Below are 44,857 nucleotides of genomic sequence, written 5' to 3'. Positions count from 1 at the left end.
GCAGCGCTTGGCCCCCCAGCCCGGCTTGAGCAGTCGCACGTTCATGCACCCCGAGATCGGGCCGATCACCGTGGACAGCGACTTCCTCACCGTACGTGACAGCGACCTCCGGTTGATCGTCTACTCCGGGGCGCAGGACAGCGAGGCGGCAGGGCAGCTCGACCTGCTGAGGACGATCGGCCTGCAGCCGTTCAGCAGCTGACTGCTGCCCTTTCCGGCGTGCGGGCGGGCCGAGGCGGCGGAGGGGTCTCGAGGGCCGCGGTGGGGTCGTCGGCGCGGGCGGCGGCGAGCGAGCTTCCGGCGACATAGCCGCGGGCCTCATGCGGCTCAGGGCAGCGGCTCTCTGGACGAGGTCGAACTCGTCCGAGACCCGCACCCGCAAGGCGATCGACGACGCCTTCACCGAGGAACCAGAGCTGGAAGGCACATCAGTGCCCCCGTCCAAACCAATGTGCCCTGGCCGCCTGACGCCCCCACCCGGCACATGACAAAGGCGGGGCCCGAAAACCCCGCCCGCTACCAGCGAAACCCCAGCTCAGGGCCACACAAGGCAATACGGCTGATGCCCCGCCTCATGCAACCGGTGGCTGAAGTCCTGCCACTCGTGCAGTAGCTGGTACACGTTGAACGCGTCCCGTGGTCCGCCGCGATCCGGGACCGTCGACCAGATGAACGCCGCCGCGCCCACCGCCTCCTCGCCGATGCCGCGGAGGGGGTCGACCACCGTCATCGGGAGTTTGACCACCGCGTAGTCGGGGTGCAGGACGACCAGTTCCAGGGGCGGGACCTTGTGCAGGGGGACGCCCTCGATGCCGGTCAGCACCATCGCGGCCATCGTCTCCGGCTTGATCTTGGTGAACATGCCGTTCATACCGAGTTCGTCGCCGCCGAGTTCCTCGGGGCGCATCGAGATCGGGACACGGGCCGCGGTCGCGCCGTCGGGCGCGCCGAAGTATTTGTACGTCACCCCCACCCGACCACCATTTCTGCTCCCCGCCCTCAGCCGCTCGATCCGACGGTCCGCCCGCTCCGTACGCTCCATACGTCGGTCGTCACGCTCCGACTCAACCGGACCGCCATGTGCCTGACGTGCCTCGTTCGCTTCCTCCGCCTCGCGTCGGTGCCTTCCCTGCCGGGCACGTCGAGGACCCAGGTCATCGGTCCCCTCGCCCAGTCCGCCACCGCGATGCATATCTCCACCCGACTGCTTTTCCAGGACGCCTGGCCCCGACCGCTTTTCTAGGGCGCGTGGGCCCCGCCGCGCAACCCGATCATCGTGTCAGTGACCTCCCCCACGGCCGTCCGCCGAAACGTGCGCGGAAACACCAGTCCGCAGGATCTTCGCAGCCTCTGAACACCATGTCCCGTACGAGCTGTGTGTAACACCTCTCAGTTTCGCAGATGGCGGCGGTCCGGCCACGTGTTTGCCCGGCGCAGCCGCAGGGAGCTGACAGCGTCGGCCTACCCTGAGTAGGTCACTACGCGGACGGGCGTCCGGGTACGTCGAAGAAGGCCGGAATTGGTCCCAGAAGGTCGGAGAAGTCGCAGGTCATGAGTGAATCGCCCGCAGCAGGAGCGTCCCACCCGCCCTACCCCTATGAAGCACCCGTCTCGCAGGCCCTGTTCGACCGTGCGTCCGTCGTCACGCCGGGGGGCGTGAACTCCCCGGTGCGCGCCTTCCGCGCTGTCGGTGGCACGCCCCGGTTCATGGTGTCGGGACGCGGTCCGTATCTGACGGACGCCGACGGGCGCGAGTACGTCGATCTCGTCTGCTCGTGGGGCCCCATGATCCTCGGGCACGCGCACCCCGAGGTGATCGCCGCCGTGCAGGAGGCCGTCGCACGCGGTACGTCCTTCGGTACGCCCGGCGAGGGCGAGGTGGCCCTGGCCGAGGAGATCGTGGCCCGCGTCGAGCCCGTCGAACAGGTACGGCTCGTCAGCAGCGGCACCGAGGCGACCATGAGCGCCATCCGGCTCGCCCGCGGCTTCACCCAGCGCAGCAAGGTGATCAAGTTCGCCGGCTGCTACCACGGCCACGTCGACGCGCTGCTCGCCTCCGCCGGCTCCGGCGTCGCCACCTTCGCGCTGCCCGACACCCCCGGTGTCACCGGCGCCCAGGCCGGCGACACGATCGTCCTGCCGTACAACGACCTCGAGGCCGTGCAGGAGGCCTTCCACCGGCACCCCGGCGAGATCGCCTGCGTCATCACGGAGGCCTCGCCCGGCAACATGGGCGTCGTCCCGCCGGACCCCGGCTTCAACCAGGGACTCAAGGACGCCTGCTCCAAGAACGGCGCCCTCTTCATCTCCGACGAGGTCATGACCGGCTTCCGGACGAGTCGCGCCGGGTGGTACGGCGTCGACGGGGTCAAGCCCGACCTCATGACCTTCGGGAAGGTCATGGGCGGTGGGTTCCCGGCCGCCGCCTTCGGCGGTCGCGCCGACGTCATGGCCCACCTCGCGCCCGCCGGGCCCGTCTACCAGGCCGGGACGCTGTCCGGGAACCCGGTGGCCACGGCCGCGGGTCTCGCCCAGCTGCGGCTGCTCGACGACGCGGCGTACGAGACGGTCGACGCCGTCTCCGCGCAGATCCGGTCCCTCGTCACGGAGGCGCTCTCCAAGGAAGGCGTCGCGCACCAGCTGCAGAACGCCTCCAACATGTTCTCCGTCTTCTTCACCGACCGGAAGGTGCGGACCTACGAGGACGCCAAGCGCCAGGAGTCCTTCCGCTTCACCGCCTTCTTCCACTCGCTGCTGTCGAACGGCGTCTATCTGCCGCCGTCGTCCTTCGAGTCCTGGTTCGTGTCCACGGCCCACGACGAGCGGGCCATCGGGAAGATCGCCGACGCCCTTCCGGCGGCGGCCCGAGCTGCCGCGGAGGCCACCGCGTGAGCACCGACAACGAGATCACCGTCGTCCACCTCATGCGGCACGGCGAGGTCGCCAACCCCGACGGGATCCTCTACGGGCGGCTGCCCGGATACCACCTGTCCGAACTCGGCCGGCAGATGGCCGACCGGGTCGCCGAGCACCTCGCGCCGCGCGACGTGACGTACGTCGTCGCCTCGCCGCTGGAGCGGGCGCAGGAGACCGCGACCCCGATCGCCAAGGCGCACGGGCTCGGCCTGGACACCGACGAGCGGCTCATCGAGGCCGGCAACGTCTTCCAGGGCAAGACCTTCGGCGTGGGCGACGGCGCGCTGCGCAAGCCGGAGAACTGGAAGCACCTCGTCAACCCGTTCAAGCCGTCCTGGGGCGAGCCGTACGTCGACCAGGTCGTACGGATGATGCAGGCGCTGGACGCGGCCAAGGACCGGGCGCGCGGGCACGAGGCGGTGCTGGTGAGTCATCAGCTGCCGATCTGGATCGTGCGGTCGTACGTCGAGAAGCGGCGCCTGTGGCACGACCCGCGCAAGCGGCAGTGCACGCTCGCCTCGCTGACGACGTTCACGTACCAGGGCGACAGGATCGTGTCCGTCGGCTACACCGAGCCCGCCCGCGATCTCGTTCCGGCCCATCTCCTCGCCGGCGCCAAGCCGGTGAAGGGGAAGAGCAAGGCCTTCGGGGCGTAGGTCACATTCGTTACGACAGTTACGAATTACGTGATTCGGCGTGGAACCTCCCCGTTCGTCACGTCCTCTGAGTGGGTGACCACCAGCAGGACGTGACGAATCGGGGAACTCATGCGCACCTTCTCCCGGAGGCGAATACTCGGCGTCGGCGCGGGCGCCACGGCCGCCGCGGCACTCGCCGGCTGCGGAACACCCAAGCCCTCAGACGGATCCACTCATGTGTCCGGTTCCGGGAGCGGGCACTCCGGCACGAGCGATGCGCACGCGGCCCGCCCCATCGGCGACGGCTCCACCTCCTTCACCGGCAATCAGCCCCACCAGCCCGCCGGGCCCGAGCCGCTGGAGCCCGGTCGGACCCCGCCGCAGTTCGTGGTCTTCTCCTGGGACGGCGCCGGCGAGGTCGGCAACGGGCTCTTCACCCGCTTCCTGGACCTCGCCAGGGAGCACGGCGCGAGCATGACCTTCTTCCTCTCGGGGCTGTATCTGCTGCCGGAGTCGAAGAAGCGGCTCTACGACCCGCCGAACAACCCGCGCGGCGCCTCCGACATCGGCTACCTCACCGACGAGCACATCAAGGCCACGCTCACCAATGTGCGCCGCGCCTGGCTCGAGGGCCACGAGATCGGCACCCACTTCAACGGGCACTTCTGCGCGGGCTCCGGCACGGTCGGCAACTGGACGCCCCAGCAGTGGCGCAGCGAGATCGAGCAGGCCAAGTCGTTCGTGAAGGAGTGGCGGACCAACACCGGGTGGAGCGATCTGCCGTCGCTGCCGTTCGACTACGACAAGGAACTGGTCGGCGGGCGTACGCCCTGTCTGCTCGGTCAGGGCGGTCTGCTGCCCACCGCCCGCGAGCTGGGCTGGCGCTACGACGCCTCGTCGCCGGGCGGGCGTCAGGTGTGGCCGGTGAAGACGCAGGGGGTGTGGGACCTGCCGTTGCAGCAGATACCGTTCCCCGGCCGCTCCTTCGAGGTGCTGTCGATGGACTACAACATGCTCGCCAACCAGTCGGTCAACTCGACGAACGCGCCCGCCTACAACTACCCGGGCTGGCGCACCCAGTCCGCCCAGGCGTACATATCCGGATTCGAGCGGGCATATGAGACAAACCGTGCACCCCTCTTCATCGGCAACCACTTCGAGCAGTGGAACGGGGGCATCTACATGGACGCCGTGGAGGAGGCCTTCACCCGCATCGCCCGCGAGAAGGAGAAGGGCGCGGACGTACGGCTCGTCTCCTTCCGGCAGTTCACGGACTGGCTGGACGTGCAGCGGCCCGAGGTACTCGCGAGGCTCCGTACGCTGGACGTCGGACAGCGGCCCGCGGCCGGTTGGAAGGAGTTCCTGACCGCCGCCCCCGCGACCGTCGGAAGCGCTGCCTGAAATGCGGGTTTCCACCCGCAAGGGGGGTGCGCAAGATCCCCGGATCGGACATGCGAAACTTTTCACATGAGTACCCGTAGCCGCGCCGTCCTGCTCAGCGCCGTGGTCGCCGCAGCGGCCCTGACCCTGTCCGCGTGCGGCTCCGGCGGCACCTCCGGCGGCGGTGGCAACACCAACTTCGTGACCGGGAACAACGGCATCGACACGGTCGCGAAGGGGCACCGGGCCGCGGCGCCCGACCTGTCGGGGAAGACGATCGACGGCAAGACCCTGGACGTCGCCGACTACAAGGGCAAGGTCGTCGTCGTCAACATCTGGGGCTCGTGGTGCAGCCCGTGCCGCGCGGAGGGGCCGAACTTCGCCAAGGTCTCCAAGGAGTACGCGACCCGGGGTGTGCAGTTCGTCGGCATCAACACCCGCGACACCAGCACCACCCCGGCGGTCAACTTCGAGAAGGAACAGGGCATCACCTACCCGAGCTTGTACGACCCGACGGGCAAGCTGATGCTCCGCTTCAAGAAGGGCACGCTCAACCCGCAGCTGATCCCGACCACCCTCGTCATCGACCGGGACGGGAAGCTCGCGGCGCGGGCGCTGCAGGCACTCAGCGAGGACGACCTGGTCAAGATGATCAAGCCGGTCCTCGCGGAGAAGTGACGTGAGCGCGATCACGCTGGCCGCCCTCGGGCAGAACGACACCGTCGCCAACGGAGCCCTGCTGCTCGCCCTCCCGATCGCTGTCCTGGGCGGGCTCGTGTCCTTCTTCTCCCCTTGTGTGCTGCCGCTCGTGCCCGGTTACCTCTCGTACGTGACGGGCGTCACCGGCACCGATCTGGCCGACGCCCGTCGCGGCCGGATGACGATGGGCGCTTCGCTGTTCGTGCTGGGCTTCACGGCGGTGTTCGTCTCCGGCGGAGCCCTGTTCGGGTTCTTCGGGCAGACACTCCAGGAGTACAAGGACGTCCTGTCCAAGGTGCTCGGCGTGCTCATGATCCTGCTGGGCGTCTTCTTCATGGGGCTGATGCCATGGCTGACCCAGCGTGAGTTCCGCTTCCACAAGCGGCCGGCCACGGGCCTGATCGGCGCGCCCGTCCTCGGCGCGCTCTTCGGCGTCGGCTGGACGCCCTGCATCGGTCCCACCCTCGCCTCCGTCGTCGGCCTCTCCGCCCAGCAGGCGAGCGCGGGCCGGGGCGCGCTCCTGGCCGTCGCCTACTGCGTGGGCCTGGGCGTGCCGTTCGTGCTCGCCGCGGTCGCCTTCCGCAAGGCCCTCGGCGCCTTCGGCTGGGTCAAGCGCCACTATGTCTGGGTGATGCGCATCGGCGGCACGATGATGATCGTGACCGGTGTGCTGCTGCTGACCGGGGCCTGGGACCGCCTGGTGCAGGAGATGCAGACCTGGTCCAACGGCTTCACTGTGGGGATCTGACGCGATGAGCAACACCACCACCGACACCTCGCCGGACGGGGCCGAGGACCAGGACCTCGGCGCCGCCGGGGCCCAGCTGTCCACCGCCCCCCGGGAGGAACCCCAGCTGCCCGGACTGGGCGTCATCGGCTGGGCCCGCTGGTTCTGGCGTCAGCTCACCTCCATGCGGGTCGCGCTGCTGCTGCTTCTGCTGCTGTCGCTCGGCGCGATCCCCGGCTCGCTGATCCCGCAGACCGGCATCGACATCACCAAGGTCGAGGACTTCCGCAAGTCCCACACGGTGCTCGCGCCGATCTACGACAAGCTCGGCCTCTTCCACGTCTACAGCTCGGTGTGGTTCTCCGCGATCTACATCCTGCTGTTCGTCTCCCTCATCGGCTGCATCGTGCCCCGCACCTGGCAGTTCGTGGGCCAGCTGCGCGGCCGTCCGCCGGGCGCGCCGAAGCGGCTGACCCGGCTGCCCGCCTACACCACCTGGCGCACCGAGGCCGACCCCGAGCAGGTGCGCGCGGCCGCTCTCGCCCTGCTGAAGAAGCGCCGCTTCCGGGCGCACGCCGCCGGCGACTCGGTCGCCGCCGAGAAGGGCTACGTCCGTGAGCTGGGCAACCTGGCCTTCCACGTCGCGCTGATCGTGCTGCTGACCGCCTTCGCCTGGGGCCAGATGTTCAAGTCGGACGGCACCAAGCTGGTCGTCGAGGGCGACGGGTTCTCCAACTCGATCCTGCAGTACGACGACTTCAAGTCCGGCAGCCTCTTCACCAACGACGACCTGGCGCCGTTCAGCTTCGACCTCAAGGACTTCAAGGGCACCTACGAGCTGACCGGCCCCAACCGCGGCACCCCGCGCCTCTACCAGGCCACGATGAAGTACAGCCAGGGCGCCTACGGCAAGGAGAAGTCGACCACCGTCAAGGTCAACAGCCCGCTGAAGATCGGCGACGCCAAGGTCTACCTGGTCAGCCACGGCTACGCACCCGTCATCACCGTCCGCGACGGCAAGGGCGACGTCGTCTACCAGGACGCCGTACCGCTGCTGCCGCTCGACGGGAACGTCACCTCCACCGGCGTGGTCAAGGTGATGGACGGCTACAAGAACGCCGAGGGCGTCACCGAGCAGCTCGGCATCAAGGCGTTCCTGCTGCCGACCTACGGCGGGGCCGGCCAGGAGACCGCGTCGACGTTCCCCGCGCTGCTGAACCCGGTGCTCAACCTGGAGCCGTACCACGGCGACCTGGGCGTCGACTCGGGCATCCCGCAGAGCGTGTACCAGCTCAACAAGAACCACATGAAGGACTACAAGGACTCCGACGGCAAGCAGCTGCGGACCAACCTCAAGCCCGGCGAGACGCTGACGCTGCCGAACGGCGCCGGGTCGGTCACCTTCGAGAAGCAGATCAAGGAATGGGCCGGCTTCGAGATCGTCCAGGAACCCGGCAGCGGCTGGGCGCTGGGCGGTGCCGTCGCCGCGATCCTCGGTCTCGCCGCCTCCCTGTTCATCCAGCGCCGCCGCGTCTGGGTGCGGGCCGTGCGCGGCGCCGACGGCGTCACCGTCGTCGAGATGGCCGGACTCGGCCGCAGCGAGTCCGCCAAGGTGCCCGAGGAACTGGGCGACCTCGCCGGAACCCTTTACGACCAGGCGCCCGGGGCCCCCGACCCCGACCCCGACCCTTCACCCACCCCCGACCCCCAAGTCGTACCTGCCGAAGGGGCTGAGAAGCAGTGACTTCCGCCGCCACGACCGAACTCGCCGTCGCGACCAACGAACACCTCGCGAGCATCAGCAACACGCTGATCTACTCCGCGATGGCCGTCTACACGCTGGCCTTCTTCGCCTACATCGCCGAGTGGCTGCTGGGCAGCCGCAGCAAGGTCGGCCGCACGGCCGCCGCGCTGACCGCGGACGCCACGAAGAAGGCCGCCGCGCCCGCCGTCACCGTCAAGAAGGCGGGCAGCACGGCCGTGCTGGAGCGGCCGAAGGTCGTCGTCCGGTCCGCGGCCGGCGCCCGGGACGTGCCGGACGGTCCCGGCGCCCACGGCGGTGACGAGCAGGGCGACATGTACGGCCGGATCGCCGTCTCCCTCACCGTGCTCGCGTTCCTCGTGGAGCTGGCCGGCGTGATCGCCCGTGCGGCCTCGGTGGAGCGGGCGCCGTGGGGCAACATGTACGAGTTCAACATCACGTTCTCCACGGTCGCCGTCGGCGTCTATCTCGCGCTGCTGGCGCTGAAGAAGAACATCCGCTGGCTGGGCCTGTTCCTGATCACCACGGTCCTGCTCGACCTGGGCCTCGCGGTCACCGTCCTGTACACGGCGAGTGACCAGCTGGTCCCGGCGCTCCACTCGTACTGGCTGTACATCCACGTCTCCACGGCGATCTTCTGCGGCGCGGTCTTCTACGTCGGCGCGGTCGCGACGATCCTCTACCTGTTCAAGGACTCGTACGAGAACAAGCTGCTCGGCGGCGGCACGCCCGGGAAGTTCGCGACCTCGGTCCTGGAGCGGCTGCCCGCGTCCGCCTCGCTCGACAAGTTCGCCTACCGCGTCAACGCCGCCGTCTTCCCGCTGTGGACGTTCACGATCATCGCGGGCGCGATCTGGGCGGGTGACGCCTGGGGCCGCTACTGGAACTGGGACCCGAAGGAGACCTGGTCCTTCATCACCTGGGTCGCGTACGCCTGCTATCTGCACGCCCGCGCCACCGCCGGCTGGAAGGGCCGCAAGGCCGCCTATCTCGCGCTGATCGCGTTCGGCTGCTGGCTGTTCAACTACTACGGCGTCAACATCTTCGTGAGCGGCAAGCACTCCTACGCGGGCGTGTAAGGCCCCGTGCACCGAAGGCCGGTTCCTGTGACGCGGGTCACGGGAACCGGCCTTCGTCGTACGACAGGTATCCGCAACGTCAAGGACTCGGTGGGCCGGGAAGGCGTCGCGGTCACCCGCGGGAGCCGGGGTGTCCGCGAGGAGCTGATCTTCGACGGGAGGACCCATGTGTTCCTCGGCGGGCGCCTGCTCGACGAGCAGGGCAGGACGGTCGGGACGAGCGCTGTGCTCGTCCGCGCCGTCGTGGACAAGGCGGGCCGGCGTCCGTAAGGGCGTGCGGAACGCTCCGTGACGGGTCAGGCTGGAAGCATGACCGGTTCCATCGAACAGGGCACCAGCCGGACCGACGGGAACACGCACCTCCTGCACTTCCTGGTGCGCATCCCGAGACCCATGGAGAAGGTCTGGCCGGCGGTGGCCACCCCGGAGGGGCTCGCGGGGTGGTTCACGCAGGCGGACGTGCTCGAGCCCCGGCTGGGCGGCGCGGTCACGCTGCGTGGTCTGGGGGAGGGGCGGGTCACGGCGTGGGACGTGGACCGGGTCGCCGAGTACACGCTGGAGGGCGACCGGATCCGCTTCCATCTGGAACGGGACGGGGACACGGCGAGCACCCTCCGGTTCACGCACGAGTTCCGGGGCGGGCAGGAGACGGAGTCCCGCTGGCGGACCCGCTTCGAAAAACTGATCGAATCCGTGGCGGTCCCCTAGGCGGACCTGACGGTGATCGAGTCGAGCTTCTCCCGCAGATACACGTGCGAGTCGACGGGCGGATACGCCACGCGGCCCACCGGCGCCGGCACGGACTCGACGCGCGTGCCCGGTGTGCACTCGCCGAAGTAGACCAGCGACATCAACTCCTCGGCGGGCGCGTCCGCGGGCGGCGGCAGCACCCGGTGCCGCCCGGACCGCCACCGGTCACCGGTCCAACGGGCCATCAGATCACCGATGTTGATCGTGAACGCGTCCGGATCGAAGGGCGCGTCCTCCCAGCCGCCCACGTCGGTGAACACCTGCAGCCCGCCCTTGCCCGCCTGCCGGTCGAGGACGGTCACCGTCCCGAAGTCGGTGTGCGGCCCGATCCGGAACTGCCCGGGCTCGGGCGCGCCGGTCACGTCGGTCCCCGGATACCAGTTGATATTGAAGCCGTACGTCGGATGGTCCATGTGCCGCGTGAAGAAGTCCGGTTCGAGCCCGAGGGCGTATCCGAGGAGAGACAGGAGCGTCTTCTCCAGCTCGGCCATGTGCCGCAGGTACTCCGCGCAGAGCCCGTGGAGTTCGGGCACTTCGGTGGGCCACACGTTGGGCGCGTACCACTCGGCGTCGACCGCCGGGTCGTCGAAGGGTTCGTGCGTCGCGAAGGTCAGCGACTCCTTCAGGTCGGGTGGCGTCTCGGTGCCCTCCGAGTACCCGTTGGCCTCGGCGCCGGGGCCGAGCCAGCCCCGGCCGCCGACCTTGGCCTCGTAGGCGGCCTTCACCTCGGCGGGGAGCAGGAAGAACGTGCGGGCGGCCGTGCGGATCGCGGCGCGCAGGGCCGGGTCGACGCCGTGCCCGGTGACGAGCAGGAAGCCGGCCGTCCGGAGGGCCTCGTCGACGGTACGGGCGAGGCCGGCGCGGGCCTCGGCGTCTCCGAAGAGCCAGGGCCGCAGATCGATCGTGGGGATGCGGGGCTGTTCCTGAGGCTCACTCACCGATGTCCTCGTTCCAGAGTGCCTGGTTGTCCTTGATGAAGGCGCGCATCATGCCGACGCACTCGGGGTCGTCCAGGAGCAGGATCTCCACGCCGTGCTCGGCCAGCCAGTCGTGGCCGCCGTGGAAGGTGGCAGCCTCGCCGATCACGACGCGCGAGATGCCGAACTGGCGGACCAGACCACTGCAGTACCAGCACGGCGAGAGGGTGGTGACCATGGTCGTCCCCCGGTACGACCGCTGCCGTCCGGCCGCGCGGAAGGCGGACGTCTCGGCGTGCATCGAGGGGTCGTCGTCCTGGACGCGGCGGTTGTGGCCGCGGCCGAGGAGCGTGCCGTCGGAACCGTAGAGGGCCGCGCCGATCGGGATGCCGCCCTCGGCGAGCCCGGCGCGGGCCTCGGCGACGGCGGTGGCGAGCCATGAGCGTGCCTGTGCCTGATCCATGTCTTCCACTCTCCCCCTCGAACCCGCGTTGCTCGCGTTTTCGGAGGAGCGGGGCGGGTGCGAGCGGTGGCGTGAAGTGGGCGGCGAACGGCCGGGGCGGGTCAGGTAAAGGGAGGTGAAACCTGGTCTGTACGCTGGCCCGATCGTCGCCGCGTGAGCGGCAGTTGGGCCACGGGTGGGTGGAGGAACGGTCATGGTTGCTGCTCCGGTGCTGGACGAGCTGCGGGAGGTGTGCCAGCCGCAGGCCAAGCTGGCGAGCCGCAATGGGGAGCACTGGGCCGGGCGGCTGTACATGCGCAAGCTCTCCCTGCGCTTCACCCGCCAGCTGGTGCGCACGCCCGTCACGCCGGACCAGCTGACCTGGACGATGGTGGTGTGCGGGGTGGCGGCCGGCGCCGCGCTGGCGATACCGGGCCTGACCGGGGCCGTCCTCGCCGTGATCCTGATGCAGCTGTTCCTCCTCTTCGACTGCGTGGACGGCGAGGTCGCCCGCTGGAAGGGGCAGAACAGCGCGGCCGGCATCTACGTCGACCGCCTGGGTGCCTACCTCGCGGACGCGGCGCTGATGGCGGGCGCCGGGTACCGGGCGGCGGAGAACGGCTTCGGCGGCTGGCTGTCGATCGGCCTGGCCACGGCCCTCGGCGTCGTCCTGCTGAAGGCCTCGACCGACCTGGTGGACGTGGCCCGCGCGCGGCGCGGCCTCGGCGTCGCCGACGACGAGTCGACGCGCCCGCGCTCCCAGGGCGTCGCGAACGTACGGCGGCTGGCGGCGGCCTTCAAGATCCACCGAGTGACGAACGGCATCGAGGCGTCCCTGGTGCTGCTGGTCGCGGCGATCGCGGACGTGGCCTCCGGCGGGATCGAGCCGACGCGCTGGGCACTCGGCGCCCTCGCCGTGATCACCTGGGTGATGGTCCCGGCCCACCTCCTGTCGATCCTGTCGTCGTCGCGCCTGCGCTGAGCCTCTCGAGTACCGCGTAGTCAGCGAACGTACGGCGGTAGCGCAGGTGCCGGGTTTCCTGGGTGTGGCGGCGCTGCCACTCCTCGACCTGGTCCGGGGCGGGGTGCGGGCCTGACGTGGCGCCGCAGCCGGACTCGTCGCCCGAGACGCAGCGGGCCTCGTACTCCGGGTGGGCCGTGGGGTCCTGGGCAATGACGTACGGGGCGTAGCGGAAGAGCCGACGGCCCGTCCAGGAACGGGCGTTGGCGGCCCGAACGCCCGCGGCCACGCGTTCCTCCTGCGTCGCCGGGCGGATCAGTCCCGGGTCCGCTTCCCATTCCCGGCCGCCTCCCACCGGGCGCAGCATCACGTACGGGCCCGCCTTGCCGCGAAACTCGCCCACCTTGCCCGTACGCGGGTCGTAGACGAACGTTCCCGTTTCCATGCGTCACCTCGTTACTCTGGGTGTATCGAGCGTCGCCCACGGGAATCGCCCGTATCAATGCTTCACGCGTGCCACTGGGCCGCTGTCACAGAGGGGGCCTGTCCTGTGACCCGAAACGCCGTTCTCTTCGGGGAGGTGCTCCGGCACTTCCGTGAGACCGCGGTCCTTACGCAGGAGGCGGTGGCCAGGGAGATTCCCTGCGACCGGTCCCATGTGGCCCGGGTGGAGGCGGGGACGAGGGTTCCGCACGACACGTTCGCCAAGAAGTGCGACGAACTGCTGGGTACGGGTGGGGTGTTGCTGCGGTTGTGGGGGCGGATCGACTGGTATCCGCAGGTGGAGCATCCGGATTGGTTCAAGCGGCGCGCGGAGATGGATGCGGTGGCGACATCTCTGCGGGAATACCAAGAGCGCGTCGTCCCTGGCTTGTTACAGACAGAGGGCTATGCACGGGCGCTGTTCTCGCGGGTCGTGAGCGGCGACGAGCTGGAGGAGCGCGTTCGAGCCCGACTCAGCCGACAGCAACGCTTCGTGTCTGGCGGCGGGCCGCTGTACGTCGTTGTCCTGGACGAGAGCTGTCTACGCAACGTGGTGGGGAGTCCGGGCGTCATGCGGGAACAGTGCGCGCACCTGCTCAGCGTCGGAACCCGCCCCAACATTCGTATTCAGGTGGCACCAGCCGCGCGTTACGGCCTTGTCCGTCCTAGCAGCTCCATGTCCTTGATCACGCTGCCGGACGGGCATCAGTGGGTCTACTCCGAATCCCTCGACCGCGGCCATTTCCGCGACGATCCGGCCGTCTTCGCCGGTCACAGTCAGACCTATGATGTGCTCAGGGCGGACGCCCTGTCGGCTCCCGAGTCCGCCGCTGTGATCAGCGACGCGATGGAGAGGTACGAGCAGCATGGACCGGCACGAACTCAGCGCCGCGGCCTGGATCAAGAGCAGCTACAGCGACGCCAACGGCGGCAACTGCATAGAAATCACCCGCGATTTCCCCGCAACCGTCCCCATCCGTGACAGCAAAACCCCCACCGGCCCCACCCTGTTGATCTCCCGGAGGGCCTGGTCGGAGTTCGTGGCGTCCCTTTCCTAGAGCCGGAGCAGCAGCTTCCCGGTGCTGGTCCGAGCGCCCATCAGCCGGTGCGCCTCAACCGCCTCCTCCAGGGTGAACTCGGCCGTCACCGGCAGGGACACCGTGCCGTCGACCGCCGTCGCGAAGGCGCGTTCGGCCAGGTCACGGAGCCGGTCCGGGGCCGTCTTCGCCAGGGTCAGGATGGAGAAGCCGGCGACCGAGATGCCGAGGGGATAGAGCTCGGGCTGCCCCACGCTCCACGGCGCCTCCGAGCTCGCGTTGCCGAAGGAGACCAGGCGGCCGAAGACGGCCAGTGAGGCCAGGCTCGCGCGCAGGGTCGCGCCGCCCACGGGGTCGAGGGCGAGGTCGACGCCCCGGCCGCCGGTCGCCTCCAGCACCGGTTCCTGGAAGGCGCCGACGAACACCTCGTCGTAGCCGTGCTCACGCGCGTACGCCGCCTTGGGCGCCGAGGACACCACGCCGAACACCGCCCCCGCGCCTGCGGCCCGCGCCAACTGCCCGACCACCGTGCCCACTCCGCCCGCCGCGCCCTGGACGAGGAGCGTCTCGCCGGGCTGGAGACGGCCCACCGAGTGGACCAGGGCGTACGCCGTCGGCAGTACCGTCGGCAAGGTGGCCGCCGTGCGCAGGTCGACGCCGGACGGCACCGGGAAGACCGTCGTCGCGTCGGCCACGACCACATCGGCGTACGCGCCGCCCTCGGTCAGGGCCGCAACCTCCTGGCCGACGGTCAGTCCCTCGACCCCGGCGCCCACCGCGCGGACACGGCCGGAGGCCTCCAGACCCGGGACGAAGGGCAGGACCGGCACCCGGTAGCCCTCCGAACGGGCCTTCAGATCAGCGAAGTTCACGCCGGTGTACGCCACGTCGACGCTCACCTGACCGGGCCCCGGTTCGGGGACCTCGGCCGCCACGACCTTCAGTACCTCGGGACCGCCGTACTCCTGGAACTCGACCGCGCGCATGGCACACCAGCATCCTTCACTGAGTGTTCGGTGAGAGGCGAACACTCGCGAGTGTATGGTTTTCATCGAACACTCGGCAACCGTGACACGGCGAGGAGGACGGCGTGGCCACCGCCAGTCATCGGACCGCCCCCGAGCACATCCACCCCGAGGACGTCTCCGTCCAGACCGCCCTCGCGGCACTGGCCGATCCCGTACGGCTCAGTCTCGTCAGGGAGTTGGCGGGTTCAGTGGAGTGGTCGCGCAGCTGCGGCAGTTTCGACGTGCCGGTCGGCAAGGCGGCACTCAGCCATCACTTCGCCGTACTGCGCGGCGCGGGCCTCGTCGAGCAGCGGGACGAGGGGCCGAGGCGGGTCAACCGGCTGCGCAGGGCCGAGTTCGAGGCACGTTTCCCGGGGCTGCTGGAGCTCGTTCTGCGGGACGACCCGGCCGTCTGAACGTCCTCGCCCCCTCCGGCGTCCCAGTCACGGACCCGGAGCGGAGGAGGGGACATGAACAAGCGCGCACGGTCCGTCATGTGGCTCGGCGTGGCCCTCGCGGTCGTCGCCGTAGCCGTGGCGGCCGCTCTGACCGTGGACGGACTGCGGAACCTGGGCGCCGACGACGGTGGCGGTCTCCGCAAGGGCGACGCCGGGACGAAGTGTGTCGGCACCCGTCCCGTCAGCAGCCTTCCCGACGGACGCGGCGTGACCGCCGCCCTGCGCCTCGTCATGCGCATCGATCAGGTGGCGCCCCGGCGCCACCCCGACGTCTTCACCGGGCTCGCCGTCGACGAGGACGACCAGGCCGCCGACGTGTGGCGCATTCCCTCCGACGCCTTCGACGCCGAGATCTGCGGCCTCGCCGTACGGGGCACGACCGTCCGGCTGCACGACACCGACGTGAACCGCAAGACGCTCGACGCCCTCTCCGATCGCGTCGTGGCCGACACGAAGCGCTGGGACGGCACCTTCGCCATGCGCGAAGTCGGCGTGGACGAGCGCGGGTTCGTCCGTGTCGGGGTCGACGATCCCGACACGGCCACGCCGCTCATCGAGAAGGCGTACGGGGAGGAGAACGCCCGGTACATCAGGGTGGTGCACGAGGAGCCGGCTCACGACGACGTCGGCGGCACTCCCGTCTGAGCACCGCGTGAACGGACTCCGGTGCCGCGCAGCCTCAGCTGTCCTTCGGCTCCCCGCCCGTCTCCTTGCGGCGCAGTTCCTCCTCGCGGCGGCGCAGGTCGGCCTCCCAGTTCTTCAGGAGCTGCTCGTCGCGCTTGTTCACCTCGGCGAGGGAGCGCAGGAACGCGGGGTCGTCGTCCGGGGCGACCTGGTCGAAGCGGTGGTTGGCGTGCCACTCCGAGGGGGTGCGGCCGCTCACCGGCGGTTGCCGGACCTTGCCCGCGGCGAGCCAGACGATCGGGCCGACGATCCAGAAGAGCAGGATGATGAACACCCAGGCGATCTTGGGTAGGTGCCGTGCCTCGTCCTCGGGCGTGTTCAGGCAGTCGATGAGCGCGAAGATCGTCAGCGCCAGCGGCACGAGGTACATCAGCAGCCTGAACATGGCGGAAAAGCCCCCTGGAATTGATGGTTGGGCCCTCACCCGGCCCCGTGACGGGGCCAGGGTAGCGGCTCGGGGATACTGGACCCCATGGCTTACGACGATCTTCGCTCCCTGCTCAGGGCGCTGGAGCGCGAGGGCGACCTCAAGCGCATCAAGGCCGAGGTCGACCCGTATCTGGAGGTCGGGGAGATCGTCGACCGGGTGCAGAAGGCCCAGGGGCCCGCGCTGCTCTTCGAGAACGTGAAGGGCTCGGCGATGCCCCTCGCGATGAACGTCTTCGGGACCGACCGGCGCCTGCTCAAGGCCCTCGGCCTGAAGTCGTACGGCGAGATCAGCGACAAGATCGGCGGCCTGCTGCGGCCCGAGCTGCCGCACGGCTTCGTCGGTGTGCGCGAGGCCTTCGGGAAGCTCGGCGCGATGGCGCACGTCCCGCCGAAGAAGGTGAAGTCCGACAGCGCCCCGGTGCAGGAGGTCGTCCTGCACGGCGACGAGGTCGACCTGGACCGGCTCCCGGCGCTGTTCACCTGGCCCCAGGACGGCGGTTCCTTCTTCAACCTCGGGCTCACCCACACCAAGGACCCGGAGACGGGCATCCGCAACCTCGGCCTGTACCGGCTCCAGCGCCACGACAAGCGCACCATCGGCATGCACTGGCAGATCCACAAGGACAGCCGCAGCCACTACCAGGTGGCCGCGAAGAGGGGCGAGCGGCTGCCGGTCGCCATCGCCTTCGGCTGCCCGCCCGCCGTGACGTACGCCTCCACCGCGCCGCTGCCCGGCGACATCGACGAGTACCTCTTCGCCGGGTTCATCGCGGGCAAGCGGATCGAGATGGTCGACTGCAAGACCGTGCCGCTCCAGGTCCCGGCGAACGCCGAGGTCGTCCTGGAGGGCTGGCTGGAGCCCGGCGAGATGCTGCCGGAGGGTCCCTTCGGCGACCACACCGGCTTCTACACCCCGCAGGAGCCCTTCCCGGCGCTGCGGATCGACTGCGTGACGATGCGGCGCCGACCGCTGCTGCAATCGATCGTCGTAGGCCGGCCCCCGACGGAGGACGGACCTCTCGGCCGTGCGACGGAGCGGTTCTTCCTCCCGCTCCTCAAGATCATCGTTCCGGACATCGTGGACTACCACCTGCCCGAGGCCGGTGGTTTCCACAACTGTGCGATCATCTCGATCGACAAGAGGTACCCGAAGCATGCCCAGAAGGTGATGCATGCGGTCTGGGGGGCGCACATGATGTCCCTGACCAAACTGATCGTGGTCGTCGACGCCGACTGCGATGTGCACGATCTGCACGAGGTTGCCTGGCGGGCCCTCGGCAACACGGACTACGCCCGTGACCTCACGGTCGTGGAAGGTCCCGTCGATCACCTCGACCACGCCTCCTACCAGCAGTTCTGGGGCGGCAAGGCGGGGATCGACGCGACCAGGAAGTGGCCCGAGGAGGGCTATACCCGGGACGGCGGCTGGCCCGAGATGGTGCTGTCCGACCCGCAGACGGCGGCGAAGGTCGACCGCCGGTGGAAGGAGTACGGCCTGTGAGCAGCGCCTCCGCTGCGATTTCGCAGCCAGGACGCACAAAGGCGTTCCTGCGCCTGGTGATGATCGAACACTCCGTCTTCGCGCTGCCCTTCGCGTACATCGCTTCGCTGACCGCGATGTTCGAGTGGGACAGGAACATCCACTGGGGCCGGCTGCTCCTGGTCACCATTTGCATGGTGGGGCTGCGCACGTTCGCGATGGCCGTCAACCGGATCATCGACCGCGAGATCGACGCCCGCAACCCGCGCACCGCGCACCGCGAGTTGGTCACCGGCGCGATGTCCGTACGGCACGCCTGGACCGGCGCGCTGATCGCCCTGGTGATCTTCCTGGGCGCGGCGGCCCTGCTCAACCCGCTGTGTCTGGCCCTGGCGCCCATCGCGGTGATCCCGATGGTGGTGTACCCGTACGGCAAGAGGTTCACGAACTTCCCGCAGGCCATCCTGGGTCTCGCGCAGTCGATGGGCCCGGTCGGCGGCTGGCTGGCGATCAGCGGCGAGTGGTCCTGGACCGCGATGATCCTGGGCCTGGCCGTCGGCATCTGGATCGGCGGCTTCGACCTGATCTACGCCTGCCAGGACGTCGAGACCGACCGGGCGATCGGCGTCCTGTCCGTCCCGGCCCGCTTCGGCATCCCGGCGGCGATCTGGGGCGCCCGCGCCTGCCACCTCGTGACCACGGCCCTGTTCGTCTGGTACGCCCTGGCCACCGACGCCGGCGCCTTCTTCTGGCTGGGTCTGATCGTCGTCGCGGTCGCGTTCGGCTACGAGCACACGATCGTGCGGCCGCATGACCTGTCACGGCTGAACAGGGCGTTCTTCAGCGTCAACGGGTTCATCGGAATCGCCCTGTTCGTCTGCGCGCTGCTCGATCTTCTGGTTCGGGGTCTGACCGTCTGAATGCGGTGCGGCCCCGATCTCGCGGCCTCCCGAACCACCTGATCTCCGATCCTCGTACGGGCCACCTCGTCACGCTCCGGAATCCCGGCCCCGGTTCCCCTCCCGTGGATCCCGAGGCAGCCGACCGGTCCTGAGTACATCCCGTCTCACCGGTACGCTCAAGGTGTGAACGCAGGAGAAAGGCAGCGCACGCCTTGGATCGTAGGGGTGTCCGGTGCCTCCGGTACGCCCTATGCAGCCGCCGTGCTGCGCGCGCTCCTCGCCGCCGGCGAGCACGTGGACCTGGTGGTCAGCCGGGCCTCGCGGCTCACGCTGCTCGACGAGACCGGCATCGCCTTCCGGGACGCCCACTGGCAGGACGACCTGGGTGAATGGCTGTCGCGCGGGGCCGACGGGAAGCCCCTCGCGTTCGCCGGGGACCTCGACGCGGTGCGGTACTGGAACGCAGGCGACCTCGCCGCCGGCCCGTCCTCGGGGTCGTACCCGGCGAAGGGCATGTTGATCGTGCCCGCCTCCACCGCCGCCGTGGCCGGTGTCGCGCTCGGCCTGTCGAAGGACCTGCTGCAACGGGCGGCGAGCGTGACCCTGAAGGAGCGGCGCACGCTGGTGGTGTCCGTACGGGAGACCCCGCTGAACGGCCAGACGCTGCGGCACCTGGTGACCCTGGACGACGCGGGCGCGACCGTCGTACCCGCCTCGCCGGCCTTCTACGCGGGAGCGACCCACATCCAGGACCTGGTGGACTTCGTCGCGGGACGGGTCCTCGACGCGGCGGGTGTGGCGCACGGCCTCTACCGCCGCTGGGCGGGCGACCTCGGCGGCGCCTCGCGGACCGAGTGAGCATCACACGGCCTCCGCGGCACTCATGACTTCGTGAACTCTGCAGGATTCTCATCGGAAGGCTTCGATCGCATGGACGCGGTGGACAGGCAGCTCATCCAGGCTCTGAGGGAGAACGGCCGGGCCTCCTACGCGGAGCTGGGACGCCTCGTCGGTCTGTCGGGACCCAGCGTCACCGACCGCATCAACCGGCTCGAGGCGGCCGGCGTCATCACCGGCTACCGCGCCACCGTGGACGCCGCGTCGCTCGGCCTCGGTGTCACCGCCCTGATCGGCATCTCGCTCTCCGACGCCGCCGACCACGAGGACGTGGCGCGCAGGCTCAAGGACCTGTCCGAGATCGAGGACTGCTGGTTCATCGCGGGCGACGACTCCTTCATGCTCAAGGTCCGCGCGACCGACGTCGACGGCCTGGAGCGGATCATCCGGCGGCTCAGCGGCACCAAGGGCGTCTCCCGGACCCGTACCACGATCGTGCTGTCCACGAAGTGGGAGAACCGGGTCGGGGAACTTCCCGAAGAGGTCTAGGCGCGAAGCGCCGTATGGGGGCACCTCCCGCCCGAAGGGTGGGGGCGTACGGTTGGGGGTCGTCGGAGAAAGGTGTGGGCATGGACGTCGGGCTCAAGCGCGAGCTGGAGGACAAGGTACGGGAGGGCGTGCGCCTGACCCGTGAGGACGGCATCGCGCTGTACGAGTCGGACGACCTGGCCTGGCTCGGCGGACTCGCGCACGAGGTGCGGACGCGGAAGAACGGCGACGTCGTCCACTTCAACGTCAACCGCCACCTCAACATGACGAACGTGTGCACCGCGTCCTGCGCGTACTGCTCGTTCCAGCGCAAGCCGGGCGAGAAGGACGCGTACACGATGCGCATCGAGGAGGCGGTGAAGCTCGCCAAGGCGATGGAGTCGGAGAACCTCACCGAGCTGCACATCGTCAACGGCCTGCACCCGAACCTGCCCTGGCGCTACTACCCGCGTTCGCTGCGCGAGCTGAAGGCCGCCCTTCCGAACGTCTCGCTGAAGGCGTTCACCGCGACCGAGATCCACCACTTCGAGACGATCTCCGGCCTGAGCGCCTCCGAGATCCTCGACGAACTGATCGACGCCGGCCTGGAGTCGCTCACCGGCGGCGGTGCGGAGATCTTCGACTGGGAGGTCCGGCAGCACATCGTCGACCACCGGACCCACTGGGAGGACTGGTCGCGCATCCACCGCCTGGCGCACGAGAAGGGCCTCAAGACTCCGTGCACCATGCTCTACGGCCACATCGAGGAGCCGCGCCACCGCGTGGACCACGTGCTCAGGCTCCGTGAGCTGCAGGACGAGACGAACGGCTTCCAGGTCTTCATCCCGCTGCGCTACCAGCACGACTTCGTCGACATGAAGGACGGCAAGATCCGCAACCGCCTCCAGGCCCGGACGCAGATGGCGACCGGTGCCGAGGCCCTCAAGACCTTCGCGGTCTCGCGGCTGCTGTTCGACAACGTCCCGCACGTCAAGGTCTTCTGGGTGATGCACGGTGTGCAGACCGCGCAGCTGGCGCTGCAGCACGGTGCGGACGACATGGACGGCTCGGTCGTCGAGTACAAGATCACGCACGACGCGGACAACTTCGGCACGCCGAACAAGCTCACCCGCGAGGACCTGCTGGACCTCATCCGCGAGGCGGGCTTCCGTCCGGTGGAGCGCAACACGCGCTACGAGATCATCCGCGAGTACGACGGTCCCGACCCGCTGCTCCGCGAGTCGCCGCAGCCGATGCGGGTGTGACGCGGTGGCCCTGACCTTCGAGCTGGACCCGGCGGTCACGCCCGCCCTGCGGGACGGCGTGCTCACGCTGTGGGCCGACGTGTCGAACGCGGGCGGCTCCGTCGGGTTCGTACCGCCCGTGACCGCCGACGACATACGCCCCGAGCTGCTGCGGCACCTCACGGCCATGGCCGAGGGCCGCACCCGGCTGCTGGTGGGCCGGGACGAGACCGGGGCGGTCGCCGCGACGGCGTTCATCACGCACAACACCCACCGGCTGATGCGGCACTGGGTGTGGCTCTACACGGTGATGGTGCACCCCGGCCACCAGGGCCGCGGCTACGGCCGCGACCTGCTCGCGGCGGCGGAGCGGGCCGTCTCGGGATGGGACGGCATACAGGCGATACGGCTCACCTGCCGGGGCGGGACCGGCCTCGAGCGCTTCTACGCCTCCTGCGGTTACAAGGAGGTCGGTCGGGTGCCGGGCGCGATCCGCGTCGCGCCGGGTGACGACCGCGACGACATCACGATGCTGCTGCCGCTGCTGTGACCGCGCGGACCCGCCTGCAAGATCGGGTCCGCGCCGTGCTTCACTGGACGGTGCCCCATTTAGGATTCTTACGATTCGGAAGACTGGATTGAGATGCTTCGCTACACGCTGATGCGCCTCGGCATCTTCGCCGGCTGCTTCGTGGTCGTCTGGGGAGCCGTCTACTCCGGGATCTTCCCGCGTGGCTTCGGCGACGCCAACTTCCTGTGGGTGCTGCTGCTCTCCATGGTGCTCTCGGCGCCGATCAGCTGGGTGGTGCTGCGCAAGGAGCGGGACCGGGCGTCGGTGCGGATCGTGCAGAAGGTCGACCGGGTGAAGGCCAACCTGGAGGCCAACCGCAACCAGGAGGACGTGGCCGACGACGCGGCGCGGGCGCAGGGCCAGACCTCCTGACCGGCCCGGGTGCCGCGGGGCCCAACTAGTCTTGCCCCATGGGTGCCGTGAAGACCAAGCGGATGCCGCGGGCGGTCCGGGAGCAGCAGATGCTGGACGCCGCCGTGCGGACCTTCGGGCGGCGCGGGTACATGGCCGCGTCGATGGACGAGATCGCCGAACTGGCGGGCGTGTCCAAGCCATTGGTGTATCTGTACCTGAATTCCAAGGAATCCCTCTTCACGGCGTGCATCCGTCGTGAGGCCCGGGCGCTGACGGAGGCCGTGCGCACGGGAGTACGGCCGGACCTGCCGGCCGACCGCCAACTCTGGGACGGACTCCAGGCGTTCTTCGCGCACACCGCCGAGCATCCCGACGGCTGGTCGGTCCTCCACCTTCAGGCACGCACCCACGGTGATCCCTTCGCCGCCGAGGTCAGGGCGATGCGCGAGGAGATCGTCGCGTTCGTCACCGAGCTGATCGTGGTCGCGGCCCGCGAGGCTCACAGCGACCCGGACCTGCCGGAGCGGGAGGTCGCGGGCCTGGCCGAGGCCCTGGTGGGCGCGGCGGAGTCCCTCGCGGCCTGGACGAACGCCACCCCGGGCGCCACGGCCCGCCAGTCAGCGTCCACCCTGATGAACTTCGCATGGGCGGGCCTGTCCAACCTGATGGACGGACGGCCCTGGTCTCCGCCCGTCGACGAGGTGTCGTAGACACCCCCCGGCCGTCAGGCGAGCGGGGTCACCTCGCCCGTCATGTGCACCCTCCCCCGCCCCTCGCCTCGCTCGAGCGGGGGGATCCCCATCCCGCCCCGCAGTTCGAAGCGCCCGCCGTCCGCCGTGTACTGCACCGTGCCAGGCAGCAGCACCGGAGCTCTGAACTCCACCCGGACCGACGCCGCTTGGGGCACTCCGTGTGCGGCCAGGCAGCGGGCCGCCGTCCACATGCCGTGGGCGATGGCACGGGGGAAGCCGAAGAGGCGGGCGGTGAGCGGGTGGAGGTGGATGGGGTTGCGGTCGCCGGACGCGGCGCCGTATCGCCGGCCCACGTCCCCGGCGATACGCCACTCCTCGACGAGGGGCAGCGGCTCCGGGGCCGTGCGGGGTCTATCGGCCGCCGGGGCGTCCGTCCGGTGCCGCGCGAGATACGTGCTCGTCGACTCCCATACGACGTCCCCGCCGGACCGCATCTCGGTGACCACCGTGGCCTCGGTCCCGCGTCGGTGCGGCGCCAATCCGGCCACGTGCACGGTGAGTTCGTACTCCCCGGTGGCCGGCAGGGCGGCGCGACGGGTGATCTCGATCGACGTGTGGACCAGGCCGAGCAGCGGCAGCGGGAAGTCCCGGCCGCTCATCAGACGCATCGCCAGCGGGAAGCCCAGGACGTGCGGATACGTGACGGGGAGCGCGTCGTCCTCGCAGGCGAAACCGCACACGCGCTCATAAGCGGCCAGCCGGGCCAGGTCGACGCGGACGCCCGGCAGCAGCAGGCGGGTGCGGGGGAAGCCGGCGTCCGGGGCCGGCCGTCTGAAGGGGGAGCGCAGGGCGCCGCGGGCCAGGAGCGGCGCGAGTGCGGGGGAGGTGGCGAGCGTGACCGGGGTCATCACGCCCCCAGCAGGCTCTGGCCGCAGACCCGCACGACCTGCCCGTTGACCGTGCCGGAGGCCGGGTGGGCGAGCCAGGCGGTGGTCTCGGCGACGTCGGCGGGCAGACCGCCCTGGGCGAGGGAGTTCATACGGCGTCCCGCCTCCCGGATGAAGAGAGGGATCGCCGCCGTCATCCGCGTCTCGATGAACCCGGGCGCCACCGCGTTGACCGTCACCCCGCGCTCGGCGAGCGCCCGGGGAGCGAGCGCCCGTACCAGGCCGGCCACGCCAGCCTTGCTCGCGCCGTAGTTCGTCTGCCCCGCGTTCCCGGCGAGCCCCGCGATGGACGCGGTGGTGACGATCCGGCCTCCGGAGTGCAGAGCACCGCTCGCCAGCAGCGCGTCCGTCGTGCGCAGCACACTGCCGAGATTGACCTCCAGCACCGAACTCCAGCGATCGCCGGGCATGTTGACCAGTCGCCGGTCCCGGGTGATGCCCGCGTTGTGCACCAGGACGTCAAGCCCGTCGGGTAGTGCCGCCGCGATGCGCTCACCGGCGTCGGACGCGGTGATGTCGAGCGCGAGCGCGGTGCCGCCGAGCCGTTCGGCGACCCCGCGGGCGTCGGGCTCGTCGGCCGGTACGTCCAGGACGACGACATGGGCGCCGTCCCTGGCCAGCGTCTCGGCGACCGCCTCGCCGATGCCGCGCGCGGCGCCGGTGACCAGGGCGGTGCGCCCGGCGAGGGGGCGGTCCCAGTCGGCGGGGGCGGTGACCTCGCCCGCGTCGATACAGATCATCTGTCCGCTGACGTAGGCGGACCTGGGGGAGAGCAGGAAGCGGAGGGTGGACTCGGCGGCGGTCGCGTCGGTGAGCCGGAGGAGGTTGACGGTCCTGCCCCGGCCGATCTCCTTGCCGAGCGAGCGCGTGAAGCCCTCCAGGGCCTGCTGCGCGGCGGACTGATGGTGGTCGGCGGGGTCGAGCGGGGAGCCGAGGACCAGGACGCGGCCACTCGTGGCGACGGACCGTACGACGGGGTGGAGGGCAGCGTGCACCTCGGCGAGGGTGTCGACGTCACGCACTCCGGTGGCGTCGAGGACGACGGCCGCGGGCTGGTTCTCGCCGCGTGTGAGCCCCGTACGGTCAAGGACGGGAGTGAGGTCGAGGTCGGACTTGCCGGCCGTGAGGTGCAGCAAGTCGCCCGCGAGTGCGGGGGCTTCGGCCGACCAGCGCTTCAGCTGCGCGGGCTGCGGCAGGCCGAGCCTGCGGGCCAGGAAGCGGCCCGGCGCGGTGCCGGTGAGGCTGAGATAGCGGTCGGCCATGTCGGGAACTCCCACGGGGGTTCGGGCGTAGTGCCCGGTCTGCTTACTCTGGAGTAAGGTTACCGGAGGTAATCCTACGTGACGGTGGAGGAGCAGGTCGAGATGAGTCCCCTGGAGCCCCCGCGGACCCGCCGCGTCGCGGTGATCGGCGGCACGCGTATCCCGTTCGCCCGCTCCGACGGCCCCTACGCCACCGCCTCCGACCAGGAGATGCTCACCGCGGCCCTGGACGGCCTGGTGGAGCGGTACGGACTCGAAACCCCGGGCGCGGTCGGCGAGTTCGTGGCCGGGGCGGTCCTCAAGCACAGCCGGGACTTCAATCTGGCCCGCGAGACCGTCCTCGGCTCGAAGCTCGACGCGCGCACCCCCGCGTACGACATCCAGCAGGCCTGCGGCACCGGACTCCAGGCGGTCGTCGCCGCCGCCAACAAGATCGCCCTCGGCCAGACCGAGGCGGCGATCGCGGGCGGCGCGGACACCGCGAGCGATGCACCGCTGGGCGTCAACGACGACCTGCGCCGCATCCTCCTGGAGGCCAGGCGGGCGAAGTCGTTCGCGGGCCGTGTGAGGGCGTTCGCGAAGGTCCGGCCCGGCCATCTCGTCCCCGACATCCCGCGCAACGCCGAGCCGCGCACCGGACTGTCGATGGGCGAGCACGCGGCGGTGACGGCACGGGCCTGGGGAATCACGCGGGAGGCCCAGGACGAGCTGGCGGCGACGAGCCACCAGCGCCTTGCGGCGGCGTACGAGCGGGGCTTCTTCCAGGACCTGGTGATCCCCTTCCGCGGCCTGGCCCGCGACCAGAACCTCCGTCCGGGCTCGACGGTGGAGAAACTGGCCGCCCTGAAGCCGGTGTTCGGCACCGACGCCCCCGGCCCCACGATGACGGCGGGCAATTCGACCCCGCTCACGGACGGAGCGGCGCTGGTCCTCGTCGCCTCCGAGGAGTGGGCGGCGGAGCGGGGCCTGGAGCCGCTGGCGCACCTCACGGTGTACGAGACGGCGGCCGTGGACTTCGTGCACGGTGATGTCGAGGGCGGTGCGGACGGCCTGCTGATGGCGCCGGCGCACGCGGTGCCGCGGATGCTGGAGCGGGCCGGTCTCGGCCTGGAGGACTTCGACCTCGTCGAGATCCACGAGGCGTTCGCGTCCCAGGTGCTGGCCACGCTGGCGGCCTGGGAGAAGCGAGGGCTGGCACCGGTGGACCGGGCCCGCCTCAACGTGGCGGGCTCCTCGCTCGCCACCGGCCACCCCTTCGCCGCGACCGGAGCCCGGATCGTGGCGACGCTGGCCAAGCTGTTGGCCGAACGGGACGGCCCTGCACGGGGGTTGATCTCGATCTGCGCGGCCGGCGGCCAGGGCGTGACGGCGATCCTGGAGCGAACGTGAACGTTCCTCACGTAACCGCCGATGTTGCACACATCCGTCCCCGTCCCCTCCCCGAAACCGCACACCCCCACCACAGCGGGGCCGTACGATCGCGTGCCTGACTGCCGGTAACTCCCCGCCGCGGCCGCTACCGGTGAACGCCTCGGTGTCCGAGGCACGTACGTCATGCAGCAAGCAGTTCGCAGCTGCACGCTCTAGGAGCCGCCCCCGTGTCCACCCCGTACCCGACCGCTCATGTCTCCACCGGGGCCACGGTCTCGGCCGTCGACTACGACGGTCTGCCGATCCTCGTCGAACCCGCGATCCAGCGATTGAGCGGGTCGGTCCGGGAGGTGTCCGTACCGCCGTTCGCGCCGCCGGTGAAGCACGGGTCGCTGGCCGACCTGCCGTTCGACAACGCGGAGCAGGATCCGGGGGCGGTCGTCCTCAGCCGCCGTACGGGGGCGGGTCGTTGGGAGGACGTGACGGCGACGCGGTTCGCGGAAGAGGTGCTCGCGGTCTCCAAGGGCCTGATCGCCGAGGGGCTGGTCCCCGGCGACCGGGTCGCCGTCATGGCCCGCACCACCTACGAGTGGACCCTCCTCGACTTCGCGGCCTGGGCGGCCGGCCTGGTGACGGTGCCGATCTACCCCACCTCGTCCGTCTTCCAGACCCGCTGGATCCTCCAGGACTCGGGCGCGGTCGCCCTGGTGACGGAGACGGCGGGCCAGGCGGCCGCCATCGGCCCCGAACTCCAGCACCTCCCCGACCTGCGGCACCTGTGGGTCATGGAGAAGGACCACGTGAAGCGGCTCGCCGAACTCGGCACGACCGACGTCCCGGAGTCCGAAGTCGCCGTACGCCGGGGCATGCTGGGCCCGGACACCCTCGCCACCCTCATCTACACCTCCGGAACGACAGGCCGCCCCAAGGGCTGCGCCCTCTCGCACGGCAACTTCTTCGCCGAGGTCGACAACGCGATCGAACTCCTCTACCCGATCTTCAAGACGAGGACGAGCGAGGAGCCGTCGGTCCTCCTCTTCCTGCCGATGTCCCACGTCTTCGGCCGCATGGTCGCGATCGCGTGCGTCCGGGCCCGGGTACGGCTCGGCCACGCCCCCAGCATCAAGGCCGAGGACCTGCTGCCCGACCTGGCCGCCTTCCAGCCGACGTGTCTGGTGACCATCCCGTACATGCTGGAGAAGGTCTTCAACTCCGCGCGTGCCAAGGCGGAGAAGGGCGGCCGCGTCTCGTCCTTCGACCGCGCCGCCTCGGTGGCCATCCGCTACGGCGAGGCACTGGAGGCCCGCCAGACCGGCACCGGTCACGGCCCGGGCCGCGCCCTGCGCACGGCCCGCGGCTTCTTCGATCCGCTGGTCTACCGCCGTATCCGCAACGCCATGGGCGGCCACGTCAAGTACGCCATCTGCGGCGGCTCACCGCTCGGCCGCCGGCTCGGCGCCTTCTACGCCGGGGCGGGCATCGAGATCTTCGAGGGCTACGGCCTCACGGAGACGACCGGCGCCTCCACGGTCACCCCACCCCTCAAACCCCGTCTGGGCACGGTCGGTTGGCCACTGCCCGGCACGAAGGTCCGCATCGCGGCGGACGGCGAGATCTTCGTCGGCGGCGAACACGTCCTGCGCGGCTACTGGGATCCGGCGGCGGGCGGAGTGGTCCCCGCGACCCGGGACGGCTGGCTGCCGACGGGGGACATCGGCGAATTCGACGACGAGGGCTACCTCACCATCACCGGCCGCAAGAAGGAACTGCTCATCACGGCCGGCGGCAAGTCGGTGGCCCCGGCCCCCATGGAGAACTGGCTCCGCGCGCACCCGCTGATCTCCCAGTGCATGCTCGTCGGCGACGCCCGCCCCTACGTCACCGCCCTGTTCACCCTGGACATCGACGGCATCACCCACTGGCGCCAGATGAACGGCAAGCACCCGGTCCCCCCGGAACTCCTGGTCGACGACCCCGATCTGACGGCGATCCTGCAACGAGCGGTGGACGAGGCCAACCGCATGGTCTCCCGTCCCGAGTCGATCAGGAAGTTCGCGATCCTCCCGGTCGACTTCATGGAGGAGGCGGGCCATCTGACCCCGTCGATGAAACTGCGCAGGACCCAGATCATGCGGGACTTCGCGGGGGTGGTGGAGGAGCTGTACGGCGACTAGTGCTGTGGCCGGACTTACGTCGCTGGTAATCGATCGGGCCGCGGGAGCGTGTGACGATCGACGCACAGGGACAGCCCGCCGCCCCGAAGGGAAGCCGCCATGACCGCCTACGCCATCGCCCACCTCCGGGAGGCCGCCCCGCACCCGGAGATCGCCGAGTACATCGATCGCATCACGGCCACCTTCGAGCCGTACGGCGGCCGCTTCCTCGTCCACGGCACGCAGCACGAGGTGAGGGAGGGCACGTGGCCGGGCCACGTGGTGGTGATCGGTTTCCCCGGCATCACGGAGGCCCGCGCCTGGTGGGACTCCCCGGCGTACCAGCAGATCGCCCCCCTCCGCTCCCGCCACAGCGAGGGCGACATCATCCTGGTCGAGGGCGTCCCGGAGGGCTACGACCCCGCGACCACGGCGAAGGCCCTGCGGGAGGCACTGCCTGCCGAGTGGGCACCCTTCAACGAGGCCCGAACCCCCTCGCCCGCCCTTCCACCACATGGTCGGCGAAGGCCCGCACCGGTGGGCTGAGCGCGTCCCAGCGGCGCACCGCCCAGCCGACCGGCAGGGGGCGCAGCCCGGGGAGGGGGATCAGCCGCAGTTCGCCGGTGCCGGGCACGGTCAGGCCCGGGAGGGCCGGCACCACCGCACGCCCCACTCCCAGTTCCGCCAGCAGCAGTGCCGTGTCCCAGTCGGCGACGCTCGTGTCGTAGGCGAACCGCACCCCCGACTCGGCGCACGCGGCCTCCAGATGGGCCGACGACGCAGAGTTGGGCGGCAGCCGGATCAGGCGTACGTCCTTCAACTCCCCGGCCTCCAGCCGCGGCCGTCCGGCCAGTGGGTCGTCCGCCCGCACCGCCAGCACCCAGGGCAGTTCGACCACCGCCCGCTGTTCGATCCCGCGCACCGGCGGACCGAGCGTGATCCAGGCCAGGTCGAGCGTCCCGTCGGCCAGCGCATCGAAGCTGCCGCGGCCCGAACTGACCGTCCGGAACTCCAGGTTGACTTGGGGATGCCGACGGCGGAAGGTGACCACCGCGTCCGACATGAAGTGCCGTACCGTCGTCGCCCCGGTCGCCACACGCACGTACCCGTCGTGACCGTCGACCAGGTCCCGCAGCCGTCGTACGGCCAGGTCGAGCCCGGAGATGCCCTCGGCCGCCGCGGCCTCGAGGAGCCGCCCCGCCGGGGTCGGCAGCACCCCGCGGGACTGCCTCTCCAGCAGCGCGACACCCGTCTCCCGCTCCAGCCGCTTCACGTGCTGGCTCACCGCCGACTGCGTGCACCCGAGGTCCCGGGCCACCGCACTGAGGCTCCCGGCCCGGCACACCGCCACGAACACACGCAGATCGTCGAGCGTCACAACCTCCAAGCTAACACTTGGGGTTGGCGACAAATCCCAAGGATTGACTCGACTCGAAGCCTGCACGACGATCTCTGGCAGGGCCCAGGCGGCAACCCGCTCCACCCGCTCCCGCCGTTGTCCGGACCAGCGCGGGGGTGGCGTCGGAGCGGGTGCCGACCGCATGTCACCGACCACAGGGAGGAGGCCCCGACGCCGTGTCCGGAGACCCCGTCGCCCAAGCCGAGGCGTTCCTGCGGCAGTTCGGCGCCGACGCCGTCCCCCACCCGGGCGGCACCCTCCTCGCCCACCTCCTGCGCGTCCGCGCCCGCCTCGCCGGCTGGGGCGCACGCCCCGCTCTCCAACTCGCCGGCCTCTGCCACGCCGCGTACGGCACCGACGGCTTCCCGACCGGCCTGCTCACGCCGGCCCGCCGCGGCGAACTCGCGGCAGTGATCGGGACGGAGGCCGAGACGATCGTGTACGTCTACGCGAGCTGCGACCGGAAGGCCACCTACCCGACCCTCACGGACGCCGGCTCGCCCTTCCACGACCGCTTCACGGGTGAGCGCACCCGGTTCCCCGCTCCCCGTCTGCTCCCCGACTTCGCCGAGCTCACCGCCGCCAACGAACTCGACCTCGCCGACGAGAGCGCTGCCTTCAGGGAGCGATACGGTCCCGACCTGCTCGCCCTCTTCACCCGCTTCCGCAGCCTCCTGACCGAACCGGCCTGGTGTGACTGCGCCGGCGTCCTGTCCCGCTCCTGACGGTCACCCCACCCCCAGCAGGCGCAGCACCCCCGCCGTCCCCAGTACGACCACCGCGAACGGTGCCCGGCGCCATGCCAGTGCCGCCCCCACCAGCACACCGGCCGGACGCGCCCAGCCCGCGAAGCCGCCGGCCTCGGTGAGCGCGCCGGTCGCCAGGAGGGCGGTGAGCAGCGCCATCGCGCCCGCCGCTGCCAGTTCCTGGACGCGTGCGGGGATCTCCGCCCTGCCGTGCAGTACCGGGCCGACCAGGCGGAAGGCGTACGTGCCCACGGCCAGGGCGAGGATCACGGCGAACGTTCCGTTCATGCGGTGACCTCCTCGGCGCGTCCGTGGAGCAGCAGGCCGCACAGCGACAGGAGTACCGGCACCCCGGCCGGGACCATGGCTGTCACCGCCAGGGCCGGCGCCGCGCCGAGCAGTGCCGCCCGGCGGACGGCCGTGTCGCCGCGCCGGGCCGGGAGGACCAGGGCGACGAGTACGGCGGGAATGCGGCGTCGAGGCCGTAGCGGGCGGTGTCGCCGAGTGCGCTTCCGGCGAGGGCTCCGATCAGTACGCCGGTGTTCCACGCGGCGAACAGGCCGAGTCCCGAGATCCAGAACGCCTTGCGGCGCCGTGGCGGATCCGGCTGGGCGAGGGCGAAGGCCACCGTTTCGTCGGTCACCAGGTGGGTGTCGAGGAAGCGGGTCGTGCGGCCGGGGCCGAGGAGGTCGGCGACCGCGAGGCCGAAGGCGGCCGTGCGGATGTCGAGGAGCAGGCCCGTGGCCGCGGCCGCCAGGGGTCCGCACCCGGCGAGCAGCACGCCGACCGCACTGAACTGGGCCGAGCCCGCGTACACGATCAGCGACATCAGGAGCGGGACCCACGCCGGGAGCCCGCCCGCCACGGACACGGCGCCGAAGGAGACACCGCCGACACCGCCGGCCAGCCGGACGAAGGAGCTGTGGCGCACCAGGGAGCGGGTGCCGCCCGCAGCGCACCGCCCCGCCTTCCGCCCGACTGGATCGCCGCGTCGCTCAAGCGCGAGCGCGCCCGGGTCGGCCTCTCCCTGTCCGAGCCGGCCAAACGCGCCGGCATCGCGAAGTCCACGCTGTCCCAGTTGGAGGCGGCGAGCGGCGATCCGAGCATGGAGACGATCTGGGCGCTGGGCGTGGCGCTCGGGGTGCCGTTCGCCGCGCTGGTCGAACCGCCGGCGTCGACGGTGCGCGTGATCCGCGCGGGGAAGGGTCCCGCGGTCGCCTCCGAGCAGGCCGATTACGTCGCCACGCTGCTGTCGGCGAGCCCGCCCGGCGCGCGGCGGGACATCTACCACCTGCGGGCGGAGCCGGGTGGGGCGCGCGAATCGGAGCCGCACATTCCGGGAACGGTCGAGCATCTGATCGTGAGCACGGGAAAAGTGAAGGCCGGACCGCGCGGCGAGACCGTCGAACTGAACCCCGGGGATTACCTGACGTACCGGGGGACGTGCCGCACTCGTACGAGGCACTGGAGCCCGGCATCACCTTCGTGCTCGTCATGCAGCACGTATGAAGGGTGAACGGGGAACGGCCTGCCGGAAATGAAGGGGTGAAAAGGCGGGTGAAAAGGGCAGGAGCCCCGTCGCCGGAAGGCGCGGGGCTCCTTGGGTACTGCACTCGTGCTGCGATCAGACCGCGGCTCAGACGGGGGTGACGTTCTCCGCCTGCGGGCCCTTCGGACCCTGCGTGACATCGAAGCTCACCTGCTGGTTCTCCTCGAGGGAGCGGAAGCCAGAGGCGTTGATCGCGGAGTAGTGAACGAAGACGTCGGGGCCGCCGCCTTCCTGGGCGATGAAGCCAAAGCCCTTTTCGGCGTTGAACCACTTAACGGTTCCGGTAGCCATAAGCCCTCCTTGGGCTCAAAAGGGTCGCCCTGCTCCAGAACCTGCAAGTGTGAAACAGCCGCACAAGTGCATATGTCTGAAAACGACGAGAGCCCGCGGTCACATGCTCCGCAGGCTCTGTACTGCAAGGGAAACCAAACTGCAACTTGCGGCGAGCCTAGCACGCGGGCAGCCGAAAGCGATAGAGGTCAAGATCACGTCACCCGGACGTTTGAAAGGTCTGCCGGAGGGGTTGACGGTGGGGCCGGTCTCAGCACCGTACCCCATGGGGTCTAGTCTCGCGATGTGGACAATTCTCGCACTCGGCCGCGCGTCGGCCACATCCAGTTCCTGAACTGCCTGCCCCTGTACTGGGGGCTCGCGAGAACCGGCACCCTCCTCGACTTCGAGCTCACCAAGGACACCCCGGAGAAGCTCAGCGAGCAGCTGGTGCGGGGGGACCTCGACATCGGGCCCATCACCCTCGTCGAGTTCCTCAAGAACGCGGACGACCTGGTGGCCTTCCCCGACATCGCTGTCGGCTGCGACGGTCCGGTCATGTCCTGCGTGATCGTCTCGCAGGTCCCGCTCGACCGGCTGGACGGCGCCCGCGTCGCCCTCGGCTCGACCTCCCGCACCTCCGTCCGCCTCGCCCAGCTGCTGCTGGCCGAGCGCTACGGCGTACGGCCCGACTACTACACCTGCCCGCCCGACCTCAGCCTGATGATGCAGGAGGCCGACGCGGCGGTCCTGATCGGCGACGCGGCGCTCAGGGCCAATCTGCTGGACGGCCCGCGCTACGGCCTCGCCGTGCATGACCTGGGCGCACTGTGGAAGGAGTGGACGGGGCTGCCGTTCGTCTTCGCGGTCTGGGCCGCCCGCCGCGACTATCTGGAGCGCGAGCCGTTCGTCACCCGCAAGGTCCACGAGGCCTTCCTCGCCTCCCGCAACCTCTCCCTGGAGGAGGTCGGCAAGGTCGCCGAGCAGGCGGCCCGCTGGGAGGCGTTCGACGAGCGCGTCCTCGAGAAGTACTTCACGACCCTCGACTTCCGCTTCGGCGGTCCGCAGCTCGCGGCGGTCGCGGAGTTCGCGCGCCGCGTGGGCCCGACGACGGGGTTCCCGGCGGACGTGAAGGTGGACTTGCTGGAGCCGTGAGGCCGGCGGCGGCTGCCCGGCACTACCCTGCTGACGAAGGCGTGACGGGGGAGAGGGGGCGCCATGCAGCCGCTCGCGGCCGACGAGCCGACCGCCGTCGGTCCCTACCGGCTTCTCGGCCGGCTCGGTTCCGGCGGTATGGGTCGGGTCTATCTGGGGCGGAGCGCGGGCGGGCGCACGGTCGCGGTGAAGATCGTGCATCCGCACTACGCGTTCGACGAGGAGTTCCGCGCCCGCTTCCGGCGCGAGGTCGATGCGGCCCGCCGGGTCGGCGGCGCCTGGACGGCGCCGGTCCTGGACGCGGACCCGGAGGCCCCCGTGCCCTGGGTGGCCACCGCGTACGCGGCGGGCCCGTCGCTGGCCGCCGCGGTGGCGTCCGGCGGTCCGCTGCCCGAGCACACGGTACGGGTCCTGGGCGCGGGTCTGGCCGAAGCGCTCACGGCCGTCCACGAGCTGGGCCTGGTCCACCGGGACGTGAAGCCGTCCAACGTGCTGCTCACCGTCGACGGCCCCCTCCTGATCGATTTCGGCATCGCCCGCGCCGCGGACGGCACGGCCTCCCTCACCTCGTCCGGCGTGTCCATCGGCTCACCCGGCTACATGTCCCCCGAACAGATCCTGGGCAAGGGCGTCACGGGAGCGGCGGACGTCTTCTCGCTGGGCGCGGTGCTGGCGTACGCGACGATGGGTGAACCCCCGTTCCCCGGCGACTCGTCGGCCGCCCTCCTCTACAAGGTCGTCCACGAGCAGCCCGAACTCAGCGCAATGAGCGGTGAGTTGAGGGAGGTGGCGGAGGCATGCCTGACGAAGACACCGGAAGCGCGGCCCGCACCGGGCGAGTTGGCCCGCCGACTCGCCCCCGAGGGCGCGGCGAGGCTGGTGGCGGCGGGCTGGCTGCCGGGCGCGCTGGTGGAGCAGGTGAGCCGAAGTGCCGTACAGCTGCTCAACCTGGAGTCGACGGAGGTGACTCCGTCGGGGCCGGTGGGATTCAGCCGGGCGGCGGTGGGAGAGTTCGGGCCGGCGCCGGAGATGCCGGGGCCGGGAACGGTCGTACCCGGACCACCGAGGGGCGCGTCAACTGCCGTACCCGCCCTGGAAGACGTGCCACCGCCCCGATACGCCGGCGCGCCGACCGCCGTCCCCGAACCCAGGGACGCACCGCCCGCGGAACGGTCCCCCGGCAAGGTGTCCGTGAGCGTCGCGGCCACGTCCGCTCCCGGAGAGGGCGGACGCGGACGCCGGGTGAGCTGCACGGTGGCCCTGGCGGTAGCCGGGGCGCTGGCCGCGGTGGCCGTGGGAATGGGCTTCCTGGTCCGCCCCCTGATCGGCGGGAACGACGACGCGGGCGGGGACACCGCGGCCGACCCCCCCGCGTCGAGCGCCTTCGCCACCCCGGGCGACGGCACCGCACCCACAGCCGTCCCCTCCCGCTACCTCGGCACATGGGAGGGCCAGGGCACCGCCCTCGACGGCAACCTGCCGATCGGCACCTTCCGCCTGACGGTCCACCGGGCGGGTGCGGGCGAGGAGTTGGGCCGCCTGGTGCAGACCGACCAACTCGGCGGCACGTGCACGGACGTACTCACCCTGAAGAAGGTGACGAGAACACAGCTCGTGGCGACATCCGTGGGCGCGAAGACCAATCACGACGGCTGCGACCCGACGCCGCACGCGGTTCAACTCACCCCGGTCGGCGACGATCTGAAGTACACGTCGGACAGCTCGGCGGAGGGGAATCCGACGTCGCGGATGTCACGCGTCGACTAGTGCTGTGGCCGGCAAACCTTCCCGGCCACAGCACTGGCGGCCGTCCGGTGCCACGGGCCGCCGCCCGCGCTCGTACCGCTGAGACCCGACGCCGCCTTCCTCCGCTACGGCCTCGCCGGCCCGCCGCTCACCCCGGAACGACCACCGTCCGCAGCTCCCCGTCGCCCAGGTGCAGCATGCCCTTGCCGGGAGTCACCTGGCCGCCCACCATGCTGCGCGACAGCCGTACGCCGATGAGGTCGCCGCTGGACGACTCCTGCGGGGAGAGCAGGATGCCGCGGCGCGCCTTCTTGGCGTCGACCTGCCAGCCCGAGAAGCCGCTGCAGACGTCCTCCTCGTCACCTGCGATGACGAGGGCGAGGCCGCGTTCGGCGCCGCGCGAGACGATGCGCTTCATATGGGACTCGGCGTCGAGGTCCTCGAGGATCTCCCCGTCGTCGACGAGGACGGCGATCGGCTCCTCCAGTGACGCCGAGTCGATGACCTCCTCGAACTCGTCCTCGTCGATGTCGTCACCGGTGAAGACCTTCAACACGCCGTCCGTGCCGTCGAGTCCGCGCAGCGGCGACTGGCGCGGGGCCGCGATCACGAGCCGTATGCCCTGGGCGAGGAAGGACTGGGCGAAGTTCAGCAGGACGGTCGAGCGGCCGGACTTCGCCGGACCCGCGACGACGAACGCCGGGACGCCCTCGGCGAGGTCGGGCCCGAAACCCACGATCTCGTCACCGCCGATGCCCACCAGCCCCCACAGCCGGGACCGGGAGGCCTCCGGGTCGCGCATCTCCCACGCCTCGGGGAAGGAGATACGGCTCGGGAGGCTGTCCACGCGGAACGGGCGCCGGGAGCGCGGCACGCCGGCGTCCCGCGCCGTCGCCGCCTCGCCGATCGCCGCGATCGCCGCCGCCTGGCCCTGACCCGTGGTGTCCTCCGCGAGCAGCGCGAACTGGGTCTCTGTACCGGATTCGTTGCGGAAGGCACGCCCCGGCGGGATCTCCTCCGGCACCTTGCGTGTGGGGATGCCCAGCGTGGAGAAGTCGCTGCGGTCGGCGAGCCTGAGGCCGTACTTGTCCTCGGTGAGCGTGGCGATGCGGCCGACCAGAAGCGTGCGGTCACCGGTCAGCACGAGGTGGATGCCGACGCTCGCGCCCTCGCGCATGATCGTCGTCAGCTCGTCGGTCAGCGACCCGTGGTCGATCTCGCCGAGCGTGGGTACCCAGCCCTCCCAGCGGTCGAGCAGCACGACGATGTGCGGCAGCCGCTCGTCCTCGCCGGCCGCGGCCCGTTGCTCGCCGATGTCCGCGAACCCCTTCTCCGCCAACAGGTCCTGGCGGCGGCCGAGTTCACCCTTGAGTCGGTTGACCAGCCGGATCACGCGTTCGGTCTGGTTGCGACCGACGACCGCGCCGCAGTGCGGCAGGCGGGTCAGCGCGTTCAGTGCGCCGTTGCCGCAGTCGATGCCGTACATGTGCACGTCCGCGACAGAATGCGTGCGGGCCAGGGAGCCCGCGATGGTGCGCAGCACCTGGGAGCGGCCGCTGCGCGGAGCGCCGCCGATCATCAGATGGCCGAAGGACGCGAAGTCCACCACGACCGGGCGGCGCGCCTGGTCGGCGGGCAGGTCCTCCACACCGTACGGCGCCGGCGGCAGCTTTCCGGGGGCGAGCGCCGGGACCGGCGCCTCGATCTCGTCGAGGAGCAGCTTCTCGGAGAGCGCGTCCAGCCACGGCTTGTGCTGGGCCGGGATACCGAGGGCCCGGTCGGCCTCGCGTACGGCGTCGACGAGCACCTTGAGGTCGGTGATCTCCTCGTCCTCGCGCGCCTCGCTCTTCGGCTTCACCAGCGCGGCCCGGCCCAGATCCTCCCAGGTCAGCTCCCCGACCCAGGGCGCGAGCGCGGTGGGGTCGGCGGCGCCGGGCCGGCGGCCACCGACGCGGCCCGACTGGAAGGGGACCAGGGAGGCGTGCCCGAGCCGGACGTACGCCCGGCCCGGCGTGTTCTTCGAGATGTGCCCGGCCTCGGGCGAGTCGATGACGTCGGACGACTCGCCGCCGTCCGTGACACGCAGGGCGATACGGAGGTTGGTGTTGGCGCGGATCTCCGGGGAGACGACACCGGACGGCCGCTGGGTGGCGAGGAGGAGATGGATGCCGAGGGACCGGCCCCGCTGGGCGATGTTCACGAGCCCCGTCACGAAGTCGGGCAGGTCGCGCACCATGGACGCGAACTCGTCGATGACGATGAGGAGTCGGGGCACCGGCGCATGGGACGGATCCCTGCGCACGAGATCCTGGTAGTCCTCGATGTCCTTGGCGTCGGCCGCGGCCAGGATGTGCTCGCGCCGCTTCAGCTCGGCCCCCAGCGACTCCAGGGCGCGCTCGACGAGATGGGCGTCGAGGTCGGTGACCATGCCGACGGTGTGCGGCAGCTTCACACAGTCCTTGAACGCCGAGCCACCCTTGTAGTCGACGAGCACGAACGTCATGTTCTCGGGCGTGTTGGCCACGGCCAGCGACGCGACGATGGTCTGCAGCAGCTCTGACTTGCCGGAACCGGTGGTACCGGCGATCAGACCGTGCGGGCCGTCCTTGCGCATGTCGATGCCGAACGGGCCGTCGTACGACTCACCGATCACCGCGAGCGTGGACTGCCCGCCCATCCTCCAGCGCGCGACGATGGCATCACGGGTGGGCGGCTCCAGCTGGAGCACGTCGAGGAGCCGGCTCGAGCCGGGCAGGGCCGAGTCCTCGGTCTCGCCGCTGATGTCGCGGAGCGCGGACAGGGAGCGGGCCAGCCGCAGACACCACGGCGCGGAGACGAAGTCGGGCCGTACGTCCTTGATGCGCTCCGCGCCCGCCTCCTCGACGCGTAGCCTCAACTCCTGTACTTGTACGGCACGTTCGGGCTCCGTGCCAGCCGCGTGCCACGCCTGGAAGGACGGGAAGCCTCCGGCGACGTGCTTCGGCTGGACCGCCTGCTGCGTCTGGCTGTCGTACTCCTGGGCCTTGGGCTCCGCGACGACGAACGCCTGGCACTCGCCCGGCAGGAACCGCTCCTCGGCGTCCAGGCAGATGGCGTACATCGCGACGGCCGGCCCCTCGCGCAGGATCCGTACGACACCGGGCAGCGACCGCAGCCGCCGCGACCCGTCCCACACGACCACGATGTCCGGCTCGCTGAAGCTGACGCCCTGGCCGCGGTTCTGCTCGGCGGCCTTCTTGCGCGCGTCGAGGACCTGCGTCAGCTCGCCGATCCGGGCGCCGGCCGTCTCGGCGTCGGTACCGATGAGGACGTTGACGTCCTGCCCGCCGGACGGCCGGGCGTGCGGCAGCCAGCGCACCCAGTCCCAGCCGGCCTGGGCACTGTTCTCGCTGAGCACATAGAACTGCACGTCCATCGGGCTGTGCAGCGCGGCGGTCTGGGCCACGGCCCAACGCCCCATCGCCCGGGCGGAGTCCCCGGGCCCGGCCATGCCGATGACGCCGAGTGAGCGTAGCGACAGGGCGACGGGGGCGTCCTCGATGTTCCAGGTGACCTGGCGGCGGTGATCGTCCTGCTCGGGATCGTCGAGGACGACCTCGGTGGGCATCCGCCCGGTCCCGACGCGGACGAGCAGATGATCGCGGTCGGTGCGCCGCCGCTCCCACAGCCGTGTCCGAGGCCCGGTCCCGAGGGAGAGGACGGTGGCGGGATCGGGAACGGCATTGCGCCGATCGAGCCGCTCGGCGGTCAAGGCGTCCTGGGCGTCCTTCTCGATCCGCTCCTTCTGCTCCTTGTACTCCTTGACCTGCTTCGCATGGGACTTGCGCCCGTGCTTCTTGTCCATGAAGTAGTTGGCGAACAGCATGATGGGGCTGAGCCCCGCCATGATCAGGTAGTACCAGCGGTGGAAGATCAGCACGGAGACGACGGACCCGACGAGCGGCGTGAGCGCCATCAGCCAGGGCAGCGGCCGCGCCTCGTACTCCCGCGGCGGGCTCGGCAGCCGGAACTTGGTCTGCCGGTCCGGGGGGCGCAGCCGGGGCGGCCGGTTGTAGTCGAGGCCGACACCGTCGTCCGACCACTTCAGGGCCGCGTTCGGCGGGGTGTAGCGGGCGAGTTCGAGCAGGGTGTTGCCGACCGCGATCTGGGCGCCGAGGGGCCAGTCGCTGCCGTCGAGCTTCTCACCGTCGAGGGTGACGCCGTCCTTGTCCTGGTGCACGGCGACTTGGCAGGTGCCATCGGTTGCAACTGACAACGTGAGGGCGCGGGCGTCGAGTTCGGGGTCGTCGATCCGGATGTACGACGCCGGCCCGCTGCCGATGTCGTACCGCCCGACACCGAGCCGGTGCACGAACCCGGCGACGGGTCCGCCGACGACGCGCAGCTCGACGAGACCGGTGGGCTCACCCGGCAGACACCCGGCGGGATCCTGAAGGCTGACGACGGCACCCTCGCGCAGCGGCGACCCGACGACGGTCGCGGAGGGATCGACGGCGTACCCGTCCACGTACACGAGAGGCGCACCGCCGGCGGGAACCTGATGGTGCTGCCCGATGGGAATGACCTGAGCCCCGCCGACCCCGACGTGTTTGGCCAGCTCCTGGGCGATGTCCCCGACGGTGGACTCGGGATCGGCATCGAGTACGACATCGGCAGAGCCCCCGCCGAACGGGTCGACGACGGTCAGAGTCAGGCGCACGCTTGTCCTCCCCAAGCCGCTGTGTCCGCTTCCCTCTCGCAGGTCACAGTCGGAAGCGACGATATCCGCTGACGGGTGTTCGGGGGCAATGGGGAGGCGAGACACGGCACGGTCTCGTGCACCCCCGGCGCACCTTGTCCGAGCCGCCGCACCTCGCGCTCGCTGCCGCCCGGTTTCTCCCATCTGTTCCTTCCCGAAGGCAACGGCATATGCACGCGCTCACGACGTCCTGTTCACAGATCCGGGATGTGCGGCCCGAGTTGACCCCCGTAAGCTGCTCCCTCGAAAGCGGACGATCACACCGATGGAACCAAGCGGCCCATCCGTTGCGTCCGCGGACAGGGAGCCACGGGGGTTGGCCCTGCGGCGTGTTGAAGAGGGAGCGGCTTCATGGCCAAGGACCTTGACGTCACATACCAGGACATGCGGGATGCGGCCAAGCATGTCGTGAAGGAGAAGGAAAAGCTCCAGGAGAAGCTCGACGGCCTCCGCAAGTACATCGCGAACCTGGTCGAGTCCGGCTACGTCACCAAGAGCTCGTCGAAGGCGTTCGACGAGAACTTCGACGAGTTCGTCCGCGGCACGAAGGACACCCTCGACGGGCTTGACGGCATGGGGGACTACCTGACCAACGCTGCCGACAAGTTCGAGCAGATCGACGAGGAGTTGGCCAAGTCGGCCAAGAGCAAGTAGGGGCGAGATGCCTGCCCGGTGCGGCGGTGGATGCTGAACGTACCGGGCAGGCGTCCTGCCGCCCGGCGCTCGTCAGCTGTCGGGGAGGGGCTGCCGGAGCAGATACATGTGGAGGTCGCTGCGGAGTTCTTCCGTGTCGACTCGCAGCCAGGATCCGTCACGGAAACGGATCAGCAGCATCCTCGTCTCGAACTCGCCGAAGAAGGGGTCGACGAGGGTTGCCTCGACGGCGGGAAGGCGGGCGACGATCTGCATGTGCTTCTCCCGTCCGACGCTGACGCGCTGCGGTGGAGCCGCCAGGACGATCCCTTCCTGGGTCGCAAGCAGCAGTCGCTGGTGGTGGGTGGAGTGGCTGTACCAACGCAGCAGGAACTGCCCGGCGTTGCCGTGCCAGCTCCCGTCGAAGACCTTGTCGAGGCCTTGTTGGGCGATGGTGGCGTCCCGGCGCTTGTCGTCCTCCTTCTTGGCCCGCCACCGTTCCTTTTCTTCCTTCGTGTCGAGGGATCGCTTGATGGCTTCTTCCGCATCGGACAGAAGACTCAACAACATGAGGAGGGGTATGAACGGTGCACCGAGCACCGCGCCGATCAGGCCCAGTGGGGGCAGTCGGGCAGGGCGGAGGCAGGGGTTTCCAGCAGCCTGGAGTACGTCCGCCGGGGGCTGAGGGATCTTGTCGATGCAGCACCATTCGCCTGCTTCGGCGTGGATACCAAGGCGGTCCGTTGCCACGTGCTGTGTGCCCCTACGTGTCACGTCAAGACTCTCCTTGCCGATGCGGAACGGGATCGGTGTGCCGAGAGCGTATCTCGTACCGCGCGTCATGAGGAGTGAGGGAGTCCGCATTCGCGTCAGGGCTCGTCAGATTCCACCGAGAACAGCCATAGAGCCATAGAGAGGCATTCTTCATGGGGGACCACGTAAAGGCGGATCTCGCCGCCATCAAGCAGTGCTCACGCGATCTGACCAAGATCCATGGCGAGTTCGAGCGGCACGGCAATCCTGCGGGCGAGTACGGTCAGGCGGTAGGCCACGGCGGTCTCAAGGACGCCTTCTCAGAATTCGGGGACACCTGGAAGAAAACCCGGAAGAAACTGATGAAGGAACTTGAGCAGCTGGCCGAGTTCACCCGGACCGCCGCCAAGGCGTACGACGACATCGACCATGAGCTGGCCAAGGCCATCCGGGACGCCAAGGCGCAGAGCAAGGGGAAGAAATGAGCAGGACGGACTCCGACTGGCCGCCTCTGTGGCATGACGACCCGACGCCGGGCGACCCCGAGGAAGTAGCTGAACTGGGGCGCAAGTTGCGCAAGATGGCCGACATGATCGATGAGCAGTCCCGGGTCATCAAGGCGCTTGCCTCGGTGGAAGGTTGGGACAGTGAGGCCGGAAAAGGATTCCATGAGCTTGCCGATGGCACGGCGGACAAGTTGAAGAAGTCCTTCGAGCGCTATGACGAGGCTGCCAAGGCCATCGGCGAGGAGGTGCTCGAAGGGAGTTCGGAGCAGTTCTCCAGTGAAATGCGCCGCGCGCAGCGGAAGGCGGACAAGGCGCTTGCTGATTATCGTGAGGCCAAAGTCGACCACGACCTCGCGGACAGTGAGGTGAAGAAGTTCATCGACAAGTATCCCGCACACGATATTCCCGCTGCGGAGAAGGAAGAGTACGAGCGCTGGGTCAAGAAGCGCGACGAGGCCCTGCATTGCATCGGTGACGCACGCAGGGCGGTGAAGGACGCCAGGGACATCTATGACGACGCGGGGGACAAAGCCGCCCGTCATATCAAGAACGTCGTGCACCACGACGCGGTCCGGGACCCGGGCGGCTTCATGAACTTCCTTGCGGACTGGGCGGATACGATGTCCAACATCTCGGCCGTACTGTCCGTACTTGCAGTGGTTTGCGCCTTCGTCCCGCCGCTTCAGTTCCTGGTTCCCATATTCGCGACCCTAGCCGTGTTGACCAGCGCGGCCGCGCTCGCCGGCCACGCGTACGACATGACTGTGCGCGGCGGGAAGGTCGACTGGCTGAAGCTGGGCGCCGATGCGCTGGGAGTGCTGCCCGGGCTCGGTGCACTGAAGGGGTTCAAGGCCCTCAAGGGTGTCAAGGGACTGGCGAAGTTCAGGTTCAGTGGCTTGGCCGCACTGGACGGTGTTGGGCACAACTTCCTGAACGGGGTCAGCGTCAAGCTCGTCAACAAGGTTCTGGGCAGGACGGCGCGTAACGCGCTGATCGAGGGCAAGAAGATCACGGGTGTGATCAAGGGGGCGGGTCTCGCGAGCGCCTTGCACAGGATGCTCAGCGGTGAGAACGGCGAGAAGACCGGATACCAGGAACCGCCGAAAGCCCCCGCGCCTGGCCCCTCGCCGTCGCCCTCACCAGGCCCCGCCCCGAGCGTCTCACCGAAGACGTTCCACGCGGCCCTGGCGGCGTAGGGTGCCTGCGCCCGTTCAAGGAGGGCAGATGACATGAGTGACAAGCACGAGTTCGGCCAATGGGAGTTCATCGGTCGCCGGGGTGGTGAGGTCGTCACCTTGGTCCGCGGCTCGGTGATCGCCGCTGTGCCCGAGGCGAAGCAGGCCGCGGAGGAGGCTGGACAGGAGCTGCGGTTCGACTTCCGGGATGACCGCGCGGTGCTCGACATGTTGCGCCGGCGTCACCTCGACGAAGAGGACATGTTCAAGGCCGGCTTTGCTCATGGAGTGCCCCTGGCCCTCGTGGGCTTCGGGGTAGTGATCTACTGGGGCGGCGTGGCTCAGTACTGGGAGACCGCTGCCGCCCGCAACGTCTATCTGACGGCCGCCGCGGCAGTTGTGGCGACTCAGCTCTTCTTCTTCGTGCGCAGTGCGTTGTTGCACTGGGGCGATCCGGTCCAGCAGAACCTACGGGCCCGGGCGCGAAAGTACCGGGAGATCGCACACCTCGCCCGACGGGGAGGAGCCGACGTACCGGCCCACTACCCGCACTACGGCCCCTACCCTTTCGCTGCGAAATTCCATCCCGAAGTGGCTGATCGCGAACCGTATGAGAGCGAAGGCGCAGATGACCGCTGACACCGTTGATGAAGCTCAGCACAGCCTCACGGGAAGTGACGGTGTCGAGGTTCGCTGGATCATGCCCGAAGGATTCTTCGAGTTGCCTTTCGAGGCGGACGGCCTGGACGAGCTCGCCGACCAATTGGTCGAGTTGTCCAAGCGTGCGCTGCCAGGCGCTGATGAGGAAGTCCAACTGCAATGGGCTGCCATGTGTGCTGCACACTACGACGAGTTCATAGAGGCGGGCGTGCAGTACGCCGGTTTCGTCACGACGGAAGTCGACGGCGTCCGCTGTACGGCTACGGTCAACGTCAGCCTCATGGATCTCGTGGATGAGCGAGTCGGCGGCGATCCGGCTGGATTTATCGCATCCACGATGCGGCACCTGGGGCTCGGACAGATCGACGAGGTACGGCTGCCCTGCGGTCCAGCCGTGACGTGTGTAGGCAACCGGTCCACCAGCATTGACGGCAACCTGACGCAATCAGGGCAGGACGAGCCGATATGGACATCTTTCATACAGGTCCAGGTTCCGCTGAACAACGGGACCGTGCTGCTGATGGAGATGGGGACACCGACGGTTGAAGGATGGGACGTCTTCTCCGCCATGTTCGCCGGCGTCGTGAAGAGCGTTCGCTTCTTCGGCACCCAAGGAGCCCCCTTGGTGATGCCAGGGTGAAGGAGTCGCTGAAAGCCGACGTTTCGTCACGGGCGGCCATCCCGAGTGACTACAGACTGCTGGTTCCGCGGGAGTGGTTCCGCATCGACCTCATGCAGGAGCGTTGGCGGGGTCAACTCAGAAGCCGTATCTCAACCGAACTTGATCGTTTGATTCCTGCTGGTCAGGCATGGTTTC

General features: G+C 69.9%; 45 protein-coding genes and 5 pseudogenes. 36 read left to right on the top strand and 14 right to left on the bottom strand.

All coding sequences use genetic code 11. From position 1 onward, the window contains the following. A pseudogene (locus IEZ19_RS39695) lies at nt 1-202 on the top strand (transcriptional regulator); the annotation flags it as partial. Between the two features lie 333 nt (nt 203-535). Here IEZ19_RS39695 and IEZ19_RS39690 read toward each other — a convergent pair. Then, on the bottom strand, nt 536-1,192 hold the full coding sequence (locus IEZ19_RS39690; RefSeq protein WP_189316259.1) for a hypothetical protein: 657 nt from the start codon (nt 1,190-1,192) through the stop codon (nt 536-538). Nucleotides 1,193-1,551: 359 nt separating this feature from the next. On the opposite strand from IEZ19_RS39690, the gene hemL reads away from it, so the two are divergent. The 9 genes from hemL to IEZ19_RS39645 all read left to right on the top strand — a co-directional run bounded on the left by hemL (nt 1,552) and on the right by IEZ19_RS39645 (nt 9,909). Next, nucleotides 1,552-2,892, top strand: coding sequence for a glutamate-1-semialdehyde 2,1-aminomutase (hemL, locus tag IEZ19_RS39685; RefSeq protein ID WP_189316258.1), 1,341 nt, complete (start codon nt 1,552-1,554; stop codon nt 2,890-2,892). Between the two features lie 32 nt (nt 2,893-2,924). Then, the gene (locus tag IEZ19_RS39680) at nt 2,925-3,572 is read left to right on the top strand and encodes a histidine phosphatase family protein (protein WP_189316261.1); all 648 of its coding nucleotides are present in this window, start codon (nt 2,925-2,927) and stop codon (nt 3,570-3,572) included. Between the two features lie 111 nt (nt 3,573-3,683). Then, entirely contained in the window at nt 3,684-4,955 is a 1,272-nt protein-coding gene (locus IEZ19_RS39675) for a polysaccharide deacetylase family protein (protein WP_189316257.1), read from the top strand. Between the two features lie 66 nt (nt 4,956-5,021). Next, nucleotides 5,022-5,612 carry a TlpA family protein disulfide reductase gene (locus IEZ19_RS39670; RefSeq protein ID WP_189316256.1) on the top strand — a complete coding sequence of 197 codons (591 nt, stop codon included), beginning with the start codon at nt 5,022-5,024 and terminating at the stop codon, nt 5,610-5,612. A 1-nt stretch (nt 5,613) separates the two neighbouring features. Next, nucleotides 5,614-6,381 (top strand): cytochrome c biogenesis CcdA family protein, encoded by a 768-nt coding sequence (locus tag IEZ19_RS39665; RefSeq protein ID WP_189316255.1) that lies wholly within the window; start codon nt 5,614-5,616, stop codon nt 6,379-6,381. A gap of 4 nt (nt 6,382-6,385) precedes the next feature. Further along, on the top strand, nt 6,386-8,104 hold the full coding sequence (resB, locus tag IEZ19_RS39660) for a cytochrome c biogenesis protein ResB (RefSeq protein WP_189316254.1): 1,719 nt from the start codon (nt 6,386-6,388) through the stop codon (nt 8,102-8,104). Next, the gene (gene ccsB, locus IEZ19_RS39655; protein WP_189316253.1) at nt 8,101-9,201 is read left to right on the top strand and encodes a c-type cytochrome biogenesis protein CcsB; all 1,101 of its coding nucleotides are present in this window, start codon (nt 8,101-8,103) and stop codon (nt 9,199-9,201) included. The genes resB and ccsB overlap by 4 nt, the downstream gene beginning before the upstream one ends. Before the next feature lie 27 nt (nt 9,202-9,228). Beyond that, the gene (locus IEZ19_RS39650) at nt 9,229-9,471 is read left to right on the top strand and encodes a hypothetical protein (RefSeq protein ID WP_189316252.1); all 243 of its coding nucleotides are present in this window, start codon (nt 9,229-9,231) and stop codon (nt 9,469-9,471) included. Between the two features lie 39 nt (nt 9,472-9,510). Next, nucleotides 9,511-9,909: an SRPBCC family protein gene (locus IEZ19_RS39645; RefSeq protein WP_189316251.1), complete on the top strand. Its 399-nt coding sequence runs from the start codon at nt 9,511-9,513 to the stop codon at nt 9,907-9,909. Here the strand turns inward: IEZ19_RS39645 and IEZ19_RS39640 are convergent. Both IEZ19_RS39640 and IEZ19_RS39635 read right to left on the bottom strand, forming a co-directional pair. Beyond that, nucleotides 9,906-10,889 (bottom strand): isopenicillin N synthase family dioxygenase, encoded by a 984-nt coding sequence (locus IEZ19_RS39640; protein ID WP_189316250.1) that lies wholly within the window; start codon nt 10,887-10,889, stop codon nt 9,906-9,908. The genes IEZ19_RS39645 and IEZ19_RS39640 overlap by 4 nt on opposite strands. Then, entirely contained in the window at nt 10,882-11,331 is a 450-nt protein-coding gene (locus tag IEZ19_RS39635; protein WP_189316249.1) for a nucleoside deaminase, read from the bottom strand. The genes IEZ19_RS39640 and IEZ19_RS39635 overlap by 8 nt, the downstream gene beginning before the upstream one ends. 193 nt (nt 11,332-11,524) lie before the next feature. Between IEZ19_RS39635 and IEZ19_RS39630 the strand changes: the two genes are divergently transcribed. Beyond that, complete coding sequence (locus IEZ19_RS39630; protein ID WP_189316248.1) at nt 11,525-12,292, top strand: CDP-alcohol phosphatidyltransferase family protein; 768 nt, start codon at nt 11,525-11,527, stop codon at nt 12,290-12,292. Here IEZ19_RS39630 and IEZ19_RS39625 read toward each other — a convergent pair. Continuing rightward, nucleotides 12,231-12,716: a DUF7848 domain-containing protein gene (locus IEZ19_RS39625; RefSeq protein WP_189316247.1), complete on the bottom strand. Its 486-nt coding sequence runs from the start codon at nt 12,714-12,716 to the stop codon at nt 12,231-12,233. The two genes, IEZ19_RS39630 and IEZ19_RS39625, sit on opposite strands and share 62 nt — an antisense overlap. Before the next feature lie 57 nt (nt 12,717-12,773). Between IEZ19_RS39625 and IEZ19_RS39620 the strand changes: the two genes are divergently transcribed. Beyond that, nucleotides 12,774-13,736 (top strand): helix-turn-helix domain-containing protein, encoded by a 963-nt coding sequence (locus tag IEZ19_RS39620; RefSeq protein WP_189316246.1) that lies wholly within the window; start codon nt 12,774-12,776, stop codon nt 13,734-13,736. Beyond that, a complete protein-coding gene (locus tag IEZ19_RS51575) occupies nt 13,693-13,812 on the top strand; it encodes a DUF397 domain-containing protein (RefSeq protein WP_229841339.1) in 120 nt (39 codons plus the stop codon). The genes IEZ19_RS39620 and IEZ19_RS51575 overlap by 44 nt, the downstream gene beginning before the upstream one ends. Here the strand turns inward: IEZ19_RS51575 and IEZ19_RS39615 are convergent. After that, nucleotides 13,809-14,777: a quinone oxidoreductase family protein gene (locus IEZ19_RS39615; RefSeq protein WP_189316245.1), complete on the bottom strand. Its 969-nt coding sequence runs from the start codon at nt 14,775-14,777 to the stop codon at nt 13,809-13,811. The genes IEZ19_RS51575 and IEZ19_RS39615 overlap by 4 nt on opposite strands. Before the next feature lie 104 nt (nt 14,778-14,881). Here IEZ19_RS39615 and IEZ19_RS39610 point away from each other — a divergent pair, with 104 nt between their 5' ends. Further along, nucleotides 14,882-15,214 (top strand): ArsR/SmtB family transcription factor, encoded by a 333-nt coding sequence (locus tag IEZ19_RS39610; protein WP_189316244.1) that lies wholly within the window; start codon nt 14,882-14,884, stop codon nt 15,212-15,214. Nucleotides 15,215-15,268: 54 nt separating this feature from the next. Further along, nucleotides 15,269-15,901 (top strand): hypothetical protein, encoded by a 633-nt coding sequence (locus tag IEZ19_RS39605; protein WP_189316243.1) that lies wholly within the window; start codon nt 15,269-15,271, stop codon nt 15,899-15,901. Between the two features lie 34 nt (nt 15,902-15,935). Here IEZ19_RS39605 and IEZ19_RS39600 read toward each other — a convergent pair whose 3' ends face one another. Next, nucleotides 15,936-16,325, bottom strand: a complete 390-nt coding sequence (locus IEZ19_RS39600; RefSeq protein WP_189316242.1) for a PLD nuclease N-terminal domain-containing protein — start codon at nt 16,323-16,325, stop codon at nt 15,936-15,938. 87 nt (nt 16,326-16,412) lie between these two features. Between IEZ19_RS39600 and IEZ19_RS39595 the strand changes: the two genes are divergently transcribed. The 8 genes from IEZ19_RS39595 (at nt 16,413) to IEZ19_RS39560 (ending at nt 22,995) form a co-directional block, all read left to right on the top strand. Continuing rightward, nucleotides 16,413-17,870 (top strand): menaquinone biosynthesis decarboxylase, encoded by a 1,458-nt coding sequence (locus IEZ19_RS39595; RefSeq protein ID WP_189316241.1) that lies wholly within the window; start codon nt 16,413-16,415, stop codon nt 17,868-17,870. Continuing rightward, entirely contained in the window at nt 17,867-18,769 is a 903-nt protein-coding gene (gene mqnP, locus IEZ19_RS39590; protein ID WP_189316240.1) for a menaquinone biosynthesis prenyltransferase MqnP, read from the top strand. The genes IEZ19_RS39595 and mqnP overlap by 4 nt, the downstream gene beginning before the upstream one ends. A gap of 165 nt (nt 18,770-18,934) precedes the next feature. Then, nucleotides 18,935-19,609 carry a UbiX family flavin prenyltransferase gene (locus IEZ19_RS39585; RefSeq protein WP_189316239.1) on the top strand — a complete coding sequence of 225 codons (675 nt, stop codon included), beginning with the start codon at nt 18,935-18,937 and terminating at the stop codon, nt 19,607-19,609. A gap of 72 nt (nt 19,610-19,681) precedes the next feature. Continuing rightward, entirely contained in the window at nt 19,682-20,137 is a 456-nt protein-coding gene (locus IEZ19_RS39580; RefSeq protein ID WP_189316238.1) for an Lrp/AsnC family transcriptional regulator, read from the top strand. An 80-nt stretch (nt 20,138-20,217) separates the two neighbouring features. Further along, a complete protein-coding gene (gene mqnE, locus IEZ19_RS39575) occupies nt 20,218-21,381 on the top strand; it encodes an aminofutalosine synthase MqnE (protein ID WP_189316237.1) in 1,164 nt (387 codons plus the stop codon). 4 nt (nt 21,382-21,385) lie between these two features. After that, nucleotides 21,386-21,910 carry a GNAT family N-acetyltransferase gene (locus IEZ19_RS39570; RefSeq protein ID WP_189316236.1) on the top strand — a complete coding sequence of 175 codons (525 nt, stop codon included), beginning with the start codon at nt 21,386-21,388 and terminating at the stop codon, nt 21,908-21,910. A gap of 93 nt (nt 21,911-22,003) precedes the next feature. Continuing rightward, nucleotides 22,004-22,303: a DUF4229 domain-containing protein gene (locus IEZ19_RS39565; RefSeq protein WP_189316235.1), complete on the top strand. Its 300-nt coding sequence runs from the start codon at nt 22,004-22,006 to the stop codon at nt 22,301-22,303. 38 nt (nt 22,304-22,341) lie between these two features. Then, nucleotides 22,342-22,995: a TetR/AcrR family transcriptional regulator gene (locus IEZ19_RS39560; RefSeq protein WP_189316234.1), complete on the top strand. Its 654-nt coding sequence runs from the start codon at nt 22,342-22,344 to the stop codon at nt 22,993-22,995. A 14-nt stretch (nt 22,996-23,009) separates the two neighbouring features. Here the strand turns inward: IEZ19_RS39560 and IEZ19_RS39555 are convergent, their stop codons facing one another. Next, nucleotides 23,010-23,885 carry a MaoC family dehydratase gene (locus tag IEZ19_RS39555; RefSeq protein ID WP_189316233.1) on the bottom strand — a complete coding sequence of 292 codons (876 nt, stop codon included), beginning with the start codon at nt 23,883-23,885 and terminating at the stop codon, nt 23,010-23,012. Then, nucleotides 23,885-25,186, bottom strand: coding sequence for a 3-oxoacyl-ACP reductase (locus IEZ19_RS39550; RefSeq protein ID WP_189316232.1), 1,302 nt, complete (start codon nt 25,184-25,186; stop codon nt 23,885-23,887). Before IEZ19_RS39550 ends, IEZ19_RS39555 begins: the two co-directional genes overlap by 1 nt. 102 nt (nt 25,187-25,288) lie before the next feature. Between IEZ19_RS39550 and IEZ19_RS39545 the strand changes: the two genes are divergently transcribed. From IEZ19_RS39545 to IEZ19_RS39535, 3 genes and pseudogenes are all read left to right on the top strand, one after another. Then, nucleotides 25,289-26,575 (top strand): acetyl-CoA C-acetyltransferase, encoded by a 1,287-nt coding sequence (locus IEZ19_RS39545; protein ID WP_189316231.1) that lies wholly within the window; start codon nt 25,289-25,291, stop codon nt 26,573-26,575. A gap of 209 nt (nt 26,576-26,784) precedes the next feature. Beyond that, the gene (locus IEZ19_RS39540) at nt 26,785-28,731 is read left to right on the top strand and encodes an AMP-dependent synthetase/ligase (protein WP_189316230.1); all 1,947 of its coding nucleotides are present in this window, start codon (nt 26,785-26,787) and stop codon (nt 28,729-28,731) included. A 99-nt stretch (nt 28,732-28,830) separates the two neighbouring features. Beyond that, nucleotides 28,831-29,172 (top strand): annotated as a pseudogene (locus IEZ19_RS39535) (DUF1330 domain-containing protein); the annotation flags it as partial. Between the two features lie 13 nt (nt 29,173-29,185). Here the strand turns inward: IEZ19_RS39535 and IEZ19_RS39530 are convergent. Then, entirely contained in the window at nt 29,186-30,088 is a 903-nt protein-coding gene (locus IEZ19_RS39530; protein WP_189316228.1) for a LysR family transcriptional regulator, read from the bottom strand. Nucleotides 30,089-30,285: 197 nt separating this feature from the next. Here IEZ19_RS39530 and IEZ19_RS39525 point away from each other — a divergent pair, with 197 nt between their 5' ends. After that, nucleotides 30,286-30,834: a DUF6817 domain-containing protein gene (locus tag IEZ19_RS39525; RefSeq protein WP_189316227.1), complete on the top strand. Its 549-nt coding sequence runs from the start codon at nt 30,286-30,288 to the stop codon at nt 30,832-30,834. 3 nt (nt 30,835-30,837) lie between these two features. On the opposite strand, the gene IEZ19_RS39520 is transcribed toward IEZ19_RS39525, so the two are convergent. Both IEZ19_RS39520 and IEZ19_RS39515 read right to left on the bottom strand, forming a co-directional pair. Then, nucleotides 30,838-31,143: an AzlD domain-containing protein gene (locus IEZ19_RS39520; protein ID WP_189316226.1), complete on the bottom strand. Its 306-nt coding sequence runs from the start codon at nt 31,141-31,143 to the stop codon at nt 30,838-30,840. After that, nucleotides 31,140-31,789 (bottom strand): annotated as a pseudogene (locus tag IEZ19_RS39515) (AzlC family ABC transporter permease). The gene IEZ19_RS39520 and the pseudogene IEZ19_RS39515 overlap by 4 nt, the downstream one beginning before the upstream one ends. On the opposite strand from IEZ19_RS39515, the pseudogene IEZ19_RS39510 reads away from it, so the two are divergent. Beyond that, nucleotides 31,778-32,364, top strand: a pseudogene (locus IEZ19_RS39510) (helix-turn-helix domain-containing protein). The pseudogenes IEZ19_RS39515 and IEZ19_RS39510 sit on opposite strands and share 12 nt — an antisense overlap. Nucleotides 32,365-32,491: 127 nt before the next feature. Here the strand turns inward: IEZ19_RS39510 and IEZ19_RS39505 are convergent. Continuing rightward, entirely contained in the window at nt 32,492-32,695 is a 204-nt protein-coding gene (locus IEZ19_RS39505) for a cold-shock protein (protein WP_003992177.1), read from the bottom strand. Nucleotides 32,696-32,980: 285 nt separating this feature from the next. Here IEZ19_RS39505 and IEZ19_RS39500 point away from each other — a divergent pair, with 285 nt between their 5' ends. Both IEZ19_RS39500 and IEZ19_RS39495 read left to right on the top strand, forming a co-directional pair. Beyond that, nucleotides 32,981-33,829 carry a menaquinone biosynthetic enzyme MqnA/MqnD family protein gene (locus IEZ19_RS39500; protein ID WP_189316225.1) on the top strand — a complete coding sequence of 283 codons (849 nt, stop codon included), beginning with the start codon at nt 32,981-32,983 and terminating at the stop codon, nt 33,827-33,829. Nucleotides 33,830-33,892: 63 nt separating this feature from the next. Continuing rightward, nucleotides 33,893-35,596, top strand: a complete 1,704-nt coding sequence (locus IEZ19_RS39495; RefSeq protein WP_189316224.1) for a serine/threonine-protein kinase — start codon at nt 33,893-33,895, stop codon at nt 35,594-35,596. 127 nt (nt 35,597-35,723) lie between these two features. On the opposite strand, the gene IEZ19_RS39490 is transcribed toward IEZ19_RS39495, so the two are convergent. Then, the gene (locus IEZ19_RS39490) at nt 35,724-40,274 is read right to left on the bottom strand and encodes an FtsK/SpoIIIE domain-containing protein (protein ID WP_189316223.1); all 4,551 of its coding nucleotides are present in this window, start codon (nt 40,272-40,274) and stop codon (nt 35,724-35,726) included. Nucleotides 40,275-40,664: 390 nt separating this feature from the next. Here IEZ19_RS39490 and IEZ19_RS39485 point away from each other — a divergent pair, with 390 nt between their 5' ends. Next, nucleotides 40,665-40,967, top strand: coding sequence for a WXG100 family type VII secretion target (locus IEZ19_RS39485; RefSeq protein WP_189316222.1), 303 nt, complete (start codon nt 40,665-40,667; stop codon nt 40,965-40,967). Nucleotides 40,968-41,039: 72 nt separating this feature from the next. Here the strand turns inward: IEZ19_RS39485 and IEZ19_RS39480 are convergent, their stop codons facing one another. After that, nucleotides 41,040-41,516: a hypothetical protein gene (locus tag IEZ19_RS39480; RefSeq protein WP_229841335.1), complete on the bottom strand. Its 477-nt coding sequence runs from the start codon at nt 41,514-41,516 to the stop codon at nt 41,040-41,042. 356 nt (nt 41,517-41,872) lie between these two features. Here IEZ19_RS39480 and IEZ19_RS39475 point away from each other — a divergent pair, with 356 nt between their 5' ends. From IEZ19_RS39475 to IEZ19_RS51570, 5 genes and pseudogenes are all read left to right on the top strand, one after another. Beyond that, nucleotides 41,873-42,184 (top strand): WXG100 family type VII secretion target, encoded by a 312-nt coding sequence (locus IEZ19_RS39475; RefSeq protein WP_189316220.1) that lies wholly within the window; start codon nt 41,873-41,875, stop codon nt 42,182-42,184. Then, nucleotides 42,181-43,401, top strand: a complete 1,221-nt coding sequence (locus tag IEZ19_RS39470) for a putative T7SS-secreted protein (protein ID WP_189316219.1) — start codon at nt 42,181-42,183, stop codon at nt 43,399-43,401. Before IEZ19_RS39475 ends, IEZ19_RS39470 begins: the two co-directional genes overlap by 4 nt. 33 nt (nt 43,402-43,434) lie before the next feature. Next, complete coding sequence (locus IEZ19_RS39465; RefSeq protein ID WP_189316218.1) at nt 43,435-44,019, top strand: hypothetical protein; 585 nt, start codon at nt 43,435-43,437, stop codon at nt 44,017-44,019. Continuing rightward, nucleotides 44,009-44,680 (top strand): hypothetical protein, encoded by a 672-nt coding sequence (locus IEZ19_RS39460; protein WP_189316217.1) that lies wholly within the window; start codon nt 44,009-44,011, stop codon nt 44,678-44,680. Before IEZ19_RS39465 ends, IEZ19_RS39460 begins: the two co-directional genes overlap by 11 nt. Beyond that, nucleotides 44,677-44,857: pseudogene (locus IEZ19_RS51570) on the top strand (hypothetical protein); the annotation flags it as partial. The gene IEZ19_RS39460 and the pseudogene IEZ19_RS51570, both read left to right, overlap by 4 nt.

Origin of the sequence: Streptomyces brasiliensis (genome assembly GCF_014647875.1) — a bacterium.
In the GTDB taxonomy this organism is placed as follows: Bacteria; Actinomycetota; Actinomycetes; order Streptomycetales; family Streptomycetaceae; genus Streptomyces; species Streptomyces brasiliensis.
This window is presented reverse-complemented; position numbering and strand designations above follow the sequence as displayed.

Coding starts and splice junctions, on each gene's coding strand:
- IEZ19_RS39505 (WP_003992177.1), bottom strand. CDS start 32,695: ATGGCTACCGGAACCGTTAAGTGGTTCAACGCCGAAAAGGGCTTTGGC.
- IEZ19_RS39480 (WP_229841335.1), bottom strand. CDS start 41,516: ATGTTGTTGAGTCTTCTGTCCGATGCGGAAGAAGCCATCAAGCGATCC.
- IEZ19_RS39625 (WP_189316247.1), bottom strand. CDS start 12,716: ATGGAAACGGGAACGTTCGTCTACGACCCGCGTACGGGCAAGGTGGGC.
- IEZ19_RS39690 (WP_189316259.1), bottom strand. CDS start 1,192: ATGCATCGCGGTGGCGGACTGGGCGAGGGGACCGATGACCTGGGTCCT.
- IEZ19_RS39645 (WP_189316251.1), top strand. CDS start 9,511: ATGACCGGTTCCATCGAACAGGGCACCAGCCGGACCGACGGGAACACG.
- IEZ19_RS39580 (WP_189316238.1), top strand. CDS start 19,682: ATGGACGCGGTGGACAGGCAGCTCATCCAGGCTCTGAGGGAGAACGGC.
- IEZ19_RS39600 (WP_189316242.1), bottom strand. CDS start 16,325: ATGTTCAGGCTGCTGATGTACCTCGTGCCGCTGGCGCTGACGATCTTC.
- IEZ19_RS39635 (WP_189316249.1), bottom strand. CDS start 11,331: ATGGATCAGGCACAGGCACGCTCATGGCTCGCCACCGCCGTCGCCGAG.
- IEZ19_RS39620 (WP_189316246.1), top strand. CDS start 12,774: ATGCTTCACGCGTGCCACTGGGCCGCTGTCACAGAGGGGGCCTGTCCT.
- IEZ19_RS39595 (WP_189316241.1), top strand. CDS start 16,413: ATGGCTTACGACGATCTTCGCTCCCTGCTCAGGGCGCTGGAGCGCGAG.
- IEZ19_RS39565 (WP_189316235.1), top strand. CDS start 22,004: ATGCTTCGCTACACGCTGATGCGCCTCGGCATCTTCGCCGGCTGCTTC.
- IEZ19_RS39615 (WP_189316245.1), bottom strand. CDS start 14,777: ATGCGCGCGGTCGAGTTCCAGGAGTACGGCGGTCCCGAGGTACTGAAG.
- IEZ19_RS39470 (WP_189316219.1), top strand. CDS start 42,181: ATGAGCAGGACGGACTCCGACTGGCCGCCTCTGTGGCATGACGACCCG.
- IEZ19_RS39465 (WP_189316218.1), top strand. CDS start 43,435: ATGAGTGACAAGCACGAGTTCGGCCAATGGGAGTTCATCGGTCGCCGG.
- IEZ19_RS39560 (WP_189316234.1), top strand. CDS start 22,342: ATGGGTGCCGTGAAGACCAAGCGGATGCCGCGGGCGGTCCGGGAGCAG.
- IEZ19_RS39550 (WP_189316232.1), bottom strand. CDS start 25,186: ATGGCCGACCGCTATCTCAGCCTCACCGGCACCGCGCCGGGCCGCTTC.
- hemL (WP_189316258.1), top strand. CDS start 1,552: ATGAGTGAATCGCCCGCAGCAGGAGCGTCCCACCCGCCCTACCCCTAT.
- IEZ19_RS39495 (WP_189316224.1), top strand. CDS start 33,893: ATGCAGCCGCTCGCGGCCGACGAGCCGACCGCCGTCGGTCCCTACCGG.
- IEZ19_RS39520 (WP_189316226.1), bottom strand. CDS start 31,143: ATGAACGGAACGTTCGCCGTGATCCTCGCCCTGGCCGTGGGCACGTAC.
- IEZ19_RS39555 (WP_189316233.1), bottom strand. CDS start 23,885: ATGACCCCGGTCACGCTCGCCACCTCCCCCGCACTCGCGCCGCTCCTG.
- IEZ19_RS39605 (WP_189316243.1), top strand. CDS start 15,269: ATGAACAAGCGCGCACGGTCCGTCATGTGGCTCGGCGTGGCCCTCGCG.
- IEZ19_RS39545 (WP_189316231.1), top strand. CDS start 25,289: ATGAGTCCCCTGGAGCCCCCGCGGACCCGCCGCGTCGCGGTGATCGGC.
- IEZ19_RS39485 (WP_189316222.1), top strand. CDS start 40,665: ATGGCCAAGGACCTTGACGTCACATACCAGGACATGCGGGATGCGGCC.
- IEZ19_RS39630 (WP_189316248.1), top strand. CDS start 11,525: ATGGTTGCTGCTCCGGTGCTGGACGAGCTGCGGGAGGTGTGCCAGCCG.
- IEZ19_RS39680 (WP_189316261.1), top strand. CDS start 2,925: ATGCGGCACGGCGAGGTCGCCAACCCCGACGGGATCCTCTACGGGCGG.
- mqnE (WP_189316237.1), top strand. CDS start 20,218: ATGGACGTCGGGCTCAAGCGCGAGCTGGAGGACAAGGTACGGGAGGGC.
- IEZ19_RS39675 (WP_189316257.1), top strand. CDS start 3,684: ATGCGCACCTTCTCCCGGAGGCGAATACTCGGCGTCGGCGCGGGCGCC.
- IEZ19_RS39475 (WP_189316220.1), top strand. CDS start 41,873: ATGGGGGACCACGTAAAGGCGGATCTCGCCGCCATCAAGCAGTGCTCA.
- resB (WP_189316254.1), top strand. CDS start 6,386: ATGAGCAACACCACCACCGACACCTCGCCGGACGGGGCCGAGGACCAG.
- IEZ19_RS39670 (WP_189316256.1), top strand. CDS start 5,022: ATGAGTACCCGTAGCCGCGCCGTCCTGCTCAGCGCCGTGGTCGCCGCA.
- IEZ19_RS39460 (WP_189316217.1), top strand. CDS start 44,009: ATGACCGCTGACACCGTTGATGAAGCTCAGCACAGCCTCACGGGAAGT.